The sequence below is a fragment of the Mucilaginibacter sp. UYNi724 genome (assembly GCF_054057495.1).
Genome location: NZ_JBSRZI010000002.1, coordinates 401,641 through 458,656, shown reverse-complemented (window position 1 = coordinate 458,656; position 57,016 = coordinate 401,641). Strand labels below are relative to the sequence as shown.

The 57,016-nt window shown below is 43.5% G+C and carries 57 protein-coding genes and 1 riboswitch (1 of these 58 cut by a window edge); of the genes, 24 read left to right on the top strand and 33 right to left on the bottom strand.

The window, feature by feature from the left end:
* Positions 1–85: 85 nt before the first annotated feature.
* Both ACVW0P_RS04960 and ACVW0P_RS04955 read left to right on the top strand, forming a co-directional pair.
* Entirely contained in the window at positions 86–541 is a 456-nt protein-coding gene (locus ACVW0P_RS04960; protein WP_457131095.1) for an SIR2 family NAD-dependent protein deacylase, read from the top strand.
* Positions 538–774, top strand: coding sequence for a hypothetical protein (locus ACVW0P_RS04955; protein ID WP_457131094.1), 237 nt, complete (start codon positions 538–540; stop codon positions 772–774). Before ACVW0P_RS04960 ends, ACVW0P_RS04955 begins: the two co-directional genes overlap by 4 nt.
* Before the next feature lie 299 nt (positions 775–1,073).
* Here the strand turns inward: ACVW0P_RS04955 and ACVW0P_RS04950 are convergent, their stop codons facing one another.
* Both ACVW0P_RS04950 and ACVW0P_RS04945 read right to left on the bottom strand, forming a co-directional pair.
* Positions 1,074–1,322, bottom strand: a complete 249-nt coding sequence (locus ACVW0P_RS04950) for a hypothetical protein (protein WP_457131093.1) — start codon at positions 1,320–1,322, stop codon at positions 1,074–1,076.
* Positions 1,319–2,032, bottom strand: coding sequence for a DUF3291 domain-containing protein (locus ACVW0P_RS04945; RefSeq protein WP_457131092.1), 714 nt, complete (start codon positions 2,030–2,032; stop codon positions 1,319–1,321). Before ACVW0P_RS04945 ends, ACVW0P_RS04950 begins: the two co-directional genes overlap by 4 nt.
* 74 nt (positions 2,033–2,106) lie before the next feature.
* Here ACVW0P_RS04945 and ACVW0P_RS04940 point away from each other — a divergent pair, with 74 nt between their 5' ends.
* The 7 genes from ACVW0P_RS04940 to ACVW0P_RS04910 all read left to right on the top strand — a co-directional run bounded on the left by ACVW0P_RS04940 (position 2,107) and on the right by ACVW0P_RS04910 (position 7,549).
* A complete protein-coding gene (locus ACVW0P_RS04940) occupies positions 2,107–2,589 on the top strand; it encodes a GAF domain-containing protein (RefSeq protein ID WP_457131091.1) in 483 nt (160 codons plus the stop codon).
* Positions 2,582–3,232: an alpha/beta fold hydrolase gene (locus tag ACVW0P_RS04935; protein WP_457131090.1), complete on the top strand. Its 651-nt coding sequence runs from the start codon at positions 2,582–2,584 to the stop codon at positions 3,230–3,232. Before ACVW0P_RS04940 ends, ACVW0P_RS04935 begins: the two co-directional genes overlap by 8 nt.
* Positions 3,233–3,234: 2 nt before the next feature.
* Complete coding sequence (locus ACVW0P_RS04930) at positions 3,235–3,837, top strand: DNA-3-methyladenine glycosylase (protein ID WP_457131089.1); 603 nt, start codon at positions 3,235–3,237, stop codon at positions 3,835–3,837.
* A 49-nt stretch (positions 3,838–3,886) separates the two neighbouring features.
* Positions 3,887–4,387 carry a pyridoxamine 5'-phosphate oxidase family protein gene (locus ACVW0P_RS04925; RefSeq protein WP_354430540.1) on the top strand — a complete coding sequence of 167 codons (501 nt, stop codon included), beginning with the start codon at positions 3,887–3,889 and terminating at the stop codon, positions 4,385–4,387.
* Positions 4,388–4,489: 102 nt separating this feature from the next.
* A complete protein-coding gene (kynU, locus tag ACVW0P_RS04920; protein WP_457131088.1) occupies positions 4,490–5,776 on the top strand; it encodes a kynureninase in 1,287 nt (428 codons plus the stop codon).
* Positions 5,777–5,782: 6 nt separating this feature from the next.
* Positions 5,783–6,640: a bestrophin family protein gene (locus ACVW0P_RS04915; RefSeq protein WP_457131087.1), complete on the top strand. Its 858-nt coding sequence runs from the start codon at positions 5,783–5,785 to the stop codon at positions 6,638–6,640.
* 6 nt (positions 6,641–6,646) lie between these two features.
* Positions 6,647–7,549 carry a histone deacetylase family protein gene (locus tag ACVW0P_RS04910; protein WP_457131086.1) on the top strand — a complete coding sequence of 301 codons (903 nt, stop codon included), beginning with the start codon at positions 6,647–6,649 and terminating at the stop codon, positions 7,547–7,549.
* On the opposite strand, the gene ACVW0P_RS04905 is transcribed toward ACVW0P_RS04910, so the two are convergent.
* Genes ACVW0P_RS04905 through ACVW0P_RS04890 form a run of 4 tightly spaced genes read right to left on the bottom strand, consistent with a single transcriptional unit; the run spans position 7,538 to position 10,526 of the window.
* A complete protein-coding gene (locus tag ACVW0P_RS04905) occupies positions 7,538–8,914 on the bottom strand; it encodes an MATE family efflux transporter (RefSeq protein ID WP_457131085.1) in 1,377 nt (458 codons plus the stop codon). The genes ACVW0P_RS04910 and ACVW0P_RS04905 overlap by 12 nt on opposite strands.
* Positions 8,915–8,953: 39 nt before the next feature.
* Entirely contained in the window at positions 8,954–9,577 is a 624-nt protein-coding gene (locus tag ACVW0P_RS04900; protein ID WP_457131084.1) for an AlbA family DNA-binding domain-containing protein, read from the bottom strand.
* A gap of 12 nt (positions 9,578–9,589) precedes the next feature.
* Positions 9,590–10,033 (bottom strand): GNAT family N-acetyltransferase, encoded by a 444-nt coding sequence (locus tag ACVW0P_RS04895; RefSeq protein ID WP_457131083.1) that lies wholly within the window; start codon positions 10,031–10,033, stop codon positions 9,590–9,592.
* Between the two features lie 13 nt (positions 10,034–10,046).
* Entirely contained in the window at positions 10,047–10,526 is a 480-nt protein-coding gene (locus tag ACVW0P_RS04890; protein WP_457131082.1) for a DUF4442 domain-containing protein, read from the bottom strand.
* A 207-nt stretch (positions 10,527–10,733) separates the two neighbouring features.
* Between ACVW0P_RS04890 and ACVW0P_RS04885 the strand changes: the two genes are divergently transcribed.
* Positions 10,734–10,928, top strand: a complete 195-nt coding sequence (locus tag ACVW0P_RS04885; RefSeq protein WP_457131081.1) for a hypothetical protein — start codon at positions 10,734–10,736, stop codon at positions 10,926–10,928.
* 70 nt (positions 10,929–10,998) lie between these two features.
* Here ACVW0P_RS04885 and ACVW0P_RS04880 read toward each other — a convergent pair whose 3' ends face one another.
* From ACVW0P_RS04880 to mqnE, 13 genes are all read right to left on the bottom strand, one after another.
* A complete protein-coding gene (locus ACVW0P_RS04880; RefSeq protein ID WP_457131080.1) occupies positions 10,999–11,793 on the bottom strand; it encodes an SDR family NAD(P)-dependent oxidoreductase in 795 nt (264 codons plus the stop codon).
* 302 nt (positions 11,794–12,095) lie between these two features.
* Positions 12,096–13,346 carry a tetratricopeptide repeat protein gene (locus tag ACVW0P_RS04875; protein ID WP_457131079.1) on the bottom strand — a complete coding sequence of 417 codons (1,251 nt, stop codon included), beginning with the start codon at positions 13,344–13,346 and terminating at the stop codon, positions 12,096–12,098.
* Positions 13,347–13,413: 67 nt separating this feature from the next.
* Positions 13,414–14,520, bottom strand: coding sequence for a tetratricopeptide repeat protein (locus tag ACVW0P_RS04870; RefSeq protein ID WP_457131078.1), 1,107 nt, complete (start codon positions 14,518–14,520; stop codon positions 13,414–13,416).
* Between the two features lie 3 nt (positions 14,521–14,523).
* Complete coding sequence (gene gyrA / locus ACVW0P_RS04865) at positions 14,524–17,166, bottom strand: DNA gyrase subunit A (RefSeq protein WP_457131077.1); 2,643 nt, start codon at positions 17,164–17,166, stop codon at positions 14,524–14,526.
* A gap of 177 nt (positions 17,167–17,343) precedes the next feature.
* On the bottom strand, positions 17,344–17,739 hold the full coding sequence (locus ACVW0P_RS04860) for a hypothetical protein (RefSeq protein WP_457131076.1): 396 nt from the start codon (positions 17,737–17,739) through the stop codon (positions 17,344–17,346).
* A 5-nt stretch (positions 17,740–17,744) separates the two neighbouring features.
* The gene (hemF, locus tag ACVW0P_RS04855; RefSeq protein WP_457131075.1) at positions 17,745–18,659 is read right to left on the bottom strand and encodes an oxygen-dependent coproporphyrinogen oxidase; all 915 of its coding nucleotides are present in this window, start codon (positions 18,657–18,659) and stop codon (positions 17,745–17,747) included.
* Between the two features lie 138 nt (positions 18,660–18,797).
* On the bottom strand, positions 18,798–20,042 hold the full coding sequence (locus ACVW0P_RS04850; RefSeq protein WP_457131074.1) for an MFS transporter: 1,245 nt from the start codon (positions 20,040–20,042) through the stop codon (positions 18,798–18,800).
* 119 nt (positions 20,043–20,161) lie between these two features.
* Positions 20,162–20,359, bottom strand: coding sequence for a cold-shock protein (locus tag ACVW0P_RS04845; protein ID WP_067061679.1), 198 nt, complete (start codon positions 20,357–20,359; stop codon positions 20,162–20,164).
* 224 nt (positions 20,360–20,583) lie between these two features.
* On the bottom strand, positions 20,584–21,057 hold the full coding sequence (locus tag ACVW0P_RS04840) for a hypothetical protein (RefSeq protein ID WP_457131073.1): 474 nt from the start codon (positions 21,055–21,057) through the stop codon (positions 20,584–20,586).
* A 265-nt stretch (positions 21,058–21,322) separates the two neighbouring features.
* Positions 21,323–22,129 carry an SDR family oxidoreductase gene (locus ACVW0P_RS04835; protein ID WP_457131072.1) on the bottom strand — a complete coding sequence of 269 codons (807 nt, stop codon included), beginning with the start codon at positions 22,127–22,129 and terminating at the stop codon, positions 21,323–21,325.
* 57 nt (positions 22,130–22,186) lie between these two features.
* The gene (locus ACVW0P_RS04830; RefSeq protein ID WP_457131071.1) at positions 22,187–22,930 is read right to left on the bottom strand and encodes a menaquinone biosynthetic enzyme MqnA/MqnD family protein; all 744 of its coding nucleotides are present in this window, start codon (positions 22,928–22,930) and stop codon (positions 22,187–22,189) included.
* A 12-nt stretch (positions 22,931–22,942) separates the two neighbouring features.
* Positions 22,943–23,569: a histidine phosphatase family protein gene (locus ACVW0P_RS04825; RefSeq protein ID WP_457131070.1), complete on the bottom strand. Its 627-nt coding sequence runs from the start codon at positions 23,567–23,569 to the stop codon at positions 22,943–22,945.
* 69 nt (positions 23,570–23,638) lie between these two features.
* Complete coding sequence (gene mqnE, locus ACVW0P_RS04820; RefSeq protein WP_457131069.1) at positions 23,639–24,832, bottom strand: aminofutalosine synthase MqnE; 1,194 nt, start codon at positions 24,830–24,832, stop codon at positions 23,639–23,641.
* A 195-nt stretch (positions 24,833–25,027) separates the two neighbouring features.
* Between mqnE and ACVW0P_RS04815 the strand changes: the two genes are divergently transcribed.
* The 5 genes from ACVW0P_RS04815 to ACVW0P_RS04795 all read left to right on the top strand — a co-directional run bounded on the left by ACVW0P_RS04815 (position 25,028) and on the right by ACVW0P_RS04795 (position 31,633).
* On the top strand, positions 25,028–26,143 hold the full coding sequence (locus ACVW0P_RS04815; protein ID WP_457131068.1) for a trans-sulfuration enzyme family protein: 1,116 nt from the start codon (positions 25,028–25,030) through the stop codon (positions 26,141–26,143).
* Positions 26,144–26,284: 141 nt separating this feature from the next.
* A riboswitch (SAM riboswitch) is annotated at positions 26,285–26,396 on the top strand.
* A 234-nt stretch (positions 26,397–26,630) separates the two neighbouring features.
* Complete coding sequence (locus ACVW0P_RS04810; RefSeq protein ID WP_457131067.1) at positions 26,631–27,944, top strand: O-acetylhomoserine aminocarboxypropyltransferase/cysteine synthase family protein; 1,314 nt, start codon at positions 26,631–26,633, stop codon at positions 27,942–27,944.
* An 86-nt stretch (positions 27,945–28,030) separates the two neighbouring features.
* A complete protein-coding gene (locus ACVW0P_RS04805) occupies positions 28,031–29,086 on the top strand; it encodes a homoserine O-acetyltransferase family protein (RefSeq protein ID WP_457131066.1) in 1,056 nt (351 codons plus the stop codon).
* Complete coding sequence (locus ACVW0P_RS04800; RefSeq protein ID WP_457131065.1) at positions 29,086–30,318, top strand: homoserine dehydrogenase; 1,233 nt, start codon at positions 29,086–29,088, stop codon at positions 30,316–30,318. Before ACVW0P_RS04805 ends, ACVW0P_RS04800 begins: the two co-directional genes overlap by 1 nt.
* 115 nt (positions 30,319–30,433) lie before the next feature.
* Positions 30,434–31,633: a glycosyltransferase family 87 protein gene (locus ACVW0P_RS04795; protein WP_457131064.1), complete on the top strand. Its 1,200-nt coding sequence runs from the start codon at positions 30,434–30,436 to the stop codon at positions 31,631–31,633.
* 80 nt (positions 31,634–31,713) lie between these two features.
* On the opposite strand, the gene ACVW0P_RS04790 is transcribed toward ACVW0P_RS04795, so the two are convergent.
* From ACVW0P_RS04790 to ACVW0P_RS04780, 3 genes are read right to left on the bottom strand one after another with little or no spacing between them, the layout of a single operon-like run.
* On the bottom strand, positions 31,714–33,246 hold the full coding sequence (locus tag ACVW0P_RS04790; RefSeq protein ID WP_457131063.1) for a dihydrolipoamide acetyltransferase family protein: 1,533 nt from the start codon (positions 33,244–33,246) through the stop codon (positions 31,714–31,716).
* A 51-nt stretch (positions 33,247–33,297) separates the two neighbouring features.
* Positions 33,298–34,539: a competence/damage-inducible protein A gene (locus ACVW0P_RS04785; RefSeq protein ID WP_457131062.1), complete on the bottom strand. Its 1,242-nt coding sequence runs from the start codon at positions 34,537–34,539 to the stop codon at positions 33,298–33,300.
* Position 34,540: 1 nt separating this feature from the next.
* Complete coding sequence (locus tag ACVW0P_RS04780; RefSeq protein WP_457131061.1) at positions 34,541–37,249, bottom strand: putative LPS assembly protein LptD; 2,709 nt, start codon at positions 37,247–37,249, stop codon at positions 34,541–34,543.
* A gap of 94 nt (positions 37,250–37,343) precedes the next feature.
* Between ACVW0P_RS04780 and ACVW0P_RS04775 the strand changes: the two genes are divergently transcribed.
* Positions 37,344–38,264 carry an N-acetylmuramoyl-L-alanine amidase family protein gene (locus tag ACVW0P_RS04775; protein WP_457131060.1) on the top strand — a complete coding sequence of 307 codons (921 nt, stop codon included), beginning with the start codon at positions 37,344–37,346 and terminating at the stop codon, positions 38,262–38,264.
* A gap of 32 nt (positions 38,265–38,296) precedes the next feature.
* The gene (locus tag ACVW0P_RS04770; RefSeq protein WP_354430475.1) at positions 38,297–39,241 is read left to right on the top strand and encodes an MlaD family protein; all 945 of its coding nucleotides are present in this window, start codon (positions 38,297–38,299) and stop codon (positions 39,239–39,241) included.
* 144 nt (positions 39,242–39,385) lie between these two features.
* Here ACVW0P_RS04770 and ACVW0P_RS04765 read toward each other — a convergent pair whose 3' ends face one another.
* The 4 genes from ACVW0P_RS04765 to ACVW0P_RS04750 form a co-directional block, all read right to left on the bottom strand.
* The gene (locus ACVW0P_RS04765; RefSeq protein WP_457131059.1) at positions 39,386–40,303 is read right to left on the bottom strand and encodes a ribonuclease Z; all 918 of its coding nucleotides are present in this window, start codon (positions 40,301–40,303) and stop codon (positions 39,386–39,388) included.
* 17 nt (positions 40,304–40,320) lie between these two features.
* Positions 40,321–40,698, bottom strand: a complete 378-nt coding sequence (locus ACVW0P_RS04760) for an STAS domain-containing protein (RefSeq protein WP_354430469.1) — start codon at positions 40,696–40,698, stop codon at positions 40,321–40,323.
* 53 nt (positions 40,699–40,751) lie between these two features.
* Positions 40,752–41,696, bottom strand: a complete 945-nt coding sequence (locus ACVW0P_RS04755) for a phosphoribosylaminoimidazolesuccinocarboxamide synthase (RefSeq protein ID WP_457131058.1) — start codon at positions 41,694–41,696, stop codon at positions 40,752–40,754.
* A gap of 81 nt (positions 41,697–41,777) precedes the next feature.
* Positions 41,778–42,743, bottom strand: a complete 966-nt coding sequence (locus ACVW0P_RS04750) for a PhoH family protein (RefSeq protein ID WP_457131057.1) — start codon at positions 42,741–42,743, stop codon at positions 41,778–41,780.
* 102 nt (positions 42,744–42,845) lie between these two features.
* On the opposite strand from ACVW0P_RS04750, the gene ACVW0P_RS04745 reads away from it, so the two are divergent.
* Positions 42,846–43,622 carry an SAM hydrolase/SAM-dependent halogenase family protein gene (locus ACVW0P_RS04745; RefSeq protein ID WP_354430463.1) on the top strand — a complete coding sequence of 259 codons (777 nt, stop codon included), beginning with the start codon at positions 42,846–42,848 and terminating at the stop codon, positions 43,620–43,622.
* Here ACVW0P_RS04745 and ACVW0P_RS04740 read toward each other — a convergent pair.
* On the bottom strand, positions 43,606–43,833 hold the full coding sequence (locus ACVW0P_RS04740) for a hypothetical protein (RefSeq protein WP_457131056.1): 228 nt from the start codon (positions 43,831–43,833) through the stop codon (positions 43,606–43,608). The genes ACVW0P_RS04745 and ACVW0P_RS04740 overlap by 17 nt on opposite strands.
* Before the next feature lie 145 nt (positions 43,834–43,978).
* Between ACVW0P_RS04740 and ACVW0P_RS04735 the strand changes: the two genes are divergently transcribed.
* Both ACVW0P_RS04735 and ACVW0P_RS04730 read left to right on the top strand, forming a co-directional pair.
* Positions 43,979–45,811, top strand: a complete 1,833-nt coding sequence (locus ACVW0P_RS04735) for an ABC transporter ATP-binding protein (RefSeq protein ID WP_457131055.1) — start codon at positions 43,979–43,981, stop codon at positions 45,809–45,811.
* A gap of 306 nt (positions 45,812–46,117) precedes the next feature.
* Positions 46,118–47,515 carry an MBL fold metallo-hydrolase gene (locus tag ACVW0P_RS04730; RefSeq protein WP_354430459.1) on the top strand — a complete coding sequence of 466 codons (1,398 nt, stop codon included), beginning with the start codon at positions 46,118–46,120 and terminating at the stop codon, positions 47,513–47,515.
* Positions 47,516–47,558: 43 nt separating this feature from the next.
* Here the strand turns inward: ACVW0P_RS04730 and ACVW0P_RS04725 are convergent, their stop codons facing one another.
* The 3 genes from ACVW0P_RS04725 to ACVW0P_RS04715 all read right to left on the bottom strand — a co-directional run bounded on the left by ACVW0P_RS04725 (position 47,559) and on the right by ACVW0P_RS04715 (position 50,376).
* On the bottom strand, positions 47,559–48,287 hold the full coding sequence (locus ACVW0P_RS04725) for a (Fe-S)-binding protein (RefSeq protein WP_457131054.1): 729 nt from the start codon (positions 48,285–48,287) through the stop codon (positions 47,559–47,561).
* A 15-nt stretch (positions 48,288–48,302) separates the two neighbouring features.
* A complete protein-coding gene (locus ACVW0P_RS04720) occupies positions 48,303–49,622 on the bottom strand; it encodes an MFS transporter (protein ID WP_457131053.1) in 1,320 nt (439 codons plus the stop codon).
* Positions 49,623–49,686: 64 nt separating this feature from the next.
* Entirely contained in the window at positions 49,687–50,376 is a 690-nt protein-coding gene (locus tag ACVW0P_RS04715; protein WP_457131052.1) for an aspartate/glutamate racemase family protein, read from the bottom strand.
* A 150-nt stretch (positions 50,377–50,526) separates the two neighbouring features.
* Between ACVW0P_RS04715 and rnr the strand changes: the two genes are divergently transcribed.
* From rnr to ACVW0P_RS04695, 4 genes are all read left to right on the top strand, one after another.
* Positions 50,527–52,665: a ribonuclease R gene (gene rnr / locus ACVW0P_RS04710; RefSeq protein ID WP_457131051.1), complete on the top strand. Its 2,139-nt coding sequence runs from the start codon at positions 50,527–50,529 to the stop codon at positions 52,663–52,665.
* An 86-nt stretch (positions 52,666–52,751) separates the two neighbouring features.
* A complete protein-coding gene (locus tag ACVW0P_RS04705) occupies positions 52,752–53,726 on the top strand; it encodes a polyprenyl synthetase family protein (RefSeq protein WP_457131050.1) in 975 nt (324 codons plus the stop codon).
* Between the two features lie 3 nt (positions 53,727–53,729).
* Positions 53,730–54,140, top strand: a complete 411-nt coding sequence (locus ACVW0P_RS04700) for an energy transducer TonB (RefSeq protein ID WP_457131049.1) — start codon at positions 53,730–53,732, stop codon at positions 54,138–54,140.
* Positions 54,141–54,224: 84 nt separating this feature from the next.
* Entirely contained in the window at positions 54,225–55,823 is a 1,599-nt protein-coding gene (locus ACVW0P_RS04695; RefSeq protein ID WP_457131048.1) for a M1 family metallopeptidase, read from the top strand.
* Positions 55,824–55,964: 141 nt separating this feature from the next.
* Here the strand turns inward: ACVW0P_RS04695 and rpmA are convergent, their stop codons facing one another.
* The 3 genes from rpmA to ACVW0P_RS04680 form a co-directional block, all read right to left on the bottom strand.
* Positions 55,965–56,405, bottom strand: a complete 441-nt coding sequence (gene rpmA, locus ACVW0P_RS04690) for a 50S ribosomal protein L27 (protein ID WP_457131047.1) — start codon at positions 56,403–56,405, stop codon at positions 55,965–55,967.
* Positions 56,406–56,452: 47 nt separating this feature from the next.
* Positions 56,453–56,761, bottom strand: coding sequence for a 50S ribosomal protein L21 (gene rplU, locus ACVW0P_RS04685; protein WP_252757007.1), 309 nt, complete (start codon positions 56,759–56,761; stop codon positions 56,453–56,455).
* A gap of 68 nt (positions 56,762–56,829) precedes the next feature.
* Positions 56,830–57,016, bottom strand: partial view of a hypothetical protein gene (locus ACVW0P_RS04680; protein ID WP_457131046.1) — the final stretch only. It continues 236 nt past the right edge of the window; the window shows 187 of its 423 coding nt (coding positions 237–423); the start codon falls outside the window, past its right edge; its stop codon occupies positions 56,830–56,832.

Below are 57,016 nucleotides of genomic sequence, written 5' to 3'. Positions count from 1 at the left end.
AACGGTTAACCGCTTTTTTTGTTTGTCTGAACCCGAATTCCTAAATTCATTAATTCGAGTTCAGATGTTTTAATACAATCTAATTATGAAAAGAGTAGTAGTGCTAACCGGCGCGGGAATAAGTGCTGAGAGCGGCTTAAAAACCTTCAGGGATAGCGATGGGCTGTGGGAGGGATATAACATTGAAGACGTAGCCACGCCCGAGGCCTGGGAGCGTAACCCGGAGATGGTACAGCATTTTTATAACGAGCGCCGGAAATCTGTTTTAGCGGCAGAACCCAATGCCGCGCATTATGCCCTTTCTAAATTGCAGGAGTATTACGATGTTACCATCATCACCCAAAACATAGATGACCTGCACGAAAGGGCGGGCTCAACCAACGTTATGCACCTGCACGGCATCATCACCAGGTCGCAGTCAAGCAGTAAGGCAAACCTTACTTATCCCATCGAAGGGTGGGAGATCAAGATGGGGGATAATGCGAGCTGGGGTCGCAACTGCGTGCCCATGTGGTATGGTTTGGCGAGGCTGTACCAATGATAGAAAAGGCTGCCCGAATATGCGCAGCAGCTGAGATTTTTATTCTCGTAGGCACCTCACTCGCGGTTTACCCGGCAGCCGGTTTGATTAACTATTTGCCACGCGATGTAACCAAATATATCATCGACCCAAATATACCAACTGCAGGTATTAAACGCATAGTAGAGATGCCATATAAAGCCACCGTAGGGGTGCCTTTGCTGGTAGAAGAATTAATGAAAAACAAGTCATAAAGAAAGCCGCGATTCGCGGATTTTTAAATTCACCATTGGCGGCAGTCATGTCTCAAATACTAGGAAAATCACCCATGATTTAACCCCAAATATTATTCTGTTATGATTTTTTTATTTACTTATATGATTTATATTCAACGTTTTATGAGTTTTACCTTACAAGGATGTTGGTTATCAGTTGATAATGAAAACGCAATATCAAACTATTCATACTTAAACGTTTGCCAAATTAAATTTTGTGATAATGTTTTGTAAAATATAAGTCACTATTTTACAGTTATTTATGAACTTTATATTCGCTAATAGTTATATCTGTAGTAACTCTCTCTAAAGTCTTTGCCCATTTCTATAAACCGTGCCGAAACTGTTTTTAAAAAGGCTTCGTCAAGCAATTCAAAAACGCTGTTTACGCCCTCGGTCAGATCCATTTCAGGGATCTTGTATGTCTGTTCCAGTGTGCCTTGTTCAATCTTCACAATAAACTTTTGGTTCATGCTCAGGATAGATATTTTAAAATCGGGATGGGGTAATTCTGCTATTATTCTCATGATGTAAATTCTTGTTTTAACAACGCTTCTAATGGATCTTCTCCGTTGATGGTACCGGTGGTTTCGATGATGCGGAACCGGGCGAAAAGTTCTTCGCTATACCAACCCTCGCTGCGTGTTTTTTTGATCACTTCGGCATGTTGTTTACTACCATAGGCAAAGGCTTTCATGTGTTCCATACTTTCCCAAATCGAGAAGGTTGCCTGCCGGTAAATGGGCGCTTCGCCAACCCCAAATGAGGTGATATAGCCCGGCGCGCCAACCATCAGGTTTGCCACCTCATCCACATGCGACCAAAAGTTTTTCAACCTGCTCATCTTAATAGTTGCCCTTGTAAGCACCGCCATCGGCCCGTCTTCAATTTTGACATTTGGTTTGCCAAAGGGTTCTTTGCCATCCCATTTGCCGTGGCTTTGTATCGGTTCACACAAAAGTGTCCAACGCTCAGTGCCCAGGGTTTGCCACCATTTGCTTACAAACGATGTTTTGGCGAAACTGTCGTAAGCTTCACGATTATCCCATACGGCTAAAAGTCCCCATTGTGTCCAGTCGGGTTGCAGGTCGAAAGTACCGTTACGGCCGCTACCCAATAACTTCCAAAAGCTACAACCATTCTGCATCATCATAGGCAGGCGGTGTACAGCCATGGCCAAAAGGGCAAACAGTATAAAAGCTTTCCGGTAACGTACTATGCTGAGGCTAACGATCATCTGTTGCGAAAATAAAATATTAAATATGAGATTTGGCTTATTTACTTTCAACACAGGCATATTACATTTGCTTTATGGCAGAGGACTTACAAATCACGACATCAGCAAGTAAAGATGAGCAATACAGATCGCTCATCCCACAAATAGCAGCTTTGTTAGACGGCGAAACCGATCTGGTGGCGAATCTGGCTAACATCGCCGCCGCATTAAAAGAGCAATTTAAATGGTTTTGGGTTGGCTTTTACCTTGTAAAGCAGGATGAATTGGTTTTGGGGCCGTTCCAGGGCCCGGTAGCCTGTACCCGGATCGCTAAAGGCCGTGGCGTTTGTGGTACCTCCTGGGCCAAAGCTGAAACATTGATAGTGCCTGATGTAGAAGACTTCCCGGGGCATATCGCGTGTAGTTCGTTGTCACGGTCCGAGATAGTATTGCCACTGATTCATCGTGGTGAAGTAGTAGGTGTACTTGATGTAGATAGCTCGGAACTGAACCAGTTTGATGCAGTAGATGCCAACTACCTTAATGAAATTATCTCATTAATAAAATTCAATGCATAAAGTATATTTAATAGCCGGATTGGGTGCTGACAGCCGGTTGTTTAAGAATATTAAACTCCCGGAATGTTACGAAGTAACGCTTGTGGAATGGTTTGTTCCGAAACTTAATGATACTTTAACTACTTATTCTCAAGACATTATAAACCAATATCATATAGGAGATAAAGCAATTGTAATTGGTGTTTCGCTTGGTGGGATGATCTCTGTTGAGATCGCCAAACAGGTGAAGCTGGATAAAGTCGTATTGATCTCAAGTATCAAGACAGATAGCGAAGCGCCGTGGTATTTTAGTTTTTTCAGGAACCTGCCTGTATACAAAGCCATCCCCGGTAAACTAATGACGCATCTGGGGTTTTTAATAAGGGGAATGTTTGGTAAGATGAGTTCCGATGACTTGGCGTTATTTAAAAGCATGTTGCGTAACTCGTCGCCTGTGTTTATAAAATGGGCTATGCGCGCGGTATTGTATTGGAGAAACGATATGGAGGTTTCAAACCTGTATCACATAATTGGCGATAAAGACCTTGTTTTCCCTCACCAAAACATTAAAAACCCGACAGCGGTTATAGAAGGCGGCACGCATATAACGGTGTTTGATAAGGCCGATGAAATCAACACCTTGCTTGCCGATATCTTAAAATAACAATGAAACTACCTGACAGCTATTACCATAACCCCAATGTAGTGGCGATAAGCCGCGATCTGATCGGTAAATATCTTTTCACCAATATAGATGGTGAACTAACCGGTGGGTATATTGTTGAAACAGAAGCTTATGCCGGCGTTAACGATAAGGCCGCACACTCTTACGGTGGCCGGGTAACCCCGCGCACACAAACCATGTACATGCAAGGCGGGGTATCATATGTGTACCTGTGCTATGGCATCCACGAAATGTTTAACGTGGTGGTATCAGAAGAAGGACACCCGCATGCTATTTTAATTAGGGCAGTGCAACCAACTGATGGTTTGGATGTTATGATGTGTAGGCGCAACATGGAAACACTTAAACCCAATATTACCAAAGGACCGGGGTCTGTTGCTAAGGCGTTGGGCATCTCCCGCAAAATAAATGCGGTTAGCTTGCAAAGCGATGTGATTTGGATAGAAGACAGGGGGCTAACCTTCCCTGATGAAGAGGTTGCTGCAGGCCCGCGGATAGGGGTTGATTACGCGGGTGCTGACGCTTTGCTGCCATATCGTTTTTATGTAAAAGGAAATATTTATGTAAGTAAGCCCAACAAATAATTTTTTTGTTGGTTTAATCTTCACATTCTGATAACAATTAAAACACACGATGAGCAGCGATTGGTCAAAAACAGAGAGCCTGAAATATTTACAGGATAAAGTAAAAGAGGTAAGAACAGCTATGCTTACCACATATAATGAAGAAAAAGGTTTTAACAGCAGGCCGATGGGCACTGCCGATATTGATGATGAAGGCAACATTTGGTTCTTTACCAACGAATATTCGCCAAAGGCAAGTGAGATCTCGGTAGAGAATACGGTTTCGTTAACTTATTCTGATATTAAAAACCACACTTATTTGAGCATTGTGGCCGAAGCATCTTTGGTAGACGATAAAGCCAAAATGAAAGAATTGTGGAACCCATTTATACAGGCATTCTTCCCCGGGGGATTGGATGACCCAAAACTTACCTTGCTTAAAATTGTGCCTACCGATGCCGAATATTGGGATAGCAGCAGTAGCAGTATGGTGGTTTTGTTCAATATGCTTAAAGCCAGGCTAACCGGAAAGCAATATGACGAGGGCAAACACGGAGATATAGCTTTATAATATTAAATTAGTTAAAATTATTCGGGCAAGGCCACAAAGATATCTTTGTGGCCTTGTTATTTAATTAATTTTTAGAAACAGCTTTTTTTGTAATATTGGCTAATGATTTATCACGACACCTTAGCTTTTGCCCTTCAACTTGATGAGCAGGACGTTTTACAAAGTTTTCGCGACGAGTTTTTGATCCCTAAGCATAATGGCGAAACTGCGGTTTACCTATGCGGTAATTCTTTGGGTTTACAACCCCGCTCAGCCAAAAAATATGTGCAGGATCAGCTCGACGCATGGGAGGATAACGCGGTGGAAGGCTGGTTTATGGGCGATGAACCATGGCTCAAATACCACAAGTCTTTACTCGGCCCGTTATCAAACATCTTGGGTGCCAAAGAAACCGAAATTACGGTAATGAACTCCCTTACAGTAAATCTTCATTTACTGATGGTAAGTTTCTATAAACCAACTGGTAAAAGGTTCAAAATACTGATGGAGGCAGGCGCTTTCCCGTCAGATCAATATGCCATGGAAAGCCAGGTTCGATTTAATGGTTTCGACCCGAAAGATGCCATTATTGAGGTATCTCCACGCGCCGGAGAAACCACTTTACGCGCCGGAGATATCTTTAAACAAATAGCTGATAATGCAGATCAGTTGGCGCTGGTAATGTTCAGCGGGATCAATTATTATACAGGTCAGTTTTTTGATCTGGAGGCCATAACTAAAGCAGGGCATGCCGCGGGTGCCATAGTTGGTTTCGACCTTGCGCATGCAGCAGGTAACGTACCGCTAAAACTCCATGAATGGGATGTAGATTTTGCCTGCTGGTGCTCATATAAGTACATGAATTCAGGCCCCGGCGGTATCAGCGGGATCTTTGTGCACGAAAAACATTTTGATGACACTACGCTCAACCGCTTTGCGGGATGGTGGGGTTGTAGAAAGGATAAGCAATTCTTAATGGCCCCCGGCTTTGAGGCAGAGAATGGTGCAGAGGGATGGAATGTAAGCACAAGTCCAATTATACTAATGGCCCTGCATCGCGCATCGCTTGAACTGTTTGAAAATGTTGGAGGTATCAAGGTGTTGCGTGCCAAAAGTGAAACGCTTACCGGTTACCTGGAGTACCTCATAGGCGAGGTAAATAAAAAATACGGCGAAGATGTTTATCAGATCATCACACCAACGGATAAAACACAGCGAGGCTGCCAACTATCGGTAATTTGCAAACGCGATGCCAGGGCGATTTTCAATTACCTGGCAAATAACGGCGTAATTGGTGACTGGCGCGAGCCCGATGTGATCCGTGTAAGTCCGGTGCCGCTTTACAACTCTTATGTTGATGTTTACAAAGCTGCAGAGTGCTTGTTTAAGGCCCTGCAAGCTGTTAAATAATATAAAATGATATACTACAATCCAAAGCAATGGTTCTCGCTTATATTCAGGTTTAATAAGGCCGATACGCTGCGCGAGTTGTTTCCGCTGATGCTCTCGGTGAGCATCTATGCGGGCGTTGTTACCTTTTTGCTGATAGATGTTTGGAAACTGGAGGAGACCAGCATCCTGCGTAAAGTGATCTACGTACATCAAACTATCGGGTTTGTATTCTCCTTATTGCTGGCATTCCGCATCAACTCGGCTTATGACAGGTGGTGGGAAGGGCGCAAGATCTGGGGTAGCCTTACAAATAATAGCCGCAATTTAGCTATGAAACTTAAGCATCTTATAAATGATAAAGACGCGGCATTCTTCAACTATGCCATTCCACTTTACGCGCGTGCTCTTAAGGAGCATTTACGTGATGAATATGTGCCGGGCGACCAAGCCTTATTAGCTACCGATGGTACAAAACATGTTCCTAACCAAATCGCATCGGCCATCATAAAAAACGTTTACCGTTTAAATAAAGAAGGGCAAATAAACCCGGAGCAATTGGTGAGCATAACCGCCGAAATGACTTCATTTACAGATGTTTGTGGCGGCTGCGAGCGCATACGTAAAACACCGATCCCGTTCTCGTACAGTGTGTTTATCAAGAAGTTTATCTTCACTTATATCATGACGCTACCGTTTACCTGGGCTTTTGATCTGAAGTATTTTATTATGCCGATCATCGGGTTTATCCTGTTCGTGTTTGCCAGTATTGAATTGATTGCAGAAGAAATTGAAGACCCGTTTGGTTACGATGCCAACGATTTACCGTTAGATAGCATCTGCGAGAACATAGAAAAACACGTTGGCGAGATATTTGCCGACTAAGCACAGATGCTCAAGATAGCTTTCGACCCGATATATGCGCACCCATTACCGGCGGGCCATCGTTTCCCGATGTTAAAGTATGAGTTGATACCTGCACAACTGCTGCATGAAGGTATAATTACACAAGACAATTTGTTCTCGCCAGAACCTGTTGATGAACAAACTATTCTGCTAACGCATGACGCTGATTACTGGCATCAACTCCAAGACCTTACCTTACCACTAAGAGAGCAACGGAGGATAGGCTTCCCATTATCCGCGCAATTGGTAGAGCGTGAGGTGCGGATAGCGCAGGGGACTATCGATGGTTGCCGCTATGCTTTCGAATATGGCGTGGCCTTTAACGTTGCTGGTGGCACTCACCACGCCGGCAGCAATTGGGGCGAGGGTTTTTGTATGCTGAATGACCAGGCCATCGCTGCTAACTATTTGTTGAATAGCGATTTAGCCACGTCTATATTAATTATTGATTTAGATGTACACCAGGGCAATGGCACCGCGCAGATCTTCGGGAACGAGCCGCGGGTATTCACATTTTCGATGCATGGCGATAAGAATTTCCCGTTCAGGAAGGAGCGGTCGGATCTTGACATACCGCTGGACGATGGGATAGGAGATGAGGCTTATTTAAACCTTTTGTATGACGCTTTGCCTAACCTTATCGAGAATCAAAAGCCTGATCTCGTTTTTTATTTAGCAGGAGTGGATATCTTGGAATCGGATAAATTGGGCAAGCTGGCACTTTCGAAAGAAGCCTGCAAACAGCGTGATCGATTTGTGTTTGAGCAATGCAAATCACATAATATCCCGGTGCAGGTAAGCATGGGCGGCGGGTATTCGCCACAGATAAAAGATATTGTGGAGGCGCATTGCAATACCTATCGTGTAGCAAACGATCTATACTTTTAAATCGTCGATAATAAGAAGGTTATTACTTCTGCTGATCTTTTGAAAGCGAAGAAACAGCATCAATGATGCCGAGGCCAAACCGGCCACCAACCCAAACCAAACACCTACCACGCCAATACCAAGTGTAATCCCCAACAGATAGCCTACCGGCAAACCTATTACCCAGTACGACAGAAACGTTAACACGGTTGGTACCTTAACATCACCCATACCACGTAATATGCCAAGGCCAACAACCTGCGTACCATCAAATAACTGGAAAAATGCGGCTACTATGAGTAGCTGTTGTGCAATGTGTATCACGCTTAAATCCGAAGTGTACATCCACGGTAGTACCTGGTTTAGCATCGTGAAAATGATGGCTGTGCAACACATAAATACGATCACAATATGATAGTTTGATATAGCAGAAAGTCGCAACTTATAATGATTTCCGGAGCCAAAGTAATTACCCGACCGTATGGCCGATGCCGAAGAAACCCCGGCCGCCATCATGTAAGTCATACTCGCCAGGTTAAGCGCAATCTGGTGCGCCGCCTGTGGTACCGATCCAATGGTGCCAATAATAATAGATGCCCCGCCAAACGCGCTTACCTCAAAGGTTGACTGCATAGCAACCGGCATACCTATCTTTAATAGCTGTTTGATCCGTTGTTTATCGATATTCTTGAAAGCAAAATCAGTTAGGTATTTCTTAAAATTGGGCGACCTGAAAACATAGATGCACATAGCAACAGCCATCAGGCAACGGTCAATCAATGTACTATAACCAACGCCTTTAATGCCCATCGGCGTTATGCCAAACACACCTTTAACTAAAACTATACCAACCACTATGTTTATTACATTACCTACAATGGTGATATACATGGCCTGCCTGGTTAAGCCCAAGCCCTCGGCAAATTGCTTAAAAGTATTGAAAACCATCAGCGGCATAAGTGATGCAAGCAGCAAAATCAAAAATGGTTTAGCCTGCAGCACAACATCCGGCGATTGATGGAGTTTTCCAATAAAAAACTCGACAGCGACATAAAATATGGTGAACAATACAACCCCGGTAATTACGTTCAAAACTAAACTATTACTGAGCAACCTGCCACACTCGCTGTAACTTTTACGCCCGTTATGTTGGGCAATTAATGGGGTAATACCATAACTTATACCTAATGCCATTACAAAAGGTACGATGAACAGGCTGATGGATAATGCTACCGCAGCCAAAGCAATTGTACCCGCAAATTGCCCTATAATGATGGTATCCGAAAAATGTACCAATGTATGGCCTATTTGCGACAATACAATAGGGATAGCCAGTTTCAGGCTATCGCGGTAGTAAAATTGATATTTTTGGTACAGGGCTTTCATTTATTTGCGGGGAGCAAAAGTAACGAATAGCCCCGTAAATCAGGAAGCTGTGTAAAACTCTTCTTTCTCGGTAGTGTGCACCCGTAGCACGCCGGATAATACGAGGTCTACCAGGACACGTTGCGCACGCCTGCGGCCAATGTTTAGCAAGGTGCAAAACTCTTTAACAGTAATACGTTCTTCTTTATCCAGGTGTTCTAAAAGGGCTTTTTCTTTAGATGAGTATTCTATTAGCACCCCTTTATCATCGGCAGAACGTTTAAGCACCTCAACAACAACTTTACTGGCTAATACGCTTTTATCTTTAACACGAATATAAACCCACCATTTGCCATCTTCGGCAAGTGAGTAGTGGGGTTTTTCGGAACTTTGAGGGATATCTACAATAAGCACCAGTTTGCCATCAAAATAAACTTCCTCAAAAATAGGCTCTAAGGCAGGCCGTGCAAAAAAATGGGCTGCTTTTGTTATCATATAACGTTCTTCATCTTCGGCCTTAACACCTTTAATAGTACCATCATCCAGCACGCCTATTAATAACCTGCCACCAATGTTATTAGCGAACGACACCATAGTTTTGGCTATTTTTTCGCAACTGGTTATAGTTTTCTTAAAGTCAAGTGATACGCCTTCGCCCTCAAAAATCTGTCGCTTTAAATTCATTTCAAATCCTTGTTAATCTGCAATATATGGCGTAAAAATCTGCATCCATCTTTCGGGATTATTGATTTCGGTAAACCCGAATTGTTTGTATAGACCATGTGCATCCAAAGTAGCTAATGACCATCTGCGCAACCCCTGCAGATCGGGGTGGGCCATAATGTTTTGCATAAGCCATTTGGATAAACCAACACCCTGGTTGGCCGGCAAAATAAACACATCGCACAGATAAGCAAATGTAGCTTTATCGCTAACCACACGGGCAAAACCAACTTGGATGCTGTCCTTATAAACCCCAAAGCACATCGAATTTTCTATCGCTTTGCGTAGTTTTTCGGGCGGCATACCTTTAGCCCAATACGATTGCCAGTCAAGATAATTAAAAATCATCTCAAAATCTAACAGGGAGTCATCCATCGAGATCTGGTAGCCTTTTTTGATGAAGGCTTCATCATTCATAAAAACAGGCATATTACAAGATTACTGTCTGGTTAAAACTAAGGTCGCGTATATAAACCTCGTTCATTAATTGTGCGCAAACTTCGTTGCTGCTGTTATATATCATTACCGGGAAAACCTTCTCATACTTACCGGTGGTATTTAACGTTTTTAAGGCCATTTCGATATCAACATCAGTCAATAAAATACGGAAAGATAAAGAGGAGAGGGCCGGTTTTAAAAAATCTATCCTCGATGATTTTGACCAGATACGAAACCTGCTACCCGGCGCTTTTAATATCCTGTCGAACAGAACCGGGTAAAATGGGTCGGCCGCGGCAAAAATTGTCCCGCCGAAAATTGAGCCATTATAGTTTAGGTTAAATATACTCTTGTAAACCTTAACACTAACACCTCGGAAATCCTTGTCGAAACCAACAACCCAGATCCGCTGAAATAACAAAGGAGGGTAGAGGCGCATGATCCATTTTAAAGCGCGTTCTGATACTGCCATCACCGTTAAATATCAGAAAAATATCGTTTAAAATACTGGATTAGCTTAATAATATTAATGTTTTTTTGACATGTAAAGTCACTGAAAATATGCCATTTAGTGCATCCGTTGAACATTTAAAGGGAACTTTTAGTAAACAAAGTTGATTTTTAAGGGTTTATAATATGACGAACATTTTAATCACACAACTTTAATATTACAACTATTATGAAAAAGCAAGTTTTAAGTTTCGCCTTAGTCGCGACAATGATAGGTTCAATTGCAGCAGGTTGCAGTTCTGAGAAAAAAACCGGTAGCAGCGACAGCACAAAAACCGATTCTGCAGCTGCCGTAGCACCTGCATCAACTACAGATACTGCTAAAACAGATACTGCAGTAAAAGATACCGCCAAGAAAATGTAATTGGGTCTTTATATCTAACAAAAAATCCCGTGCAAATTGCACGGGATTTTTTGTTAGATATATTTTAAAATTAAAACGCTGTTTTAATAACGCCACCATCGGCACGTAAAGTAGCGCCATTGGTTGCTGATGAAAGTGGGCTGGCTATGTAGGTAACCATGCTGGCAATTTCCGTCGGTTCTATGAAACGTTTTATGATGGATGTGCCACGCATGTGAGAGAAAAACTCAGTTTCGATCTCGTCACCTGTTTTACCCTGATTTTTGGCAAGCGCTTTTACAAAATCGCCAACTCCCTCGGACATGGTTGGGCCTGGCAAAACGGTATTTACAGTAACATTAGTGTGTTTTGTAAGTTCGGCCAGGCCGCGGGCAACGGCTATCTGGGCGGTTTTAGATGTTCCGTAATGAATCATTTCCTCTGGTATCTGCAATCCCGATTCGCTGGAAATAAATATGATACGTCCCCAGTTTTTGGCCAACATTTTATCAAAATATGCGCGTGATAGACGCACGCCGCTTAAGACATTCACCTCAAAAAAGCGCATCCAATCTTCGTCGGTAATGTTTTTAAACTCTTTGGGCTCAAATATGCCAACGTTGTTTATCAGGATATCAACCTCGGGCAAAGCTTCGATCAGAGCATTTATTTGCGCTATATTGCCAAAATCGGCAGCTATGCCTTTAATATTTGGATTACCTGTTTCTGCAATTAATTTCTGAGCTACCATATCAACCTTAGCTTGATCGCGGCCATTGATGTATACGGTTGCGCCCTCGGTTGCCAATGATTTCGCGATGGCGTACCCAATTCCAGCCGTTGAACCTGTAACTAATGCTATTTTATTTTTGAGTTGTAAGTCCATAGTAGTGTGATTTAAATTTAAGCAAGTCTAAAAAATACTTTTATTAGTATTACTATTACTGGCTAAAGATGTTGCATTACTGACAATCATAGATTGATATGGCCTATGACAGACAATTTACGACTGATATGAATTTGTTATATTTATATAACCCAAACGCACCGTTGAAATCCCTCAAATCTTAGCTTGCAGCTACTAACTTTCAATTATATTAATTCCAATAATTAACATTATGTTAAGTAAAAAACATTAATTAAAGCCTGCATATTTTGCAGGCTTTAATTATACCTCTTCTATCGAAGTTATTTTTTCTGTAGTGCGTTAATTTGCGCAGTAATTTTGGCAGAGTTCGCGCTATCCTTTTTTCCCTGGTAATAAGTACGCAGGTTGTTTAATGCGTCGTATGAGTTAGGTTGTAATTCAACTGCTTTAAACAAATAAGGTTTTGCCAGATCAAACTGTGCGTTTGCTTTGGCCATCGCTGCATCATAAGCTTTCTGTTGGCTTGTTGGCAATTTATTTGCACCGTTGTAAATATCAATTGCAGGCGATATAATGATATAACCCATGTTTAAATTAGCTTCAAAATAACTTGGGTCAATCTCCAGCGCTTTTTTGTACATTTCGCTTGCTTTGGCAAAATTTTGATCTTTAGTAGCTTGTAAAGCTGGTTTAGCTGCCACTGATGCTTTCGCTATTTTTTGGCCTGCTGCATCGCCAATATTAGAGTAAACCAAACCTGCATAGTAATAAAGGCTTTTGTTTTTAGGATCATTTGCCTGTGCACTTAAAATTTTATCAAGTACCTCTTTTTGTTTACCCTGTTGCAGGCTTATTTCAATTTCAGTCCGTCTAAGGCTTGTGTTGTTTGGATATTTTGCCAAACCTTCGCCTATAACCTTCACAGCACCGGTAGTATCTTTATTATCTAAATAAACACCTACAAGGTCGCTGTAAGCAGCCTCTGCTTTTGAGTATTTGGTGGTGACCAATTTACTGTAGTTGGTTATCGCTGCCGGATAGTTTTTAGCGTTTAATGCAGCTAAGCCAGTATAAAGTATAGCGTTGGTATCTTCTGGCATTGCAGCCCGGAAAAAATCAAAAGATTTGTAAGCCAAATCGTATTTGCCCTTTTCATACTCTTTTACCCCTTTGTTAAGTTGGTATCTTGCTAAAATAATGTTAGCGTTATCAATCAATTTTTTGTTTTCGCCTTTGGTATCCAATTCTTTTGCTTTGGCGTTAGCCTCAGCAGCAGTTGTGAATAAAGGTAACGATGATGTAGCCACCGTGTCCAATTCGGCAAGGGTGCCATAGATATTAGCCTTTACAGCAAACATTTGCGGCATCGCGGCCGATTTTTCATTAGTTGTTGCTTTATCAATAGATTCTTTAGCTTTTTTTAAGCTTGGTATAGCCAACATAGGTTGTGCTTGCCTTAAACCTTCAAATTTTTCGTATTCAGTTTGTGCATTGTTAACTTCATTCTTTTGTGCAAAAGTTGTTGCAGTTACAAGGCTCAATAGGCCAAGCATTAGAAATTTAATTTTCATTCGACAGTTGTTTTAAATTGGTATGTTAATTATAGCCATTAACTGATCTATGCTATAATATAGTGTATTAGTTTAATTGTTCTAATTTATTGTTAACCCTATCCAACTGGTTTTGATTGCCGGTTTTTGTGTAGGCTAACTGCAATAATTCAAGGCATTTTTTATATTTAGGTGCCATTTCGTTTGCTTTTTCCAGCCACAATATAGCACTTGTAATGTTTTTATCATCATTATTCGCCTTAAGTACGCTTTTCTTAAAGTAAAGTAAACCTAAATTAAACACCGGCTCATAAGCAATCCCGTTTAATTCAATGGCACGCAGGTATAAAGACTCCGCTTTGTCGTATTGGTTTAAATTATCGTAACAATTTGCAGCAACAAAAGTTATTTCGGGGTTATTAACGTTATTATCTATCAACGGAATAATTAACGGTTCTAAAGATTTGTAATCCCTTTTGTTATTATAAATGTTAGCCTCGTCCTGTAACAACTGTTTGTTTTGAGGTAACAGCCTTCTCCCCTTTTTTACAATTTGTAAGGCCTTTGCCGTATCGCCGAGTGATTTATAAATGGTTGACGCGGTTTCAAGATACTCCAGTTTCGTGCTATCTGTATTTATCAGGTTGTCATAATATTTGGCAGCATCCTGCAAGTTGCCTTGCTTGTTGCTGGCATAAGCTATATAGGCATTGATCTGTTTTTGTGCAGGCGCGTACTTCTTAGCTTTTTGGAAAGCATCTGCAGCATTTTTAAAATCGCCGCTTTTAGACAAAGCAAAACCTCTGCGGATATAAACGTTCGCCAGGCAACGTTTCGCATAATCAAGTTCGGGCTGATATTTGTAGATCTTGCCCTTTTCCTGGAACTTATCAAGCAAAGCAGATGTTTGCGGCAAAAAAGTTTCCGGCTGGTTTAGCTTGTTAAGCGAGTCAGTGTAAAGGATGCTGGAGTTTACAATAATGCGGTAAACATTCTTCTCCAGGTCGGCAGAATCCTTACGGGTTACCACTAAACTATCTGCAGATTTTTTGGCGTTGCTTAAATACTTAAGATCACCCTTTTGCTTATAAAAAGCAAGGTTGTTTACCACAATCTTTAACGCTTCGGACTGGCCAAAGGCAAATGATGTGGTAAACAACGCTAAAATCAATAAACTGATTTTTCGGCTTTGCATTATTTATTCAGTTTTGTCATCATCGGCAGATTCATCTTCTGCTTCAGCTGTGTCAATATCAGTATCTGGTTTAATCGGTGCATCCGGTGTCTCTGAAAGTACATCAGCATCAGTTGCATCCGCTATAGCTTTATCTTCAGTTGCTTCAGCTAAGATCGCTTCTTCCAACACTTCGTCTTCTTCGTGTTCAACTTTCGCAACCGATGCAATCGCATCATTACCTTTCAGGGTAATTAACCTTACCCCTTGTGTAGCGCGGCCCATTGTTCGTAATTCTGCTATAGCCATGCGGATAATGATGCCCGATTTATTGATGATCATCAGATCTTCTTTATCAGTAACACCTTTTATGGCAACAAGGTTTCCGGTTTTTTCAGTAATATTAAGGGTTTTTACACCTTTACCACCACGGTTAGTAACACGATAATCCTCAATATCCGTACGTTTACCATATCCTTTTTCAGATACAACCAATACGGTAGTTTCTTTATCGTCGATAGCGATCATACCAATAACTTCGTCTTTCTCACTGTCAAGGCTTATACCACGTACACCTGTAGCGGTACGGCCCATCGGCCTAACAGTGCTTTCGTTAAAGCGGATAGCACGGCCAGATTGTAGCGCCATAACAATTTCGCTGCTACCGGTTGTTAATGTTGCTTCTAACAATGCATCGCCCTCGTTAATGTTAATGGCATTGATACCATTAGCACGGGGGCGTGAGTATGCTTCTAAAGATGTTTTCTTTATAACACCTTTACGGGTACACATAATAATAAAGTTGTTTTCCAGGTATTCCTTGTCCTTAAGTGATTTAAGCTTGATGTAAGCCTTGATATTCTCTTCTTTAGGGATATTGATGATGTTCTGGATAGCACGGCCTTTTGAGGTACGTGTACCTTCAGGAATCTCGAACACACGTAACCAGAAACATTGCCCGCTTTCGGTAAAGAACAGCATGTAGTTGTGGTTACTTGCTATTAGCAAGTGCTCAATAAAGTCTGCATCGCGGCTGTTGCTGCCGATGGCGCCTTTACCACCCCTGCCCTGGCGGCGGTATTCGGTAAGTGAGGTACGTTTGATGTAACCTTCGCGAGAGATGGTGATAACTACATCCTCGTCCTCAATAAAGTCTTCGGTTTGCATTTCTGCTGATGAATGTACCATTTCGGTCTTGCGCTCGTCACCGTATTTTTCGCGAATCTCTGTCAACTCGTCTTTGATGATCTGCATCCGCAAAGCTTCATCGCCAAGGATAGATTTCAAGTAATCGATCGTTTTCATCAGGGCATCAAACTCGTCGCGGATCTTATCGCGTTCCAGTCCGGTTAAACGCCTTAAGGTCATATCCAAAATAGCGCGTGCCTGGATATCGCTCAGGCCAAACGTGGTTATTAAACCTTCGCGGGCTTCATCAGGTGTTGATGACGCACGGATAAGTTTGATAACTTCCTCGATATGGTCAAGCGCTATCAGCAAACCTTCTAAGATATGCGCGCGTTTCTCGGCCTCGGCCAATTCATATTTGGTACGGCGGATAACTACCTCATGCCTGTGCTCAACAAAGTGGTGGATTAGGTCGCGCAGGTTAAGCAACATGGGGCGGCCATGTACCAGCGCGATGTTATTTACACTGAACGATGTTTGCAGCGCGGTGTATTTATACAGGTTGTTTAATACGATTGCCGCGTTAGAATCACGTTTTATCTCATAAACAACACGAATACCCTCGCGGTTACTTTCGTCGCGGATGGCAGATATGCCTTCAATTTTTTTATCATTAACAAGCTCGGCGGTACGCTCTATCATCAGCGCTTTGTTTACCTGGTAAGGTATCTCGCTAACAATGATACGTTCGCGGTCGCTGCCGTAAGTTTCAATTTCGGCCCTCGAGCGTATTACAATACGGCCACGGCCTGTTTCTAATGCCTGGCGCGGGCCTTCAAAACCATAAATGATACCCCCTGTAGGGAAATCGGGGCCTTTAACGTAGGTCATCAGCTCGGCTATATCGATCTGGCGATTGTCGATAAGCGCGATAGTAGCATTAATGATCTCGGTTAAGTTGTGTGGCGCCATGTTGGTTGCCATACCCACGGCTATACCCGATGCACCGTTAACCAAAAGGTTAGGGAATTTTGCAGGCAATACGGTTGGCTCTTGCAACGAGTCATCAAAGTTCAGCTGGAAATCAATAGTATCCTTATTGATATCGGCCAGCATTTCTTCGGCTATCTTTTGCAGTTTAGCCTCGGTATAACGCATGGCTGCCGGCTGGTCGCCATCGATAGAACCGTAGTTACCCTGTCCTTCAACAAATGGGTAACGTAGGCTCCAATCCTGTGCCATACGTACCATAGCGTCATATACAGATGTATCGCCATGCGGGTGATACTTACCCAATACCTCACCTACAATACGTGCAGATTTTTTATATGGTTTGTTATTTGCCAAACCTAGATCAAGCATGCCGAACAATACACGCCTGTGAACGGGTTTTAAACCATCGCGTACATCGGGCAATGCCCTTGATACGATAACCGACATTGAATAATCAATGTAAGCGGCCCGCATCTCTTCATCAATATTTATCGAAATTATTCTGTCTTCTTGGTGCGAATTCTCGTTTTCAGTTTCTTCAGCCATTGGTTTTTCTTAGTGGAAAATCTTAACAGTAAATGCGTGTAAAAAAAGTGTTTTTATACAACGTGCGAATTTAAGAAAATCTACTCAAAAAGCCGCGTTTTTTACTAACATTTATGCATGTTTTCCACGTTTTAAAGCATAAAACTATTGGAACGTTACAATGTGGAAAAGAGAGGCTTATTTTACCTTTTTCCAGTACTCTTTTACGATGGTGCCATTGGGTAAAATGCCGTTAAAAGTCAGGGTGTCGTTACTGATATGGTAGCGGTACTTTATGAGGATATTGAGCACCTTAGATGGCTCTGCGCTAAAGGTTTGGGTTTCCCGGCAGGTATCCTGTTTCAAGGAATAATCGCCCCGCTCGTAATTGTATGGCTCCTGCCCCGTTTCGAGCAATAGGGCGGTATAATGTGTAGCATCGTAATTGCGCTGCAAAGTGTAATCTTTTGATGGCTGCTCGGTGTTGCCATTGTACACGCCACCGCTGTATTGCCATTTACCTTCCAGCGTATTTTGCATACGGAACGCACAAAACGCCATCACCAATAAAAAAGCGGGAAAGATCTTTTTCATGATAATTAAACCCAATTAATGCCTTTTTTTAATAACGACAAGGTATTTTCCTCATCACTGCCCGGCTGTGCCTGATAGTTGTAAACCCACTTGGCTGTTGGGGGCAGGCTCATCAAGATCGATTCGATACGGCCATTGGTTTCAAGCCCAAATTTGGTACCTGCGTCGTAAACCAGGTTAAACTCGGTGTAGCGGCTGCGGCGCTGGTATTGCCATTGCTGATGGTCGGGCGTAAATTCCTTATCCCTGCTGCGGTTAACCAACTCGGTATAGGTTGGGATGAAAGAGCGGCCCAACGCCTTGCTGAACTCGAAAACGGTTTCCCAGGTGATATCATCGGTAGCAGTTAACCGGTCGTAAAAAATGCCTCCAATGCCGCGGGTCTCGTCGCGGTGTTTGATGTAAAAGTAGTTATCGGCCCAGGTTTTAAAGCGCTCGTAAAAATCAGCGTTAAACTGGTCGCAAATGTCTTTTAACTGCTGATGAAAAAAACGTGCATCATCCTCAACCACGTAATGCGGTGTAAGGTCTATCCCACCCCCAAACCAGCGCACCGGCGGGGTGCTGTTGTTAAATGACGATGGCATCTCGAAGTACCTGATGTTCATGTGGATGATAGGTACCCACGGGTGGTTGGGATGAATAACGATAGAGATGCCGGTGGCAAAAAAATCATCCTGCACTACATTTAACGCTTTTTTTACAGTATCTGGTAACTGGCCGTACACCGCAGAGAAGTTAACGCCGCCTTTTTCAAATATGTTGCCGTTTTGGATAACACGGGTCCGGCCACCGCCCCCTCCTTCTCGTTCCCAAAGTTCTTCTTCAAATTTGGCAAGGCCGTCGGTAGCCTCAAGCGCGGCGCAAATCTCGTCCTGTATCTCTTTGTAATCGGCAGCTATTTGTTCTTTTGTAATCATTAATTAGCGAATGAGTGTACCGATAGCTATCGGGATAGTGAATTAGTGATTAATACATTGCAAAACTAAACAAACTATTGAATGCGTTTATCAATTTCCAATCACTAATTCACTAACTCGCTAAATCATTAATTAAATTTAACTAACCCCAGCTTCCTCTTCAATATAATTTAGGTCCTTACCAAAGGTTTCTTTAAGCTGGCTGAGCGAGAATAACGAGATGAGGGTAAGTATCACCATCATGATATAACCGCTTGTAACCATGCCGTAGTGCACTACAAAGGCATTAAACGCCATGTTGATGGGAATCAATGAGCCGCGCACAAAGTTTGGTACAGTAGTAGTAACTGTGGAGCGGATGTTTGTACCGAATTGCTCGGCAGCTATAGTTACGAAGGTTGCCCAGTAACCAACGGTGCAACCCATAAAGAAACAGATCCAAACAAATTTATCATGCGTAATACCTTTTGAGCCCAAGTAAATAAATGAGCTTACTACTGATAGTGTAAGAAACACCGCCATGGTAAGTTTGCGCGATTTGGTGACCTGGGCCAATAAGCCTGCAAAAATATCGCCTATCGAGATCCCGATATAGGTGTAAAGTACTCCCTCGCCAGCGCTAAGCGGTACTGCCGAGCCCAATGCCTTACCAAACTCGGGCGATAGCGTAACCAGCACCCCCACCACATACCAAAGCGGCGCGCCAATGAGTATGCAGTACAAATATTTTTTAAAGCGCTCCGCGCTTGTGAACAGCATTAAAAAATTGCCTTTAGATACCCCGCTTTGTTTTACCTTGTTAAACATGCCCGATTCAAACGTGCCAACACGCATAAGCAATAATATGATACCTAAACCGCCGCCTATCATGTAAGCATGTTGCCAGCCAAACTTAGCCGCTTCATAAGCGGCGGCAGCGCCAAATAAGCCTATCACAGCCACGATCATGGTGCCATAGCCGCGTTTCTCCTTACTTAAGGTTTCTGTTACCAGGGTGATGCCCGCGCCAAGCTCGCCGGCAAGGCCAATACCTGCAATGAAGCGGATCAATGCGTAGGTGTTAACGTCTGTTACGAATGCGTTTGCGAAATTGGCTATGGAATAAAGCAATATCGACCCAAATAAAACCTTGATACGGCCAAGCTTATCGCCGATTATTCCCCAAAGCAAACCTCCCAGCAGCAACCCAAACATCTGCACATTGATGATGAATTGCCCTTTAGATAGTATATCGGCATCGGCTACGCCAATGTCATGCAGGCTGGCTTTACGCACTATGGAGAAAACTAAAAGGTCATATATGTCAACGAAATAGCCCAGGGAGGCTACAAGTACCAGGAATATAACATTCCGCGAAACTTTTGCTGAAGCAGTGTCGGTCATAAATCAGGGTTGTAATTATTGGTTTGGCTAAGGTATAAAATGCGGGCAAAAAATAAATTAAATCGCATAAAAAAAGCCCCTGTTTTTTAACAGGGGCCATATATTTTAAAAGTAGCTAATTAAACTTTTTTTACGTTTACGGCCTGTAAGCCTTTACGTCCTTCTTCTTCTTCATACTCGACATTGTCGTTGTCTTTAATGGCGTTTACACCGCCTTGTACATCTTTAAAGTGTACAAATAAGTCCTTGCCATCATCAGTAATAATAAACCCGTAACCTTTTTGTGTGTTAAACCATTTTACTTTTCCAGTTTTCATAATAATAAAATAATTGTATTAATAATTGTGTGTTTAAGATCAGTAGGTAATTCAACTGAGTATAAAAATGGTTTAATAATCAATATGGAATGTACAACTATCTGTATCAAATATATAAAATTAATAATAACCAAATAAATTTATATTAAGTTAAAATAAAATTAAAAACAAAAAAGCCATTGGCGTAAACCAATGACTTTCATTACGATATATGTAGGATCGGATTATTTTACTTGCTGAAAGAAGTAAACACCGGCAGATGGTGTAACCCTTACTAAAACTTCTTCTTTGTCGTTTTTCAAGTCAACAAAATACACGGTAGAATCGAAACCGTTATCGCCGTTATCTAATTTGATAACTTCGTTTGCGAAGTAACCTTCGTATTTAGCGGCAATTTCTTTTTTAGCTTTTGCAGGCAATTCTTTGAACTGTACATTCTCCGTAATGCCTATCAACTCACCACGAAGGTTGTAGAAAGCTGATTTTTTTACGCCGTCGATAGTGAAGGTCGCTTTCTGGAATTTTGAATTAACTTTCCAGGTTACATTTTCAGCTCTAACAAAATCGCTGTTGAATTTTGAAGAAACTGCATATGATACTGCATCAGCATCACTTTCTGATTTTGAAATTGTGTTAGCAGCAAAAACATTTACTGTGAACAATGCTGCGATAGCGGTAGATATAAATAATTTTTTCATGATCGTTTGTTTTAAATTATATAACAAATGTACATCCTTATTGATAATATTCATAATTATTGCTAATTTTTATGAATATTTTATAATTAATACGTGTTTTTGATTGAAATTTAAAAAATTGAACCATTACTTAGTGTACTTTTAACAATATGTAAAATAAAATACGATATACTTATTGTAAAAAGTACACTAAGTTAAATTAATGTAAAGAAGGTCTATTTATGTGACTTTTAAATGACAAAAGATGTTTTTTATAGCGGGTTTATCAACCGTTATCTGCAAATCCAGGATATAACGTCATGCCGCCATCGGCCAAAATAGTTGTACCGGTAATGTAATCTGCATCATCAGAAGCTAAAAAAACAGCCAATTTTCCAATATCTTCCGGCTGGCCTATCCGGTTGTAAGGGATGAGCGTTAAAAGCTCATTTAAAGCCTCCGGTGTTTCCCAGGCTTCTTTGTTGATGGGCGTTTGTATGGCACCCGGCCCAATGCCCAATACACGGATCTTATGCGGTGCCAGTTCTTGCGCAAGGCTTTTCATAAACATGCTGATACCGCCTTTGCTTGCGGCGTAATTTACATGGCCTGCCCAGGGTATAACCTCGTGTACGCTGCTCATGCAGATGATCTTGCCAGCCGCGCGACTAACGCTTTCTACCACTCCCCTCTTGATGAACAGTTTGGCAGCCTCGCGCGAGCAAAGGAACTGCCCGGTAAGGTTAATGTTAATAACGGTATTCCAATCATCCAAAGTCATATCCACAAATTTGGCATCCTTTTGCAGGCCGGCGTTGTTAACCAGAATATCTATAGTGCCATATTTTTCGACGATAGCGGCAAACATGGCCTGTACTTCTTCTTCCTTACTTACATCGGCATGAAACTCAAAGGCCTCGCCCCCTGCCTGCGCAATGGTATCAACTACTTCATTAGCTTTTTCAGAGCTACTGATGTGGTTTACCAAAACCTTTGCACCAGCAGCCGCCAAAGCAATAGCTACCGCTTTACCAATGCCGCTATCCGCCCCGGTAACCAAGGCGATTTGTCCGTTAAGTTTTTGTGGATCCATATTGTAAATAAGAATGTTATTTAAACAATATGGTTTTGAAAAATTTAATTTTTACAACTACAACGCTTTTATGTAATCCAAAAACAAGTACAGCGCTTTTTTTTTACCCTCTGTCAAATCAAAATCAAGCTTATGCATCAGGTAGTCTTCCAGGTCGAAGTCCGCACGTTGCGGTAGGGTTTGCAATAACTCGTGCCTGTGGGCAAGGCCGTGGCGAAGCGCCTGGTTAAACTCTTTTATAAAATCTTCGGGGATTGGCTTGTTGGCTATCCAGGCGGCAAACACGAATGGTAGGCCGGTAAACTTTCGCCACTCTTCTGAAAGGTCGTAAACGTATTTATAATGCTCTTTTTTGCCGAAAGTACGGTCGCCAATTTGTACAAAGGCGGTTTGGTCATCCTGCGAAACTGCGTAATCATCAGCCCTTACAATAAGTTCGGGCGCTATCATCCAGTAGTTCTTCATCAGTACCTTAGCCAAATTATTTGAACTGCGCGATTCGGGGTCAAGCTGTACACGCTTCACATCCTTTATATCGCAATTGCTAAATATAAATACGGAGTTTACCGCGCCAACCGCGCCAATGCAATAATCGGAGATGATCTCCCATTTGGGCAGACTTAACGTAGCCGCGACAGGTATTAAACCAATATCGGCCTTATCATCTATCAGTTTTTGTGCACAGTCCGATGGGATATCCAGGCTCAATTCAATCCTGTCTTTAATTGGGGAGTCTTGCAGGCCGTATAAAAAGGGTTTGGTGTTAGTATAGCTAACGGCAGATATTCTAATCTTATTCACTTATCGTTCTCTCTATGCGTTTTTTAAATGCTTGGCGTTGTTGGCTTCAACAATTTCAAACTTACTGCCATTGTAAATTACTTTGTACAGCACCAGATTTTGGTGAGGGAAGGTATCCATTTGCGTAAGCGGCTGCTCTGTTAAGATACACATCAGCAAACGTAACGCCCGGCCATGCATGCAAATCAATACCGTTTTTTCCTCGGGATGGCTCATGATAATGTCCAGCGCCTGTAATTGCCTTGCCTTAACTTCGTTAGGGCTTTCGCCACCTTCAAATTTAACATCCAGGTTGCCGTCCAGCCAGTTGCGCATCAGGTCTAAGAAAGCAGCTTTGGTTTCGGGTGTGGCAGGCTGCCCCTCGTGTACGCCCCAGGCAAGTTCATCAAGGCCTTCCAGCCTTTCGTAAGGCAGGCCAAGGTCAATAAACTGCTGGATGCTTTGCTGTGTACGCTTTAATTCGGATATGTAGATCTTATCAAAAGGAACATCTTTATAAGCCCGGTAAAACATGTCGGCCTGTTGGCGGCCTTCGTCATTCAGATTTGTATCGCGGCCGCGGCCCTGTACAATACCTTGCTTATTAAGATCGGTTTGCCCGTGGCGTACTATATATAGTGTCTTTTCTATTTGGTTCATTTGTTCAATAGTTCATTTGTTCATAGGCACATTGTCCACTAGTAACTAATGAACAAGTGAACCAATAAACTAATTTATAACCGGCAGCTTGTAATAGCGCGGTTTCTCCGTTTCTGCAAACTGATAATCGTTGTAATCGGTCACCACATTATATAGCGTATCTCGCTCTATGGGGTAACGGCCGGCGTTTTTTATCAGTTCAACCAGCTCTTGTGTGCTCATGGCCGGTTTCTTTTCTTCGGCGCCTGCCATAGCGTAGATCTTGGTGGTGTCATCAAGCGTGCCGTCAATGTCATCCACCCCAAAGTTAAGGGATAGCTGCGCGGTGGTTCGGCTTATCATGGCCCAGTAGGCCTTTATATGGTCGAAATTATCAAGATAGATCCTTGCTATCGCATAGTTGCGCAAATCTTCTACTACAGTCGATTCAGGTACGTTGCTCATCTGGTTATCCTGATTACGGAACTTTAGCGGGATAAAGGTTTGGAAACCTCCGGTTTTATCCTGCAACTGCCTAAGCTGTTCCATATGGTCAACCCTGTGGCGGTATTGCTCGATATGGCCGTAAAGCATCGTAGCGTTCGAGCGCATGCCCAATTTATGCCATTCTTCATGGATGGCAAGCCATTGGTCGCCGGTACATTTATCTTTAGCTATCAGGTCGCGCACTTCGGGATGGAAGATCTCGGCTCCGCCACCCGGCATAGATTCCAGGCCTGCGTCTTTCATCAGCTTCATACCGGTGGCATAATCTATCTTAGCCTTTTTGAAAATATAGTGATACTCAACCGGTGTTAACGCCTTTACATGCAGATCAGGCCTGTGGGCTTTGATCCTGCTAAACAACTCCGAATAAAAAGCGACATCATACTGCGGTAGAACACCGCCTACAATGTGCACCTCCGTAACAGGTTGGTCGTCGTATTTTTTTACGATATCCAGCATCTCGTCCATAGTGTATTCCCATCCGTCTGCACGCTGTTTAATCAAGCGCGAGTATGAGCAAAACTTACAATCATAAACACAAAGGTTTGTGGGTTCGATGTGGAAATTACGGTTAAAGTATGTTTTATCACCGTGTTTTTGTTCGCGTATGTAGTTGGCAAGTACTCCCAGGTAGCCCAGTTCGGCTTTTTCGTAAAGCAGAACGCCTTCATCAAATGTAATGCGCTGGTTATGGAGTACCTTCTCAGCAATGTCTTTTAGTGCCGGTAAAAGCCGGGGATTATTCAGCAAAACCAGGAAATTATCTGATACTTCCATTTAGAAAAATATTTGGGCAAATGTAGCAAAATGCCGCAAGTTTAAAACGGAAGTATCAACTTAACCAGTGTTTGAACATGCAACTATGACAGTGCGGTTACAGATGGAGCGATCTTAATATTCGCAACACTTTTACAGATGCGTCTATAATTATAAAATAATTCTTAGTTAATTTGGCGGCATACATTCCCAGTCATGAAAATAGAAACCATTGCCATACACGCCGGTAACCATACCGACGCTTCAACTAAAGCAGTTATACAGCCCATTGTTATGGCTACTACTTTTGAGCGCGATGAAGATGGAGGCTTTGCAGCAGGCTACCAGTATAGCCGTTCAAGCAACCCAAACCGTACCTCGTTAGAGATTGTATTGGCGCAATTAGAAGGCGGTGCAGAAGCAGCGGCATTTTCATCGGGCAACGCGGCGGGCATGTCTGTTTTTCAATCACTTGAGCCGGGTACGCACATTATAGCGCCCGACGATATGTACCATGGACTGCGTAACCAACTTAAACAACTTTTTGCCGGGATCCTGGAGTTTGATTTTATTGACGTGAATGATAGCGAGGTTTTACAAGCGCATATCAAACCTAATACCGGGGTTATTTGGATAGAAACACCATCTAACCCGTTGCTTAAAATTACCGACATAAAAAAGGTAGTGGCGATAGCGCGCGAACACAATATAAAAGTAGTGTGCGATAATACATTTGCCACTCCTATTTGCCAAAACCCTATCGCGTTGGGAGCGGATCTGGTAATGCATTCGTCTACTAAATACTTTGGCGGCCACAGCGACCTGATGGGCGGTGCATTAATTACTGCCGAAAAAAGCGACTGGTGGGAAAAGATCCGCAATGTACAAACCATGGGCGGCGCCGTGCCCTCTCCTATGGATTGTTACTACCTGGTGCGCAGCATTAAAACCTTGCCTTACCGGGTTAAGGGCCATGTGCAAAACGCGCAATTGCTGGCTAATTTTTTAGTGAACCATCCGGAGGTAGAAGATGTGATGTACCCTGGCCTTACATCTCATCCGCAATATGAAATTGTTAAAGCCCAGATGAATTACCCCGGTGCCATGATGTCATTCACTCTAAAAGGTGGTGAAGTAAAGGCCAAAAAGGTTGTTAATTCGCTCAAGGTTTTTACCCAGGCAACCAGCTTGGGCGGTGTAGAGAGTTTGATAGAGCACCGCGCATCAGTTGAAGGGCCGGACACCAAAACACCGTTTAATTTGTTGAGGGTATCTGTAGGGCTGGAGCATGTTGATGATCTGATTGCCGATCTGGAACAGGCGATGGCATAATTATTATAATGCTTTACAACGGTTTTACATATAAATGATAATTTATTAAAAATTTAATTTGGATTTTAAAATCCGATTAGCCTATATTTGAAACATTATTTGGTAGCGATACCACAATCAATTTTCCCTCACACGGATTTTGGTTTATAAAGAAGCGGCGAGAGATCAGGCTCAGAGAACCGCTGGCAACCCTACAAGGTGTAGAAGGTGCCAATTCCTGTCCCGGAGAATAGTTAACCGGGGGATATAAATTTTTAATCATGAAAAGTTTAACTTACGTACAAACAAACACATCGCAGGCCCCATTGGCCCAAAGTTTAGCATACAACCAATTCCACGGCTGTATTTGTATGTGTTGCTGCTGCTGTTGATTCGGTAACACGTTCCCTTTTCTGTTTTCCTGAAAAATACGTGATCTGCTGAATAGGATAGTTCTATCCTGTCGTAACCTTTAACATTTCATTTAAATACTCTTAATCTACAGAATATGTCTAACTTAAAATTCGAAACACTGCAACTACATGCCGGACAGGAAGTTGACCCTATTACAGGCGCGCGTGCAGTACCATTGTTTCAAACCACATCATACGTATTTAAAAATGCCGAGCATGGTGCAAACCTGTTTGCGCTAAAAGAATTTGGCAATATATACACCCGTTTAATGAACCCCACCACTGATGTTTTCGAGAAGCGTATTGCCGCTCTTGAAGGTGGCATCGCGGCTTTGGCAACAGCATCAGGCCAGGCAGCACAATTTATCGCCTTGAACAATATTTTACAGGCAGGTGATAACTTTGTTACCTCCCCTTTCTTGTACGGCGGTACTTATAACCAGTTTAAGGTTGCCTTTAAACGCCTTGGTATAGAGGTGCGTTTTGCAGAGGACGATACTGCGGAGAATATCGAAAAACATATCGACAGCAGAACAAAGGCTATTTATACCGAAACCATCGGTAATCCCGGTTTCAGCGTCCCCGATTTTGAACAACTGGCAAAATTGGCGAACGAGCACGATCTGCCGTTAATAGTTGATAACACATTCGCCGCAGGCGGATACCTGTTCCGCCCTTTGCAGCATGGCGCCCATGTGGTTGTAGAATCTACCACTAAATGGATCAACGGGCATGGCACCAGCATTGGCGGCGTTATTGTAGATGGCGGTACTTATGATTGGGGCAACGGCAAGTTCCCGCAGTTTACCGAGCCAAGCGAAGGCTACCACGGTTTAATATTCAATGACGTATTTGGTGTAAACGGACCGTTTGGAAACATCAACTTTATCATTCGTGCCCGGGTTGAAGGTTTGAGGGATTTTGGGCCGTCGCAATCACCGTTTAATTCATGGTTGAATATCCAGGGATTAGAAACCCTATCCCTGCGTGTACAACGCCATGTAGATAACGCCCTTGAACTTGCCAAATGGCTGGAGCAGCACCCACAAGTAGAATCTGTTAATTACCCGGGACTGGAATCATCAGCGTCCCACACCCTTGCCAAAAAGTATTTGAAAAATGGTTTCGGTGCTGTGTTGTCCTTTAAAATTAAGGGCGATAAGGAACTTGCCAATAACCTCATCGATAACCTGCAATTGGTTAGCCACTTAGCAAACGTGGGCGATGCCAAAACATTAATTATACAGCCGGCGGCTACCACGCACCAGCAACTTTCAGATATAGAGCAGATCTCTGCCGGGGTTTTGCCGGGCCAGTTACGCGTTGCTGTTGGTATTGAACATATAGATGACATTAAAGCTGATTTTGCACAGGCGTTTGCCAAAATAAAGCAGCTTGAATTAGTATAACGATTTTAGTTTTTTTAGTTTTTAAGTGATGTTATGAGGGGGCGGTTGTTTTAGCCGGCCGTCCCCCAAATAACGAAGAGTAACAAATGAGCACACAAAGTTTTACCTATACCGGAAAGTTTGAACTGGAATCCGGCCAGAAACTGCAAGGACTTACAATTGGCTTTAATACGTACGGGAGCCTCAATAAAAACCGGGATAATGTAGTGTGGGTATGCCATGCCCTCACTGCAAATTCCGACGTTTTTGACTGGTGGAAAGGCTTTTTCGGCCCCGAAGACCACTTTAACCCTGATGAGCATTTTATTGTTTGCGCAAATGTTTTAGGTTCGCCTTACGGTACTGATAATCCATTAAGCACTAATCCTGCAACCGGCTTGCCTTATTACCTCGCGTTCCCGGAGTTTACCATCAGGGATATCGTAAAAGCACATATATTACTGGCCGATCATTTAGGTATCGACCATGTAGAAACATTATTGGGCGGATCGTTAGGCGGCCAACAAGCTATCGAATGGAGCATCATCGAGCCAGAACGTATCAAAAACCTGATATTGATAGCTACAAACGCCAACCATTCACCATGGGGTGTTGCCTTTAACGAATCACAACGTTTAGCCATCACTGCCGACCGTACCTTTTATGCCGGTGCCCCTGATGGTGGTGCTAAAGGCCTGAAAGCCGCGCGCAGCATAGCGCTCCTATCCTACCGTACCTACAAAACTTACGGCATCACCCAACAGGAAGATGGCGATACGGTTACCGATAATTTTAAAGCATCAACCTATCAGGGTTACCAGGGCCAAAAGTTGGTGAACCGGTTCAACGCATACAGCTACTGGTACCTGTCAAAGGCTATGGATTCGCACAATGTGGGCCGCGGCAGGCACGGTGTTGATAAAGCCTTGAGCCTGATAAAGGCACGCACGCTGGTTATCGGCATAAAATCTGACGTATTGTTCCCTATCGAGGAGCAGCAATACCTGTTCAGGCATATCCCAAAATCTGCCTTTGCCGAACTGGATTCGTTTTACGGGCACGATGGGTTTTTAATAGAAACAGAAGATCTTACAAATATTATTACGTCGTTTTTTAAAACAGATGTAAAAGGGAAAATTATAGAATTACAAAAAATAGCTTAATGAGCAAGAAACTGAATATAGGCCTCTTCGGATTTGGAGTAGTGGGCCAGGGATTGTACGATATTATCAAAACAAAAGACCTGAATATAGAGATCGTTAAGATCGCCATCAAAAACCCGGGCAAAGAACGTTCGTTGCCAAATGAATTGTTTACCACCGATAGGGACGAAATACTGAACAACCCGGAAATAAACACCATTGTTGAACTGATAAACGATACCGAAGCCGCTTTCGAGATAGTGTCCCGTGCGCTTAGTACAGGTAAAAACGTGGTATCGGCCAGTAAAAAAATGATAGCTACCTATTTGGATGAGTTGATAGAGCTACAACAGATCCATGGCACTTCGTTGTTATACGAAGGCGCGGTTTGCGGTAGCATCCCAATTATCCGTAACCTGGAGGAATATTACGATAACGAATTACTGCACTCTATCAGCGGGATCTTTAACGGATCATCAAACTACATTTTATCAAAAGGCTATTTAGAGAACCTTGATTACGATACCGCCCTTAAACAAGCGCAGAACCTTGGCTTTGCCGAAACCGACCCAACCATGGATGTTGGCGGTTACGATGCCAAATACAAATTGATCATCGCGGCAGCGCACGCTTATGGAGTGGTTATCAACCCTGAAGATGTGTTGAACATTGGCATCCAAAACTTGTCGCCAAATGATCTCCAATATGCACGCGAAAAGAAATTAAAGATAAAACTGGTGCCGGTTGCTAAGGAATTAGACGATAAACACGTTACCCTGTTCGTTCTGCCAAAATTTGTAAACGAAACCGAGTTTTTATACAACGTGGAATATGAATACAATGGCGTTACGGTACAGGCCGCCTTTGCCGACCAGCAATTCTTTTTTGGAAAAGGTGCGGGAGGCCATCCAACAGGTTCGGCGGTGCTTTCTGATATAGCGGCCCTTCGTTACGATTACCAGTATGAGTACAAAAAAGCCAAAGGCGCCACCAACCTGCAGTTCACTAACAATGTCGAAGTAAATATTTACCTGCGTTATGATGACGAAGCTTTGGTTGATGCCCTGGAGTTTGAACATATCCACGAGCGTTTTTACTCGGGTAGTTATAAATTCGTCATCGGTAAAATAAACTTACAGAAACTGATAGATAACCAGCAGCGCATTGCCGATACAAAGGCTTTTGTTGCATTTGCCGATCAGCTAACAGGCGTTACGTTAGCCGCAGAAAAGTTGCAGGAAGCCGAGGCTTAATTATATCGCACATAAATTATAAGGTTGACGGTTATCCCGCCAACCTTTTTTATGCCCGCTTGCTACCTTGAATATAAACGGCAATACGTATCATTGCAAAACCTTTTACCCCAGTATGCAAAAACTAAAAAGCATCCTTTTTAACAAAAAATTTATACTTATCCTTTGGTTTGGTTTGAGTTTTTTCGCCGTTGCAAAAGACATTATCACGCATTTCGATAACAAGCTTACCACGCATAACAACTATATCATTTACAAACACAACTTTTTAAACCTAATTCACCAGCATACGCTATTTGGGCCCGAGCCTGAGTTTTACCACGATCTTAACCATTACGGGCCGGTGTTTGGGCTGATAATAGCGCCTTTCGCGGTTTTACCAAACCAGATCGGGGTTGTGCTTTGGGCTATGTTTCTCGCATTTATTCTATACTATGCTGTAGAAAAACTTCCTTTAAATAACGCACAAAAGTTAGTTATACTGTTACTAAACATTAACAGCATGATGGGTTCATCGGGGAATGTGCAGGTAAACCCGTTGATAACCGCGCTGGTGATTTTTAGCTTTATATTCATCAAGAATAAACAAGATTTTTGGGCTGCGTTAATGATCGTGTTAGGTACCGCGATAAAACTGTATGGTGTTGTGGGCCTTGCGTTCTTCTTCTTCTCAGATAACAAACCAAAGTTTATTTTAAGCCTTGTGTTTTGGTCGGCCGTGCTATTTGTGTTACCAATGCTGGCTTCATCGCCAGAGTACATTATCAAAACATATCGCGATTGGTACCCGGATCTGCTTGCTAAAAATGCGGATAACTTTGTATCACCAAGGGCAAATATGAGTGTGATGGGGATGGTGTACAGGATCTTCCATGTCGAGAAACTATCAAACATGTTTATCCTGCTACCTGCTTTAGCTTTGTTTGGCGCATCTATGTTGCGCATAAAATACTGGCGAGATGTTAAGTACCAGTTGCTTTTGCTGGCGTCAGTATTGATATTTACTGTAATATTTAGCACCGGGTCCGAGCCGCCTACCTATTGTATAGCGTTTATTGGCGTGGGGATCTGGTATGTTAACTTAGGCCGACCAATCACGGGTTACGAACGCTTCCTGCTCATATTCGCATTGGTAGGTACAGGCTTTTCCTCATCCGATCTGATGCCGGCATATTTAAGATCGCATTATTTTATACCATATTCATTAATGGCGTTCCCATGTTTGCTTATCTGGCTAAAGATAATCCATGAAATGCTCACCCGCCAGTTTGACAAACCTGAAGAAACGTTGCAGATAAGCACTGTAACAAACTAATAAAAGCAAAAGGCTTCCGATTATGGAAGCCTTAGCTTTTTGTAGAACTCACAAATTAAATTAACTATATATTCCTGTAACTATAAACTCCTGTTAGTGTCCCAATTTTCCAGGTAATGGGCTACCTTGCTCACGAACTGGCCTCCCAGCGCACCATCAACTACACGGTGGTCATAAGATAACGAAAGGAACATCATGTGCCTGATGGCTATAGCATCGCCTTTTGGTGTTTCTATTACAGCCGGTTTCTTTTTTATAGCACCAACAGCTAATATGGCTACCTGCGGCTGGTTAATAATTGGCGTACCCATCACATTACCGAAAGAACCTACGTTGGTTATAGTGAACGTACCGTCCCGTACATCATCGGGTTGTAACTTGTTGTTACGGGCACGTGTTGCCAAATCGTTTACCGCTTTGGTGATGCCTATAAGGCTAAGCTGATCGGCCTTTTTAATTACCGGAACTATCAGGTTGCCGCTTGGCAAAGCAGTTGCCATACTGATGTTGATATCCTTTTTCTTGATGATCTGCGTACCGCTTACAGATACGTTAATCATCGGGAAATCTTTTATAGCTCTCACCACAGCCTCGATAAATATCGGGGTGAAGGTTATTTTTTCGCCTTCGCGTTTTTCAAACGAGTTCTTGATCTTTTCGCGCCATAACACAAGCTCGGTTACATCGGCCTCTACAAAGGAGGTAACATGCGGCGATGTGTGCTTGCTATAAACCATGTGTTCGGCAATCAGCTTGCGCATCCTGTCCATCTCTATGATCTCCTGCCCGCCCGATACGGATGTAGCAGCAGGTTGAGCTTCTGTAGTAGCTGCAGCGGCTTGTGGCGCAGCAGTTGACTGTGGCGGCGCAGGCGGTTGTACGGGTTCAGGTAACGCAGCAGGTGCTTGCGGCGCGGTATAAGCAGGCACTACAGGCTGCGATTGAGCCATTGCCGGTGCAGGTTGTAGCGGTGTACTATCCGTTTGTTGTGCTGCATGGATTTTAGATCCGCGTTTTTGGATATACTCCAGCAGGTCGTCTTTTGTTAAACGGCCTTCGGCGCCAGTGCCCGGTATGTGGTCAAGCTCGTTATTGCCAATACCTTCCTGGTTGGCTATATTTTTTACCAATGGCGAGTAAAAGCGATTGCTATAATTTACGCTATCAATTGGTGCGGACTCTCTTTGTTCAATTTGGCTTATGCCAGGTATATCGGCAATGGGTGCAGGGTCTTCCGCTACTGATTGCGCTACAAAATGTGATGCTTGTTCTCTAATTGCTTGCGGTGCAGTTTCCGGGGTTTGAATAACTTCAGGCTCAGGTGCAGATGTAGTTTCAGGCGCCGATTGGGGGATGTCACTACTGTCGGCGTCTTCAGTTTCTATGATGGCAATTACCGAACCTACCTGTACTACCTCATCCTCTTTACAAAGCTGTTCAACTAACTTTCCTGAAACCGGTGACGGGACTTCCGAATCTACTTTATCGGTGGCAATTTCCATAACTGCCTCATCTGCTTCTATATAATCGCCGGGTTTTTTAGTCCACTTGATTATCGTCGCTTCCGCAACGCTCTCACCCATCTTTGGCAGTAATAATTGGTATTTGGCCATACGCAAAACTATAGTTCGTTGATCAAAATTATACAATATATAACGGTACTGCTAATTTTCTTTCAGTAAAGTAATTAACATAAAAAAGGCCGCTACAGCACTCCTTTCAATGTTTTGTGTTCGCTTGTTGCCAAATGTGTATTTCTTCGTCACAGTTTTGCCGGCTTTTGCCGCCGCTATCCATACGGTGCCTACAGGTTTGTCTTCGCTGCCTCCGCCAGGCCCTGCAATGCCCGTTATCGCAACCGAAAAATCGGATTTAAACTGGCGCAATGCACCCTCGGCCATTTCGGTAACTGTCTGCTGGCTAACGGCGCCAAATTGATAGAGCGTTTCATTATTGACGCCTAAAAGGTTTTCTTTCAGGTCGTTGGAGTAAGTTATGCCGCCCCCTAAAAACACCTGCGACGAGCCCTCGTGTTGGGTTATTAAATGAGATACGTAACCACCCGTGCAGCTTTCGGCTACAGAAAGGGTAAGCCCGCGTTCGGCCATATAATTCAGGACAACTTTTTCAAGCGGGATATCTTCTTGTGCAACCACATTGATGCCCACCCGCTCTACTATCCTCGCTGCAAATTCATCTAATTCATCTTGTAGCGAAGGCTCGCCATCGCCATAGGCACTTAGCCTTAAACGCACCTGCCCCATTTTTGGCAAATAGGCCAGTTTGATGCTGGCTGGCAAATCGTTTTCAATGTCTGCTATCTTCTCGGCCAGGAATGATTCGCCCTCGCCTACAGTCAATATGGTTTTGTGGATGATGACCGGTAGTTTAAATGTCCTTTTTAGTTTAGGGATCACTTCCTCCTCCATCATATACTTCATTTCGAAAGGGACGCCCGGCATCGATACATAGATCTTCCCGTCCACATTAAACCACATCCCCGGCGCTGTGCCGTTGTTATTCAGCAGAATTTCGCAATTCGCGGGTACTTCGGCCTGCTTGCGGTTAACATCAAGCAACGGGCGGTTGTACTTTTTAAAAATGTTCTCAACGTTTTGTAAAGCCTGGTCATTCAGCACCAAGCCGACGCCAAAGTATTCTGCTATGGTATGTTTGGTGATATCGTCTTTTGTTGGGCCAAGGCCACCGGTTATCAGGATGATATCTGCACGCCCGGCAGCTTCTGCAAGTGCTTTAAGGATGTGCTGCTTATCGTCGGATACTGACGAGATCTGTTTCACACGTATCCCCTCCCCGTTAAGTTTCTGTGCCATCCAGGCAGAGTTGGTGTCTACAATCTGTCCAATTAATATCTCGTCACCAATGGTTATGATCTCTGCAAGCATATTAATTAAAATTCTGATTGTTTGTGTAGTCGCTTCGTTTACTCAGTTTCAGGTCCTGCAATATTGATGCCTTAACCTTTAGGGTTACGTTATATGATTTGTAGAAACCAAATGGCAGCCACTGTACTGATAAGTCCCAGCAATGCAGATCGCGATAGATAGCAAATGACGTGGCGCTGCTCAATTGCCTTGCCTTAATATCATAACTGCTGTTATATTGGATCTTCCACTTTTGAGTAAGGCTTACATCGCCGCTTACCATTATGGTGTTGCTTGTACTGCTGTTAATTACCTGGTTAGAGTACGAATAACTGTAGTTTATAGAGATGTTCCACGGGATGTTAAAATCGATATAGGCACCCGGGTCGCTATTGATCATTGCAAGCCTTTGCGCCTGGTTAGGATCCATGGTTTCGAGCGTATTTCCTACAGGCTGCACTGTTTTAGGCCTGAAAGTAGCCGGGTTTAACGCACCGCTTGCCGATAAGGTGAAGCTTTGTAATAAAGGGAACTTACCATCTTGCCAGCTGTAACGGTTTACCCTGCGGATATATTTTTGCACCTGGTTGCCAGAAATAGAATCGCGCACCTGGGTGGTATATGGGTCAAGTGAACCGCTAAAGTTGATATTGATCTTCTGGTTCAAGATGGCTGTGTGGCCCGAGAAGTTAATGTTTGCAAGTTTTAATGAATCGGCCGCGAAGTTGTAAAATGAAGAAAAGGTTAAACCCTGTAAGATAGGGATCTTCCGGGCGACACCAGATGTATCGGTGCTTTTAGGCTTAACCTTAGCTTCTATTGTGTTATCTAACGAGAAGCCTATGCCTGCTTGTTTACCAATACCTGGCCCGCCATAAACAGATTGCTCATATATAGAATAGCGTTGCGCGTAATAAGGATAGGGAACTGTGGCAGCACTTACGGCCGTACGATAGTAACCATAGCTTGGGTCACCAAAATCCGGCTGGTAGTTAAAGCTGATAGACGGTGTGGTTACATGCCTTATGGCTATTAAATTCCCTTTTTTAAATGGTAGGGTACCATAAAGTTTTGTTGAAACACCTGCATTTAAGCTATACTGGTAGTTACGGGTAAAACCTTGTACGGTATCGGTAACGGGCAATACCTGCCCTGCGGTAGTACCCCTGTCAAACCTGCGGCGGATACTCTGCAAATACCAGCGTTCGGTGTAGTTGATACCGGTATTAAACTGGAAATATTTGAGAAACGTAGCGTTAAATGCTACGGGGATATTGTGTTGCAAACCATTTTGAAGGCGTTTCGTAAAGGTATTGGCTTTAAACAGCTCCGCTTCGGGTACCGCGTTTAGTTTGTTAGTACCTACCAAGCTGTAGCCAACGGTTATGCGTTGATACCATTTTTGCTCACCCACACGGTCTTTAGAATCAAACGGACTAAGCGTAGCCATGTTAAAGCTAAATGTTGGCAACTCCAGCGTTACGGTTTTGGCGGTAAGGTCCTGGCTGTGGCCTAAACTCACGTTTAAATTAAAGGGCGTGCCTGCCCAAGTTTTACCATACGAGATACTCGAACGTAAGTTATTTTGCGTTAACTGGGTTAAGTTATAGTTGTTTTGGCCAGGGCTGTTACGGTAAAAGCTTGATGTACCCGCGTTAACCGATGCACTAAAGGTAGTACCGGGGTTAGCGTTAGGGTCTTGCGAGTGGGTCCACGCAATGTTAAAATCTTTTATGGCAGGATCACCGGAAAGGCCGTAATTGTGCGAACCGTAGCTTAATGTTAAACTACCGCCGTATTTGTATTTTTTAAGATAGCGGGCATTTGTGTTTATCTCGTAGGATCCTTTTGAGTACAAGGTAGCCATTGTGGTCAGGTCGATATAATCGCTAAGGGCAAGGTAATAACCAATATTGCGCAGGTAAAACCCCAGTTTTTGGTCCTCACCAAAGGTTGGTAATATTAAACCGGATGTGCGCGAATCGGGCTTGGGGAAAAACCCGAACGGGATGCCCAAAGGCAATGGCACACCTGCTATCTCTAAATATGCCGGGCCGGATATAATGCGGTTTTTTTGGCCGATACCCTTTGTAATTACGATGCCAAAGTGTGTTTCGGGGTAAGGCAGATCGCAGGTGCTGAATATTACGTTACGGTATGCCACCTCGGTTTCGTTAAGGCGTTTTGCCTGCCCGCCCGATATAAAGTTCCCCTCCTGCTCAGACGCGGGGTTCCAGATCTTTCCTTTTTTGGATTTATAGTCAAATAATAACGAATCGGATGCCACAGGTTTTTCGGTGCCCGATTTGGAAAGTGGCCTGCCAATATATCGCCTGGTTTTTGAATCGATAGAACCGCGGGCAAATATCTGGTGCTTGTTTTCGTCAACACGTATGTAGTCGGCATCAAGCTCAAAATCCTCGTAAGTAACCCGTGCCCGGCCATACAGATATTTGATCTTGTGATCGTTATCAACAAAGGATGAATCTTCGGCTGTAGCTTTTACAATAGATTTTAGTCCCCCGGCACTTGGCGTGGTATCCCGCTTGGTATTTACCGAAGCTGTTTTGGGGGCGGTGAAATTACGGCCCTTTGTTTTGGTATTGTCGGCTTTAATGGTGCTTTTCGGCTGGATGATTTGGCGGCCGTTTACGATTTCGGGTTTTATAATTGTATCTTGGACAGCTGCGTAGCGGAAATCCGCATTTGCGGACGCTGCTATGCTACCCATTAATATTAGTAAAATTGTAAAAAAAGGCTTAACTAATTTCAAAATTGATTATGAATAGTATTTTTGCAGGTACAGTTAACAGCGTTCAAAGCTAATGAAAAATAAAATATTGAACAGGTTGAAAAGAACGATTTGTAGCGTTGCTGCTTTATTAATTTGCTTCTCATTATTTTCATTCACCTCAAAAGATCTCGTAGAAAAAGACACCGTTGTAAACAGTTTTAAACTTAGAACGGTTATCATTGATGCAGGCCATGGCGTTAAGCCAACTAATGCCCCACCGGGTCATTATTCGCCTGGTGCAGGTGGCGCTTTTTCTAACGAAAGGAATGTAACGCTTGCCATTGCATTAAAATTGCAGAAAGCAATTGAAAAAGATTTGCCGGGTGTGAAAGGTGTTTTAACCCGCACAACTGAAGAGGATGTATCGTTTGAAAAGCGTGCCGAAATTGCCAATCAAAACAAGGGTAATTTGTTTATTTCTATCCACTGTAATTCACTGTCAGACAGGGTGGTTCGTGATCGTGTTAGCACCAGGCGCGGCAAGGCGGTTTACAAGTCGGTACGCGTGGCAGATCGTTCGGGTAAAGGGGTGTTGATGCTGGTATATGGTTTGCACCGATCGCGCGAGGAACAAGACGCCATTAAAAACAACCAGGTGGAGGATGAGTCTGGCATAGACGGCGGCGCTTTAGACCCTAACGACCCCATAGTAGTGATACTCACAGACGCATACATGCGTAAATTTCGTAAACAAAGTATAAAAATTGCAAACTTAATTAACGATGAGATTGTTGGGACAGACAACAGACGAAGCGAGGGGCTGCGTGAACAGGGCCTTTATGTGCTTTGCCACAGCGCAATGCCGTCTGTATTGGTTGAAACCGGCTATATAAATAACACCGAAGAAGAGGAATATTTAAACTCAGAAGAAGGTCAAAAAGAGATAGTTAACTCGATAGTAAGGGCAATTAGCAAGTACAAAACACAAATGGAACAAGTTACAATAAACTAAACACAGAAAATTAAATACTTCGATATACCTCTATGAAAATATCAAACGAAACAAAAATTGGGGCGCTTACAGCTGTTGCCATCACCGTATTAATATTGGGCTACAGCTTTCTCCGCGGAAATGATGTTTTCTCATCGTCTAATAAATTTTATGCCATCTACCGCAGTGTAGAAGGCTTAACCGTTTCTAAACCTATATTGGTGAACGGTTTCCAAATAGGCCGCGTATCTAAAATGCAATTAGGCGGTGATGGCCGCACCACGGTTGAATTTAAAGTTGATAAACAATATAACATCCCCGATAATACCCTTGCTAAATTAGAAAGTACCGACCTTTTGGGTGGCAAGGCCATTGTATTTGAACTGGGTAACAGCATGAAATATGCCGAAACCCAGGATACGTTGCGTGCTGATATTCAAGGCAGCCTTGCAGAAAGCTTGCAACCTATTCAGAAAAAGGCCGAGGTTTTGATAACCAAGGTAGATTCTGCCCTGGGCTCTATCAACAAGATCATGAATCCTAATTTCCAAAAAAATGTGGACAGGAGTTTTGCCAGCATAGCAAACTCATTGCAAACTTTAGAGGGTACTACTAAAAAGATAGATGCTATTGTAGGCGCGCAAAGCAGCCATATCAACAGTATTATGGCTAATGCCGATGCTGCATCAAGTAATTTAAAAGTCAGTACAGGTAACCTTAACGGCATTTCTGCCAACTTTGAAAAGTTCAGCACCGATCTGGCCAATTCAAACATTAAGGGTACGCTGGAAAACGCAAATAAAGCCATGGGCGAATTGCAGACCACCGTTGGCAAGATTAACAGCGGCCAGGGTTCGTTAGGTTTATTAATGAATGATACTAAGATGTACGATAACTTAAACACGGCATCGGGCAACCTTAACAACCTGTTTATTGATATTAAGGCACACCCAAGCCGTTACGTAAACTTCTCGGTATTCGGTAAAAAGGGAAATTAAGTTTGTAAGTTAATAAAGATCAGAGGTTAGGAAGGAATTCTTAACCTCTTTTTTGTGTTGAACATTTCGGTAATTACTGCAAGCCGTCGCTTAGCAATGATAGCAGCGATTAGGCGGAGAAAACTACTCTCTAGCCCCCAATCTCTATTCGCTTATAACAAATGTCTTCCCCTCAACAGCCAATTCTGTGTTTGGGAAAACGCTTTGCGCTTCGTCCAGCAACTCATTAAGCGTTTTATAGCGGGCCGAGAAATGGCCAATGATGAGTTTTTCGGCATTTACCCGTAGCGCCACCTCCCCTGCCTGTAACGCAGTTGTGTGGTGGGTTTGGTTTGCCCTGTCTACCATGTCATGTAAAAAGGTAGCCTCGTGGTAAAGCAACGTTGCCGAGTTTATCTGCTGCAAGTATTTTTCTACGTAAAGGGTATCAGATACGTAGGCGTATGATCTTGGTTCCTGCGGGGCGGTGGTAAGCGTTTCGTTTTTGTAAACAGTGCCATCTGCCGCTGTAAAATCATTGCCTTTTTTAAGCGAACTGTATTCAGATACCGGGATATCCAGGTCCTCTATCTTTTCCTTGATAAGTTTGCGCAAACGTTTCTTTTGGCGGAACAGAAAGCCTGTGCAGGGGATCCGGTGATCGAGCGGAATGGTTTCTACGAAAATATCCTGGTTCTCTAAAATAGTACCTTTTTGTGTAGCATCGGTAAACACATACTCAAGAGGAAAATGAAGTTTGGTTTCAGAATATTTTAGTTGAAGGTCTATGATCTCTTTTAATGGCTCTGGGCAAAATAATTTAATTTCTTTTTTGCGCCCGTTAAGGTGCATAGATGAGAGCAGGCCCACCAAACCAAGATAATGGTCGCCATGCAGGTGACTGATAAAAATATAATCTATTCGGCTGGCTTTAACATCAAAACGCAGCATTTGCTGCTGGGTACCCTCGGCGCAATCAACCAAATAAAGCTTTTCGTTTATGTTGAGTACCTGCGCTGTTGGGTTCCGGTTAAAAATGGGGGTTGCAGAGCTACTGCCCAGTATAGTAACTTCAAATTTCATACCGGGGGCGCGGGTTATTATCTAATTTCTCTTTTCAGTTCTTTCTCAATTTCTTCCATAAAAATAAGGTCGATACCTTCTTCGCAGGTAGGTACAATAGAAAGAACGTTATCCAATTGGGAGATGGTGATCAGGCGTGAAACCGCGTCGTTCAATCCGCAAAGTATAAATGAACCGGTTGCGTTTTTACATAAGCGATGCCCCACCAATAAACTGCTTAAGCCAGACGAATCTGCAAATTTAACCTGCGAAAGATCAAGGATGATGTTCCTTTGGCCTTCGGTGTTGATCAATATCAGTTCAGATTTTAACTGAGGGGTGATCAAAGAGTTTAATTTTGTTTCGTTAAGCTTAATTAGAATATACTTCTCGTGCTTGTCAACGTGAAATTTCATTTTGTCGTAATTAAAAAGCTAAGATATAATTATTTTCTTTGTAATTGAAAAACTTAAATAGAGACTAATGCTCTATTAATCGCGTTTTCTACCCGTTTTAATACATCGGCAAGTTCGGGCTTTACAAAGCCTTCTCCTGTAATTTGCTCATAAAGTTCAATATACCGTTCAGATATCGAACTAACAATTTCTTCGGTCATCTCCGGCACTTGTTGTCCATCTTTCCCCTGGAAACCATTTTCGATAAGCCATTTCCTTACAAACTCTTTAGAAAGTTGTTTTTGCGCCTCGCCGCTTGCCTGCCTGTCGGCGTAGCCATCGCTGTAAAAGTACCTTGATGAATCGGGCGTATGGATCTCATCTATCAGGTAAATAGTATCGCCTACCTTACCAAACTCGTACTTGGTATCAACCAGTATCAGCCCTTGCTTCGCGGCGATCTCTGTACCACGCTGAAATAGCTGGCGGGTATAATTTTCTAATTGCACATAATCCGCCTCACTTACAATTCCCTGTTTCAGGATCTCCCCGCGGGAGATATCTTCGTCGTGCCCAACAGCTGCTTTAGTAGTTGGGGTAATGATGGGCTCGGGCAACTTGTCGTTCTCTTTTAAACCATCGGCAAGGGCAACGCCACAAACCTGTTTACGGCCGGCAGCATACTCACGGGCGGCATGGCCTGCAAGGTATCCGCGGATCACCATTTCTACCTTAAAGGGCTCGCAGATGCGGCCTATGGTAACAGATGGATCGGGTACGTTGATAACCCAGTTAGGGACAATATCTGATGTAGCCTGTAAAAACTTGGCGGCTATTTGGTTTAGTACTTGCCCCTTGTAAGGGATAGCCTCGGGAAGTACCACGTCGAACGCGGAAATGCGGTCGGTAACCACCATAACCAAGCATTTATCACCTATCGTATAAACATCGCGGACCTTACCTTTGTAATAATTGGTTTGTCCCTCAAAATTAAAATGTGTTTCTTTTATTGCGTCCATGTTTCAATAGTGAGTATCAAGTATCAAGTACCTAAAACATCTTGATACTTGATACTAATTACTTGATACTAAATAAATACTTTACTGTATATCTCCGTAAGCTTCCAATATGCGTTTCACCAGTTTGTGGCGTACAACATCTTCCCCGCTCAGGTAAACAATTTCGATACCGCTTATATCGGTTAATATGCGCAGGGCGGTGTATAAGCCCGATTGCTGTTTTTTTGGTAAGTCTATCTGCGTAACGTCACCTGTTACGATGAATTTGGCTGATGGCCCCATACGGGTCAGGAACATCTTTAGCTGCATATCTGTAGCGTTTTGTGCCTCATCCAAAATTACAAAGCAATTATCGAGCGTACGGCCACGCATAAATGCCAGCGGCGCTATCTCGATGGTGCGGTTCTCCAGGTAAAGTTTCAGCTTTTCAGCCGGGATCATATCATCCAGCGCATCATATAAAGGGCGTAAGTATGGGTCGATCTTTTCCTTCAGGTCGCCCGGTAAAAAGCCCAGGTTCTCCCCTGCCTCAACAGCCGGGCGGGTAAGGATGATGCGCTTTATCTCTTTGTTTTTTAGCGCCCTTACTGCAAGCGCTACCGCGGTGTAAGTTTTACCTGTACCGGCAGGGCCAATGGCAAAAAGGATGTCGTTTTTTGCAAGGCTCTCTACCATGCGGTGCTGGTTTGGCGTGCGCGCGCGTACCATGATACCGTTGGGGCCAAAAACCAATACTTCGCCGCTTGCAAATTTATCCGGTGTGCTCTCGCCGGGTGCTGCGGGTTTGGCCGTAGGCTTGCTGCCTAATATGCGTTCCACATCAATAACGGTAAGGCTCTCAAATTTTTCTACATGCTGTACCAGGTGGTCAAACTTCTCCTGGAAAACGCTTAGTTCGTTTTCATCACCCAAAACTTTTACATCGCTGCCACGTGCAACTATTTTAAGCTTAGGGAATTGCTTTTTAATGATCTCGAAATGGTCGTTGTTAGGGCCCCATAATACGGCGGGGCTAATCTGCTCAATTGTTAACTTTAGCTCGTTCAATAGGAATTGATTTTTGACAGTTTACGAATTTTTATGAATTAAAAATTGAATATTTGCACCTTTAATACTCTACAAGATTAGCAATAAATATTTACAAAATTAATGGCTATTATAACTTTAACTACTGACCTGGGCGATAAAGATATTTATCAGGCTGCCCTTAAAGGTAGTATTTATAAATTGCTCCCAACAGTAAATATTGTAGATATTACTAACAATGTTGCCGCCTTTAATGTGCAGCAGGCCGCCTTTATTTTAAAGAACAGTTTTTACTATTTCCCGGATAATACCGTGCACCTGATAGGCATTGATACTGTGTACAATACGCAAACCCGCTACCTTGCCGTGCGGTACAAAACGCACTACTTTGTTGGGGCCGATAACGGCATCTTTTCGTTGATGTTTAATGATGAGCCGGATGAGATTGTGGAAATAGATATCATGCAGGACCTTAAGTTTCTGCATTTCCCGCTGGCGGATATTTTTGTGAAGGCCGCCTGCCATTTAGCAAACGGCGGTACCCTTGCGGAGATTGGCCTGCCGGTAAGCAGCGTAGAAAATAAAATGACCCTGCAACCCGTTATCGAAAAGAACCTGATCAAGGGCGCGGTGATCTATATCGACTCGTTCCAAAACGTGATCACCAACGTTACCAAAGAGTTTTTTAACCGCGTGCAGCAAGGCCGCCGTTTTGTGCTCTACTTTAAACGTAACGAAACTATTAATCATCTTAGCTGGCACTATAATGAAGTACCCGAAGGCGAAAAGCTTTGCCTCTTCGGTATCAGCGACCACCTGGAGATTGCCATTAACAAAGGCAACGCCAGCGGCCTGTTAGGCCTAAATCTTGGCGATAGCGTAATTATTGATTTTCAATAATACCACGCACTTTTTGCCTGAAAATCACCAGCCTGATCAACGCAATTATCTCCATTCCAATACCTACTCCTGTCAGCGCGCCCCTTAAAAAATCCGGAACTGTCGTGAATTGAGAAAGTAGTAAGTTAAAGCAAATGGTGAGCATCCCGATCATTAAAAAATTACCGACTGATTTTGGAAGTGACTTGATGTGCATAATGGTTATTGACATTTATAGCATGTAACTTACATAAGCTAATTTTAATTTACTATTAAGCGGATCGATTTCCACTCATCCTAACGTCAATTTTACAAACGGGCGTTAAATACAAACTTTAAACCATTAGTTTTGCAGGTTGATAACCCAAAAAATATAAATGGCACGAGGCAGATTGAACAGTGGCAGCAAGGCAGAAGCAGAATTACCAAAAGCAAAATTAAACCTGGAGAGCGTTAGGCGCATCAGCAAACTTATCTCTTACATAAAACCATACCGGGGCAAATTCATCGCCGGGATGTTCTTCTTATTTATGTCGAGTTTAACCGGCCTTGCGTTCCCGTCATTATTGGGTGCTTTGATCGATGCCGCGCAGGGCAAACAGAAATATGCTTTTTTACCGCCCACCATCAACGCTATTGGCTTGCTGGCATTCTCTATTTTATTTGTACAGGCCTTTGTATCGTTCTTTAGGGTGGTTTGGTTTGTGCAGGTTGCAGAGAAAGCGCTTGCTGATATCCGCCGCGATACCTACTTTAAGCTGATAACCCTTCCCATGAACTTCTTCGCTAACCGCAGGGTTGGTGAACTGAATAGCCGAATCTCTGCCGATCTGTCGCAGATACAGGATACCATGACCACCACCTTTGCCGAAATGATAAGGCAGTTGGTATTATTGGTTGGCGGCATTACCTTACTAACCATCGTATCATTTAAACTGACGTTAGCTTTATTGCTGATGCTGCCCGTGTTAGTTGTGGTAGCCGTATTCTTTGGCAAATTTATCCGTAACCTGTCAAGGCAGGCACAAGATAAATTGGCGGAATCTAACACCATAATTGAAGAAACCCTGCAAGGTATTGCCAATGTAAAGGCTTTTGTGAACGAGGCGTTTGAAGCGGGCCGTTATAACAAAAACCTGCGCGAAGTGGTGAAGATAGCTGTAAAGGGCGCGGTGTTCCGTGGGATATTCGCATCATTTATCGTGTTCTGTTTGTTTGGTTCTATAGTAGGTGTGATATGGTATGGGTCGATATTGGTTCACCAGCACGAGCTTTCGGTTGGTAGCTTAACCACCTTTATCTTATACTCTATTTTTGTGGGTGCTGCTATGGGTAGCTTCCCAGAACTTTACGCCAATCTGCAAAAAGCGGTTGGTGCCAGCGAACGCGTTTTAGAGATCCTTGATGAAAAAGGCGAAGATGTGTCTATCAATGCCGAAGATAACCTCATCAAACAAAAAATAAGTGGTAACCTGGCGTTTAATAATGTGGTATTCGCCTACCCTTCCCGTTCAGAACTTACGGTATTAAAAGATATTTCGTTTACCGCCAACGCGGGCCAAAAGGTTGCTATTGTTGGGCCAAGCGGTTCTGGTAAATCTACCATGGCGGCCCTGATACTGCAATTTTACCATCCGCAAAGCGGGAGCATTTATTTTGACGGTTTAGACGCCGAAGAGTATGCCTTGACCGATATCCGCAACCAGGTAGCTATTGTTCCGCAGGATGTATTGCTGTTTGGGGGTACTATTTTAGAGAACATTGCCTATGGTAAACTGGGTTCGGATAAGGACGAGATCATTTCGGCAGCCAAAAAAGCCAATGCAGATCAGTTTATTACGTCTTTCCCCGAAGGTTATGATACTCTTGTTGGCGAGCGCGGCGTAAAACTATCCGGCGGACAGCGCCAGCGCATCGCTATTGCACGCGCCTTGCTTAAAAACCCGGCTATATTGATCCTGGATGAAGCAACTTCGTCGCTCGATTCGGAATCTGAACGTTTGGTGCAGGAGGCGTTAGAAGTGCTGATGAAAGGCCGTACGTCTATCATCATCGCCCACCGCTTATCAACCATCCGCGAGGCGGATAAGATCATCGTGCTGGAGAAAGGCAACATCATCGAAACGGGTAACCATCAGGAACTGATAGCTAATGAACAAGGCCTGTACCGATATTTAAGCCAGTTGCAATTCGAGACCGCGCAGAGCTAAATTAGTGCTGTCTCAGGGTGTCCCACGGTGTACCGTTTTTTAATTAGTGAGATACCCTGCTTAAAATACATAGTTTCCTAACTTACAGGTATTTATGTATTTTATTAAAATTTAAATTTAAGTATTTTTAAAATCAGCTTTTTTGTAATTATCTGATTGTTAGAATTTTAAATAAATATTTGTGTAGTGTCTCACAAAGTGGGACACCTTAAAAAGATGAACGCGCTTTCGCCTTTAAAACCAACTTTTAATCGTTATTATTGCATTAGGCCCAACACCCCTGTTAGTGGCCTGCGAACTATATAAATGAAACTAACTATACACGGCGCTGCCCGCCAGGTTACGGGTAGCATGCACCTGCTGCAGGTAGGTCAATATAAAATACTGGTAGATTGCGGGCTGGATTACGAGAAAGACCATAACGTAATGGTGAACGAAGATTTTGGTTTCCGCCCCGAAGAGATCGACGTAGTGATCCTTACCCATGCGCATATCGACCACTCGGGCAACCTGCCTACGCTTGTGCGCTTAGGCTTTAACGGCCAGATCCTTTGCACCCCACCAACTGCCGACCTTACCGAACTGTTGTTATTTGATTCAGTAAACATATTTTTAGCTAAGGCACAAAAAGGCCGCAGTCGTGGCCGCAAGCATAAACATAGCAGCGCCGGCCCTCAGCCTCTCTACCTGCAAAAACACGTAATGGATACGGTTGAACGCTTTGTAACCATTGGGTATAACAAACCGTTCCGCATTACCGGCGATATCGAACTGACCTTTATACCCGCCGGCCACCTGCTTGGTGCTGCTGCTGCGGTGCTTAAAATAAATGATAACGGCGAAGAAAAATCAATCGCCTTTACCGGCGATATTGGCCGCAAGAATTACCCGGTGCTAAACGACCCCGACCCGCTGCCACCTGTGGATTATATCGTATCCGAATCTACCTACGGTGGCAGGATGCACACCAAGGGCAAATCGGTACAGGAAACGCTGATAGAAACCATTGAGAAAGTTTGCGTGGTTGAGCAAGGCCGGTTAATTATTCCCGCATTCAGCATTGGCCGTACACAATCTTTGGTTTTCGCGCTCAACAAGATCTTCAACGCGGGTTTGCTCCCTCCTGTTAAGGTTTTTGTGGATAGCCCAATGGCTACCCGTGCTACCAGCCTTTACCGCAAACACCATAACCTGGTAAATGCCGAAGCGCAGGAGTTTTACAACAAACAAGGCGACGAGTTCGAGTTTGAGCACCTCACCTATGTAGAAACCCTGAAGGATAGCCGCCAGGTGTCTAATTATTACGAGCCTTGTATCATCATCTCTTCGGCAGGCATGCTGGAAGGTGGCCGAATCCAGGATCACCTTTTTTATAACATTCAAAATTATTACTGTACCATCCTTTTTATAGGTTATTGTGCCAAAGGAACATTAGGTTTCCGCTTGTTGCGTGGCGACCCTATCGTCCATATTAAAGACCGCGACCTATCCGTTTACGCCACCATCAAGCAAACCGACGTACTAAGCGCCCACGGCGATCACGAAGACCTGGTGAACAACATTAAGTCGCAAGCCCCAAACAAGCTTAAAGGTGTTTATTTGGTACATGGCGAGGCCACCAGCATGCAAGCCATGGCCGATGCATTGGAGGTGGACGGGTACAAGGTTACGATACCGGAGAAGGGCGTGAGTTACGAGTTGTAGGTAAATCCACGGTCATTTAAATCACACGCGGTGAAAATCCCTCTTACACATTCCCCCATCCATGCGCAAGCACATCGGCAAGATGGATGGTTTTAATAGGAAGGTTATTTTTATCGATATAGCTTTGTAGGTGCAGCAGGCAGGATGCATCGGTAGAAATGATGTATTCTGCGCCGGCGGCAAGGGCGTTGTCTACTTTTTGCTGGGCCATGGCGGTGGCAATGCCATCAAACTTAACGGCAAAGGTGCCGCCGAACCCGCAACAGGTTTCGTTATCCTTCAGGTCTACAAGTTCCAGGCCTAATACCTTGGAAAGCAATTGGCGCGGCTCGTCCTTTATTTTGCATTCGCGCAAGCCCGCACAGCTATCGTGGTAAACGGCGCGGCCTTCCAGTTCGGCGCCAAAGTAATCAACGTTTAGGATGTTCACCAAAAAATCGCTCAGCTCGTAAATATTGCTTTGGATATTGCGGCATTTATTGTGCATTGCCGTGTTGGTGAACAGATCGTTGTAATAGTTGCGCACCATACCGGTACACGATGCCGATGGCGAAACGATGATACTATCCTCATGAAAATCATTCAGGAATTTGCTGCCTACGGCCTTGGCATCGTCCCAAAAACCGGCGTTGAAAGCGGGTTGTCCGCAACAGGTTTGTTCGGGGTTATAGTTAACGGTACAGCCTGCCTTTTCGAGCACCTTAACGGTATTAAAAGCGGTGGCTGGGTACAACTGATCTATAAAACACGGGATAAATAACTCAATTGTCATCTGTACGGGTAAATATTAACGGCCGCTAAATTCAGCATTTTTCTTGATCTTATTCTCCGCACCCAGCAAAGAAAACAGCAGGAACAAACCTATAGCAAAAAATATGCCCAATGCAAGGGTTGAGTTACGCATATTACCAGTCCACTCCTCAATAAAGCCAAAACTGACTAAACCGCCTACAATGGCCAGCTTTTCGGTAACGTCATAAAAGCTAAAAAATGAGGCTGTATCCGGGATATCCTGCGGTAAATATTTAGAATAAGTAGAGCGCGAAAGCGACTGGATCCCGCCCATTACCAACCCTACAAATACGGCTACAATGTAAAAATGCGCGGCAGTTCTTGTAAAGTACGCGGCGATACAAATGCCTATCCAAAGGAACACCACAAATATCAGTACCCGTACGTTGCCGTATTTATTAGATAGGCGCGACATTAGCGTAGCCCCTGCAATGGCAACAATTTGGATGATAAGAATAATTTTGATCAGGTCTTCGGTTGGCATGCCCAATTCTTTAGCGGCAAAACTGGTAGCTACCAGCATAATGGTTTGCACACCCATCGAATAGAAAAAGAAAGACGGCAAAAACCTTTTTAACAGCGGCATGCCCTTTATTTTAACCCAAACGTTGCCCAATTCTACAAACCCGCCCTTAATAATATTTTGGTGCTGCGATTTGCCGTTCGGGCTGCCTTTTGGCAAAATATAGAAAGGGATCAAGGCAAAACCTATCCACCAGATACCTACCAACAGAAATGATAAGCGCGAGGCCGAGCCTTTTGTAAGGCCAAAGGTATCGGGCATTAAAATGAATACAAAGCAAATAAGCTGGAGCAAAACGCTGCCGATATAGCCATAGGTAAACCCTTTGGCGCTTACTTTATCTTGCATATCAAGCGTGGCTATCTGGGGCAGGTATGAATTGTAGAATACGAAGCCACCCGCATAGCCAATGGCAGCTATGGCAAAGGCCACAATACCCCACTCGATGTTATGCTCGTCCACAAAAAATAAGCTACAGCAAGCAAGCGAGCCAATTGCTGTGAAAAATTGCATGAACATTTTTTTGTTACCGCGATAATCTGCAATGGAACTGAGGATAGGGAGCAAGAATACCATCACGAGGTAGGCAGCCGCAAGGGCGTAGTCCTGCAAAGCCGTGTTAACAACGCTAAAACCAAAAAAATTTACTCGGTTGCCGTTTGCGGCGTTTGCGGTGATAGCAATGTAGTAAGCCGGGAAAACGGTTGTGGTGATCACCAGGTTGTAAGCCGAGTTTGCCCAATCAAACATAGCCCAAGCCCGGATGGTTCTGTCGTTATTTTTTTCTTCCATTGCACACTAAAAGTATGCAATTTTTGGAGTTTAAGAAATATTTGAAAAAAAGCGACAGTGTACCCTACCCCAAAGCAAACTCAACCGCCGCTGCGGAGTGGATCTGCGTGGTGTCAAATTGGATCACATCGGTATCTTCGGGTTTTATCAGTAAGGGGATTTCGGTACAGCCAAGGATGATGCCTTGCGCGCCCTGTTGTACCAGTCCGTCAATTATTTGCAGGTAACGGGTTTTGGTTTCGGGCAGTAAAATACCTTTGCCCAATTCTTCCATCAGGGTTTGGTGAATAAAGTCGCGGTCGGTTTGGTTGGGTAGCAATGGTTCTATGCCCGCGGCAGTAAGTTTATCGGTAAAAAAAGTCCGCTCCATGGTAAACTTTGTACCTAACAAAGCAACCTTTGTTAAGTCATGTGCATTAATAACCTTAGCGGTTGCTGTCGCGATGTTAATTATGGGCAGGCCAATGCTTTGCTCTACTTCATCAGCCACCAAATGCAGCGTATTTGCACAAAGGATAATGCCCTCGGCCCCGGCATTTTTTAAACCTATCCCGGCATCTGTGATCATTTGGGTGGTTCTGTCCCATCTGTCTTCCGCGTGATTTTTAGCTATATCGGCATAGTTGAACGAGTGCAACAGCAATTGAGCGGCGTTTACACCACCCAGTTTATCATTCACGCCCTGATTGATAAAACGGTAATAATCGATAGTTGATACCCAGCTGGTGCCGCCAATAAGCCCTAAAGTTTTCATGTGGTAAAACTATCATAAATCAGTCGGGTTAGCTATAAAGCGCAACAAATCCGCTGTTTTTTACATTCTGCTTACGCTGGTGGTAAATGTTTCGCAATCGTTGCCCTACAAAGCCTAAGCATTTCGTACCTTAGCAACAAACAATAATAAATGTCAAAAAAGAATAAAAATAACGCTACCATAGACCAGGTGCTCACGCAGATGGTGCTGGATATATTTGAACAAAACGGCAATACGCCGCTAAACCATAAACAAGTTTCTGCCAAGCTAAACGTACGCGACCCTGATGCCCGCGGCGTTATCCTGGATGTATTGAAGAACGAAGCCTTTAAAGGCGTAATGAAAGAAATATTACCCGGCAAATTTCAACTGCTGGAGCTAAAGACCTTTGTTGAAGGCAAGGTTGACCTAACCAATGACGGTTCGGCATTCATCGTTACCGACGACCCCAGTGAAACCGATATTTTTGTAGCCCCACGTAAATTGCGCAACGCCCTAAACGGCGACCGTGTTAAAGTTTATGTGTATGCTAAAAGCCGCGGCAAACGCCAGGAAGGCGAAGTGATAGAGATATTGCAGCGCCATAAAATGGAGTTTACCGGTGTGGTAAAATTATCTGAACGTTTCGCGTTCTTCATTCCCGATGATCGTAAAATGATGCACGATATCTTTATACCCATCAGCGATTTGAACGGGGCAAAGAACGGGATTAAAGCTGTAGCCGAAATTACCGACTGGCCTGCCGGCGCTAAAAATCCGATAGGCCGCATCAAACATATTTTGGGCGAACAGGGCGAGAACGATACGGAGATGAACGCCATCCTGGCCGAGTACGGGTTTCCCCTATCTTTCCCTGCCGAGGTTGAACGCGATGCCGAAGAGATCCCAAGCGAGATAAGCGCCGAAGAGGTTGCCAAACGCCGGGATTTCCGCGATGTGCTAACGTTCACCATCGACCCATTTGATGCCAAGGATTTTGATGATGCCTTATCATTCAAAAAACTGGATAATGGCAATTACGAAGTTGGTGTGCACATTGCCGATGTATCGCATTACATCATCCCCGATTCGGCTCTGGACAAGGAAGCTTACGAGCGCGGGACATCCGTTTACCTGGTAGACAGGGTTATCCCGATGCTGCCGGAAAGGTTATCGAACGGGCTGTGCTCCCTTCGCCCGCATGAGGATAAGCTTTGCTTTGCCGCTGTGTTTGAACTGGACGAAGACGCCAATATCCAAGCAGAATGGTATGGCAAAACCGTTATCCATTCAGACAGGCGCTTTACCTACGAAGAAGTACAAGACGTTATAGAGACAAAAACCGGTGATTACGTTGAAGAAATAGAAAAACTGAACGCCCTTGCCTACAAACTGCGCGAACGCAAGTTTAAAGCAGGAGCCATCAGCTTTGAAACCACAGAGGTTAAATTTAAGCTGGATGAAACCGGTAAACCTATCGGTGTTTATGTAAAAGAGCGCAAGGATGCCCATAAACTGATTGAAGACTTTATGCTTTTAGCGAACCGAAAGGTTGCCGAGCATGTAAGCAAAATGGGTAAAGGCAAGCATAAATACACTTTTGTTTACCGTGTGCACGATACGCCAAAGCCCGATGCACTTGCCAATTTCGCGCAGTTTGCAGCAAGGTTCGGTTATAAGATCAACACTAAATCTGATAAGGAAACCGCCCGTTCCCTAAACTTTTTAATGGAGGATGTGGAAGGCAAAAAAGAGCAAAATGTACTTACCCAGCTGGCTATCCGTTCTATGGCTAAGGCAATATATACCACCAAAAGCAGCAGCCATTACGGTTTGGCTTTTGACCACTATACGCACTTTACCTCGCCTATCCGTAGGTACCCGGATGTAATGGTGCACCGCCTGTTACAGCATTACCTTGCCGGCGGCCAAAGTGTTAACGCAGACCATTACGAGGAGCTTTGCAAGCACAGTTCGCAAATGGAGAAAAAGGCTGCTGATGCCGAGCGTTCATCTGTTAAATACAAACAGGCCGAGTACCTGAAAGACCAGGTGGGCAATTTGTTCACCGGGATTATCTCGGGCGTTACCGAATGGGGTATGTATGTAGAGATAGTGCAGAACAAGTGTGAGGGCATGATTCGCCTGCGCGACATTAGCGATGATTTTTACACGTTGGATGAAAAGAACTACGCCATCATCGGTCAGCGTAAAAAGAAAACCTACCAGCTTGGCGACGAGGTGCAGATACGCGTGAAGAACGTAGATCTTACCAAAAAACAGATAGACTTTAGTTTAGTAAATAATTAATATGTGATTGGTGCGGGTTATAAGTGCGGGGTGCGTTTTAATCCGTTCTTCGCTCCTCTTATCCCGCAGTTTACACACTCAAACAAATGAGAAAACTTGAAGACCTGCAGTCGCTGATTGCAAGCTCGGTAGCCGAACTAAAATACCCGGAGTACCCGGCGGAATTATATGAACCTATAAAGTACATACTGGCACTGGGTGGCAAACGTATGCGCCCCGCCCTGCTGCTTATGGCCTGCGATCTGTTTGGTGGCGATGTGGAAGCTGCCCTGCCCCCTGCTTTGGCTATAGAGGTGTTTCACAACTTCACGCTGATGCATGATGATATTATGGATAACGCCCCCAAACGCCGAGGTAAGACCACCGTGCACGAAAAGTGGAACAACAACGTGGCTATCCTATCAGGCGACGTGATGCTGGTAGAGGGTTATAAATTGATGATGCAGGTGCGTGATAATATCCTGCGCACGGTTCTCAATATTTTTAACGATACCGCTATAGGCGTTTGCGAAGGCCAGCAGCTGGATATGACTTTCGAGACCAGTAACAATATCAGCATCGAAGAATATATCAATATGATTCGCCTTAAAACGGCTGTGGTGCTTGGTGGTGCTTTAAAGATAGGCGCGCTTATTGGCGAGGCAGATATAAAAGATGCCGACCTGCTTTGCAAGTTCGGCGAATACCTGGGTATTGCGTTCCAGTTACAGGATGATATTTTGGATGTGTACGGTAACCCCGAAAAATTTGGAAAACAGGTTGGCGGGGATATTATTTCCAACAAAAAAACCTACCTGCTTATTAAAGCCCTTGAACTGGTTAAAGGTACCGATGCCGAAGAACTGGCTCGCTGGATAACATTCACCACTTTTAATGCTGCCGAAAAAGTGGCTGCCGTTACCGGGATCTACAACAGCGTTAACATTCGCCAACATGCCGAAACCGAAATGCAAGCCTACGCTGAAAAAGCTTTTACGGCCTTAGACAAGATAAACCTACCCGAAGAAAACAAACAATACCTCCGCGATTTTGCAGATGGGTTGTTGGTGAGAGAATATTAAAAGATGAAAAAGATAATCTTTTACTTATTGCTTTTCGCAACTTTTTCAACCAATGCGCAAGTATCAGAAAAAATCACTTCTTCTGATACTACTGTTTTCTCTGTTGTTGAGCAACCGCCAGTATTCCCCGGCGGTGATGCGGCATTGAGTAAGTATATTTTCAGCAATAAGATTTATAAAAGTGTAACAAAAGACGAAGAAGTACAGACAAGAATAGCAGTTTCTTTTATAGTGGAAAAAAACGGTTCCCTATCTAATTTCAATATAATAAAACCCAAAAACACTTCTTTGGAAAGACAAGTCGTTCGGATTATTAAGGCATCACCAAAATGGGAACCTGCTATGCAAAATGGCAAAGTGGTTAGATGCCGGTATATGCTCCCTATTAGCTGTATGTTGTTTGCAACAGAATAGTACTGTAAGTATAAATTTTACATTTCATACCATCAGCAAATAGATACACATGTTTATCTTTAGCATTCAATCATTCCTTGTCTGATGAAAAAAACTACAAGAACTATTTCTGCTGCGTTGTGCCTGCTTGCTTTAGCCTTTGGCGCATCTGCCCAAACCTCCGGCGGCAAACTTAAACCCGAGCAGGCTATAATGGATGTGCGGCATTACACCATCGCGCTTAACTGCAATTTCGAAACCAAATCTGTTGATGGTTCAACCGTTGTAGACGTTATCATGGCGCAGCCTACCAAGGTGTTGCTGTTAGACTTGATGGACGCCTTACACGTGAGTGCCATCACCGTCAACGGTAAAGCGGAAGCATTTACACATCAGTCCGACCTGATCACCATTAACCTGAGTAAGCAATTAGCTGCCGGGAAAGCCAGTATAAAAGTAATCTATGCAGGCCAACCCCGCATCGCCAAAAACCCACCGTGGGACGATGGCTTTACCTGGACACAAGATTCTACCGGCCACAAATGGCTGGCTGTAACTGCCGAGGGTACCGGCGGCAAGATCTTCTTCCCCTGTAAAGACCATCCCAGCGACGAACCAAATGAAGGAGCAGATGTGCTGATAACCGTTCCTAAGGGTCTGGTTGTTGCAGGCCCCGGCTTGTTAAAAGGTGTGAGTAAGAATGGCACTACGGCTACTTATCACTGGCAAACCAAATACAGCATCAATAACTACAGTATTGTATTTAATGCCGGCGATTACACCGTTGTAAAAGGCAGTTATAAATCTGTTGCAGGCAATATAGTGCCTGTGCAGTTTTACGTATTAAAATATCATGTGGCTAAGGGGCCGTCATTGGTTAATATGGCTATAAAAGCCGCGCAATCAAAAGAAAGGTATTTTGGAGAGTTCCCCTGGGCTAAAGAAAAACTGGGCATCGTAGAAACCCCTCATCTGGGTATGGAGCATCAGAGCATGATCGCTTATGGCAACAAATTCAGGTACACCAAAGTTGGCGGGCAGGATTTCGATTGGCTAATGTTTCATGAGTTTGGGCATGAATGGTGGGGTAACAAAGTTACCGCCCGCGATTGGGCCGACTACTGGATCCACGAAGGGATAGATACTTATGCTGATGCCCTGCCCTATCTTGACCTGGAAGGTAAACAAGCATACATAAACCATTTTAAGCAATCTGCTTTTGGCATTGCAAACAAGCAGCCTATTGTTTTGGGTAAGGATATTGACGAAGCTTCGGCATACAACAATGATATTTATGTAAAGGGCGCATACTTTATGCATACGCTGCATTACGTAATGGGCGATAGCCTTTTCTTCCCGGCGCTTAAAGGTTTTGCAACCGACCCAAGGTTCACCTACGACCATCAAAATGTTACCGATGATGCCGAGCAGTATTTTAGCGCGGTTTATGGCAAATCGCTAAAGCCACTGTTTGATTTTTACCTGCGCACTACCAACAAGCTCGAGGTAAGCGTAAAAGCAAGGCCAAGGAACAAATACCTAATTAGCCTGCTTAACATCGGCACCGAACTTCCTGTTGATGTTACCACAGATGCGGGCACCAAACGCATGACGCTTACACCAAAAGGAATTACAGTTGAAAGCAAAACCACCCCGGTTATAGATAACGATGGCTGGTATTTGAAGAAGGTTATATTAGAATAAGTTACAGGTTTGTCATGCAGGTCGTCTATTAAAATATCGGAATCCATACACTCGCAACGACGAAGCTAAATGTTTACCCACAAAAAAGCCCTTATCAAAATTGATAAGGGCTTTTTATATTGTGTGAGTTTCTGCTATAAATTATTCTGCAGATGCTTCTTCAGCATCAGGTGCTGCGTCTTTTTTTACTTTTGGAGCTGCTGCTTTCTTAGCTTTAGGAGCTTCTTCAGCTACGTCTGCCACTGCAACAGGTGCTGCTTCTTTAGTTGCTTTTGGCTCAGCTTTAACGGCTGGTGCCGGTGCTGCATCTTCTGCAACTGGTGCTACTTCAAAAGGAACAACAGAAACGTATGAACGGTTATCTGCTTTCTTTTTGAATACTACGTTACCTGCAATTAATGCAAATAAAGTATGGTCTTTACCGATACCTACGTTAAGGCCCGGGTTATGTTTGGTACCGCGTTGGCGAACAATGATGTTACCTGCAATTGCTGGCTGACCACCGAAAATTTTGATACCTAAACGCTTGCTATGTGATTCGCGGCCGTTTCTTGAACTACCGGCCCCTTTTTTGTGTGCCATTTCTTAATTTCTTTTGTGACCCTGTGATCGAGTCGGTTAAAATTTAATTATAATGTTATACCGGTGATCTCGATCTTGGTAAATTGCTGACGGTGACCATTTTTCTTCTGGTAACCTTTTCTGCGTTTCTTTTTGAAGATAATTACTTTATCACCCTTTAAATGAGACACGATCTTAGCTGATACTTTAGCGCTTTTCAAATCAGAACCTAATTTGAAGCTACCTTCATTTTCTGCTAACAACACATTGTCAAATTCAATATTAGCGCCTTCATCCCCTTGTAAACGGTGTACAAAGATCTGCTGGTCTTTCACAACTTTAAACTGTTGCCCGGCTATACTTACTATTGCGTACATTGTTGATTAATTATTGTTTTAAATTTTGAGGTGCAAATATATGGATTAATATTTTAAGATGCAAAGCCCTATTTACTATTTCTTTGGCTTGCTTCTGCTTCGGATAATATCTTTTGAATCTCTTTGATAAGCCTTTCGTTGGCATCTTTTAATTTATCATCGCCGTTATAAGATGCATCGTACATTACCTTTTTTGTTTTTCGCTGGTAGTTAAACTGCATTACAAACCTGGGCACGTGGCCTTTAACATCTGGG

What these genes read in the sequence shown, in the direction of transcription:
- ACVW0P_RS04960 (WP_457131095.1), top strand. Translation starts at nt 86, where the DNA reads ATGAAAAGAGTAGTAGTGCTAACCGGCGCGGGAATAAGTGCTGAGAGC.
- ACVW0P_RS04955 (WP_457131094.1), top strand. Translation starts at nt 538, where the DNA reads ATGATAGAAAAGGCTGCCCGAATATGCGCAGCAGCTGAGATTTTTATT.
- ACVW0P_RS04950 (WP_457131093.1), bottom strand. Translation starts at nt 1,322, where the DNA reads ATGAGAATAATAGCAGAATTACCCCATCCCGATTTTAAAATATCTATC.
- ACVW0P_RS04945 (WP_457131092.1), bottom strand. Translation starts at nt 2,032, where the DNA reads ATGATCGTTAGCCTCAGCATAGTACGTTACCGGAAAGCTTTTATACTG.
- ACVW0P_RS04940 (WP_457131091.1), top strand. Translation starts at nt 2,107, where the DNA reads ATGGCAGAGGACTTACAAATCACGACATCAGCAAGTAAAGATGAGCAA.
- ACVW0P_RS04935 (WP_457131090.1), top strand. Translation starts at nt 2,582, where the DNA reads ATGCATAAAGTATATTTAATAGCCGGATTGGGTGCTGACAGCCGGTTG.
- ACVW0P_RS04930 (WP_457131089.1), top strand. Translation starts at nt 3,235, where the DNA reads ATGAAACTACCTGACAGCTATTACCATAACCCCAATGTAGTGGCGATA.
- ACVW0P_RS04925 (WP_354430540.1), top strand. Translation starts at nt 3,887, where the DNA reads ATGAGCAGCGATTGGTCAAAAACAGAGAGCCTGAAATATTTACAGGAT.
- kynU (WP_457131088.1), top strand. Translation starts at nt 4,490, where the DNA reads ATGATTTATCACGACACCTTAGCTTTTGCCCTTCAACTTGATGAGCAG.
- ACVW0P_RS04915 (WP_457131087.1), top strand. Translation starts at nt 5,783, where the DNA reads ATGATATACTACAATCCAAAGCAATGGTTCTCGCTTATATTCAGGTTT.
- ACVW0P_RS04910 (WP_457131086.1), top strand. Translation starts at nt 6,647, where the DNA reads ATGCTCAAGATAGCTTTCGACCCGATATATGCGCACCCATTACCGGCG.
- ACVW0P_RS04905 (WP_457131085.1), bottom strand. Translation starts at nt 8,914, where the DNA reads ATGAAAGCCCTGTACCAAAAATATCAATTTTACTACCGCGATAGCCTG.
- ACVW0P_RS04900 (WP_457131084.1), bottom strand. Translation starts at nt 9,577, where the DNA reads ATGAATTTAAAGCGACAGATTTTTGAGGGCGAAGGCGTATCACTTGAC.
- ACVW0P_RS04895 (WP_457131083.1), bottom strand. Translation starts at nt 10,033, where the DNA reads ATGAATGATGAAGCCTTCATCAAAAAAGGCTACCAGATCTCGATGGAT.
- ACVW0P_RS04890 (WP_457131082.1), bottom strand. Translation starts at nt 10,526, where the DNA reads ATGGCAGTATCAGAACGCGCTTTAAAATGGATCATGCGCCTCTACCCT.
- ACVW0P_RS04885 (WP_457131081.1), top strand. Translation starts at nt 10,734, where the DNA reads ATGAAAAAGCAAGTTTTAAGTTTCGCCTTAGTCGCGACAATGATAGGT.
- ACVW0P_RS04880 (WP_457131080.1), bottom strand. Translation starts at nt 11,793, where the DNA reads ATGGACTTACAACTCAAAAATAAAATAGCATTAGTTACAGGTTCAACG.
- ACVW0P_RS04875 (WP_457131079.1), bottom strand. Translation starts at nt 13,346, where the DNA reads ATGAAAATTAAATTTCTAATGCTTGGCCTATTGAGCCTTGTAACTGCA.
- ACVW0P_RS04870 (WP_457131078.1), bottom strand. Translation starts at nt 14,520, where the DNA reads ATGCAAAGCCGAAAAATCAGTTTATTGATTTTAGCGTTGTTTACCACA.
- gyrA (WP_457131077.1), bottom strand. Translation starts at nt 17,166, where the DNA reads ATGGCTGAAGAAACTGAAAACGAGAATTCGCACCAAGAAGACAGAATA.
- ACVW0P_RS04860 (WP_457131076.1), bottom strand. Translation starts at nt 17,739, where the DNA reads ATGAAAAAGATCTTTCCCGCTTTTTTATTGGTGATGGCGTTTTGTGCG.
- hemF (WP_457131075.1), bottom strand. Translation starts at nt 18,659, where the DNA reads ATGATTACAAAAGAACAAATAGCTGCCGATTACAAAGAGATACAGGAC.
- ACVW0P_RS04850 (WP_457131074.1), bottom strand. Translation starts at nt 20,042, where the DNA reads ATGACCGACACTGCTTCAGCAAAAGTTTCGCGGAATGTTATATTCCTG.
- ACVW0P_RS04845 (WP_067061679.1), bottom strand. Translation starts at nt 20,359, where the DNA reads ATGAAAACTGGAAAAGTAAAATGGTTTAACACACAAAAAGGTTACGGG.
- ACVW0P_RS04840 (WP_457131073.1), bottom strand. Translation starts at nt 21,057, where the DNA reads ATGAAAAAATTATTTATATCTACCGCTATCGCAGCATTGTTCACAGTA.
- ACVW0P_RS04835 (WP_457131072.1), bottom strand. Translation starts at nt 22,129, where the DNA reads ATGGATCCACAAAAACTTAACGGACAAATCGCCTTGGTTACCGGGGCG.
- ACVW0P_RS04825 (WP_457131070.1), bottom strand. Translation starts at nt 23,569, where the DNA reads ATGAACCAAATAGAAAAGACACTATATATAGTACGCCACGGGCAAACC.
- mqnE (WP_457131069.1), bottom strand. Translation starts at nt 24,832, where the DNA reads ATGGAAGTATCAGATAATTTCCTGGTTTTGCTGAATAATCCCCGGCTT.
- ACVW0P_RS04815 (WP_457131068.1), top strand. Translation starts at nt 25,028, where the DNA reads ATGAAAATAGAAACCATTGCCATACACGCCGGTAACCATACCGACGCT.
- ACVW0P_RS04810 (WP_457131067.1), top strand. Translation starts at nt 26,631, where the DNA reads ATGTCTAACTTAAAATTCGAAACACTGCAACTACATGCCGGACAGGAA.
- ACVW0P_RS04805 (WP_457131066.1), top strand. Translation starts at nt 28,031, where the DNA reads ATGAGCACACAAAGTTTTACCTATACCGGAAAGTTTGAACTGGAATCC.
- ACVW0P_RS04800 (WP_457131065.1), top strand. Translation starts at nt 29,086, where the DNA reads ATGAGCAAGAAACTGAATATAGGCCTCTTCGGATTTGGAGTAGTGGGC.
- ACVW0P_RS04795 (WP_457131064.1), top strand. Translation starts at nt 30,434, where the DNA reads ATGCAAAAACTAAAAAGCATCCTTTTTAACAAAAAATTTATACTTATC.
- ACVW0P_RS04790 (WP_457131063.1), bottom strand. Translation starts at nt 33,246, where the DNA reads ATGGCCAAATACCAATTATTACTGCCAAAGATGGGTGAGAGCGTTGCG.
- ACVW0P_RS04785 (WP_457131062.1), bottom strand. Translation starts at nt 34,539, where the DNA reads ATGCTTGCAGAGATCATAACCATTGGTGACGAGATATTAATTGGACAG.
- ACVW0P_RS04780 (WP_457131061.1), bottom strand. Translation starts at nt 37,249, where the DNA reads ATGGGTAGCATAGCAGCGTCCGCAAATGCGGATTTCCGCTACGCAGCT.
- ACVW0P_RS04775 (WP_457131060.1), top strand. Translation starts at nt 37,344, where the DNA reads ATGAAAAATAAAATATTGAACAGGTTGAAAAGAACGATTTGTAGCGTT.
- ACVW0P_RS04770 (WP_354430475.1), top strand. Translation starts at nt 38,297, where the DNA reads ATGAAAATATCAAACGAAACAAAAATTGGGGCGCTTACAGCTGTTGCC.
- ACVW0P_RS04765 (WP_457131059.1), bottom strand. Translation starts at nt 40,303, where the DNA reads ATGAAATTTGAAGTTACTATACTGGGCAGTAGCTCTGCAACCCCCATT.
- ACVW0P_RS04760 (WP_354430469.1), bottom strand. Translation starts at nt 40,698, where the DNA reads ATGAAATTTCACGTTGACAAGCACGAGAAGTATATTCTAATTAAGCTT.
- ACVW0P_RS04755 (WP_457131058.1), bottom strand. Translation starts at nt 41,696, where the DNA reads ATGGACGCAATAAAAGAAACACATTTTAATTTTGAGGGACAAACCAAT.
- ACVW0P_RS04745 (WP_354430463.1), top strand. Translation starts at nt 42,846, where the DNA reads ATGGCTATTATAACTTTAACTACTGACCTGGGCGATAAAGATATTTAT.
- ACVW0P_RS04740 (WP_457131056.1), bottom strand. Translation starts at nt 43,833, where the DNA reads ATGTCAATAACCATTATGCACATCAAGTCACTTCCAAAATCAGTCGGT.
- ACVW0P_RS04735 (WP_457131055.1), top strand. Translation starts at nt 43,979, where the DNA reads ATGGCACGAGGCAGATTGAACAGTGGCAGCAAGGCAGAAGCAGAATTA.
- ACVW0P_RS04730 (WP_354430459.1), top strand. Translation starts at nt 46,118, where the DNA reads ATGAAACTAACTATACACGGCGCTGCCCGCCAGGTTACGGGTAGCATG.
- ACVW0P_RS04725 (WP_457131054.1), bottom strand. Translation starts at nt 48,287, where the DNA reads ATGACAATTGAGTTATTTATCCCGTGTTTTATAGATCAGTTGTACCCA.
- ACVW0P_RS04720 (WP_457131053.1), bottom strand. Translation starts at nt 49,622, where the DNA reads ATGGAAGAAAAAAATAACGACAGAACCATCCGGGCTTGGGCTATGTTT.
- ACVW0P_RS04715 (WP_457131052.1), bottom strand. Translation starts at nt 50,376, where the DNA reads ATGAAAACTTTAGGGCTTATTGGCGGCACCAGCTGGGTATCAACTATC.
- rnr (WP_457131051.1), top strand. Translation starts at nt 50,527, where the DNA reads ATGTCAAAAAAGAATAAAAATAACGCTACCATAGACCAGGTGCTCACG.
- ACVW0P_RS04705 (WP_457131050.1), top strand. Translation starts at nt 52,752, where the DNA reads ATGAGAAAACTTGAAGACCTGCAGTCGCTGATTGCAAGCTCGGTAGCC.
- ACVW0P_RS04700 (WP_457131049.1), top strand. Translation starts at nt 53,730, where the DNA reads ATGAAAAAGATAATCTTTTACTTATTGCTTTTCGCAACTTTTTCAACC.
- ACVW0P_RS04695 (WP_457131048.1), top strand. Translation starts at nt 54,225, where the DNA reads ATGAAAAAAACTACAAGAACTATTTCTGCTGCGTTGTGCCTGCTTGCT.
- rpmA (WP_457131047.1), bottom strand. Translation starts at nt 56,405, where the DNA reads ATGGCACACAAAAAAGGGGCCGGTAGTTCAAGAAACGGCCGCGAATCA.
- rplU (WP_252757007.1), bottom strand. Translation starts at nt 56,761, where the DNA reads ATGTACGCAATAGTAAGTATAGCCGGGCAACAGTTTAAAGTTGTGAAA.